Origin of the sequence: Brevundimonas terrae, assembly GCF_011761985.1 — a bacterium.
Classification (GTDB): Bacteria; Pseudomonadota; Alphaproteobacteria; order Caulobacterales; family Caulobacteraceae; genus Brevundimonas; species Brevundimonas terrae.
In genome coordinates this window covers 567,347-623,268 of sequence record NZ_JAASQT010000001.1, presented here as the reverse complement: position 1 = coordinate 623,268, position 55,922 = coordinate 567,347, and the positions used below count along the sequence as shown (strand labels likewise).

56 protein-coding genes (2 of these 56 running past the window's edge) are annotated in these 55,922 nt (G+C 61.8%); 37 read left to right on the top strand and 19 right to left on the bottom strand.

Going from position 1 to position 55,922, the window contains the following annotated elements:
• The 4 genes from glpK to FHS64_RS02960 form a co-directional block, all read left to right on the top strand.
• Positions 1–1,304, top strand: the 3' portion of a protein-coding gene (gene glpK, locus FHS64_RS02975) for a glycerol kinase GlpK (RefSeq protein ID WP_167176254.1). The gene continues 202 nt to the left of window position 1, outside the view; 1,304 of the gene's 1,506 nt are visible here — the last part of the coding sequence; its start codon lies off the left edge, out of view; the stop codon is at positions 1,302–1,304.
• A 17-nt stretch (positions 1,305–1,321) separates the two neighbouring features.
• Positions 1,322–2,383: a phosphotransferase family protein gene (locus tag FHS64_RS02970; RefSeq protein WP_167175409.1), complete on the top strand. Its 1,062-nt coding sequence runs from the start codon at positions 1,322–1,324 to the stop codon at positions 2,381–2,383.
• 94 nt (positions 2,384–2,477) lie between these two features.
• Positions 2,478–2,948, top strand: coding sequence for an Rrf2 family transcriptional regulator (locus tag FHS64_RS02965; protein ID WP_167175406.1), 471 nt, complete (start codon positions 2,478–2,480; stop codon positions 2,946–2,948).
• A 20-nt stretch (positions 2,949–2,968) separates the two neighbouring features.
• Positions 2,969–3,772: an SDR family NAD(P)-dependent oxidoreductase gene (locus tag FHS64_RS02960; protein WP_167175403.1), complete on the top strand. Its 804-nt coding sequence runs from the start codon at positions 2,969–2,971 to the stop codon at positions 3,770–3,772.
• A 51-nt stretch (positions 3,773–3,823) separates the two neighbouring features.
• Here FHS64_RS02960 and FHS64_RS02955 read toward each other — a convergent pair whose 3' ends face one another.
• Positions 3,824–4,519, bottom strand: a complete 696-nt coding sequence (locus tag FHS64_RS02955; protein WP_167175400.1) for a MarC family protein — start codon at positions 4,517–4,519, stop codon at positions 3,824–3,826.
• Between the two features lie 101 nt (positions 4,520–4,620).
• Here FHS64_RS02955 and pyrF point away from each other — a divergent pair, with 101 nt between their 5' ends.
• Positions 4,621–5,355: an orotidine-5'-phosphate decarboxylase gene (gene pyrF, locus FHS64_RS02950; RefSeq protein WP_167175397.1), complete on the top strand. Its 735-nt coding sequence runs from the start codon at positions 4,621–4,623 to the stop codon at positions 5,353–5,355.
• 77 nt (positions 5,356–5,432) lie between these two features.
• On the opposite strand, the gene FHS64_RS02945 is transcribed toward pyrF, so the two are convergent.
• Positions 5,433–5,714, bottom strand: coding sequence for a DUF1674 domain-containing protein (locus FHS64_RS02945; RefSeq protein WP_424945231.1), 282 nt, complete (start codon positions 5,712–5,714; stop codon positions 5,433–5,435).
• Between the two features lie 86 nt (positions 5,715–5,800).
• Here FHS64_RS02945 and htpX point away from each other — a divergent pair, with 86 nt between their 5' ends.
• The 11 genes from htpX (at position 5,801) to pnp (ending at position 18,820) form a co-directional block, all read left to right on the top strand.
• Entirely contained in the window at positions 5,801–6,790 is a 990-nt protein-coding gene (gene htpX, locus FHS64_RS02940) for a zinc metalloprotease HtpX (protein WP_167175394.1), read from the top strand.
• Between the two features lie 55 nt (positions 6,791–6,845).
• Entirely contained in the window at positions 6,846–7,589 is a 744-nt protein-coding gene (gene trmB / locus FHS64_RS02935; RefSeq protein ID WP_167175392.1) for a tRNA (guanosine(46)-N7)-methyltransferase TrmB, read from the top strand.
• 163 nt (positions 7,590–7,752) lie between these two features.
• The gene (gene rimP, locus FHS64_RS02930; RefSeq protein ID WP_167175389.1) at positions 7,753–8,343 is read left to right on the top strand and encodes a ribosome maturation factor RimP; all 591 of its coding nucleotides are present in this window, start codon (positions 7,753–7,755) and stop codon (positions 8,341–8,343) included.
• Complete coding sequence (nusA, locus tag FHS64_RS02925; protein WP_167175386.1) at positions 8,343–10,073, top strand: transcription termination factor NusA; 1,731 nt, start codon at positions 8,343–8,345, stop codon at positions 10,071–10,073. Before rimP ends, nusA begins: the two co-directional genes overlap by 1 nt.
• 18 nt (positions 10,074–10,091) lie before the next feature.
• Positions 10,092–10,766: an RNA-binding protein gene (locus FHS64_RS02920; protein ID WP_167175383.1), complete on the top strand. Its 675-nt coding sequence runs from the start codon at positions 10,092–10,094 to the stop codon at positions 10,764–10,766.
• A gap of 106 nt (positions 10,767–10,872) precedes the next feature.
• Complete coding sequence (gene infB, locus FHS64_RS02915; RefSeq protein ID WP_167175381.1) at positions 10,873–13,878, top strand: translation initiation factor IF-2; 3,006 nt, start codon at positions 10,873–10,875, stop codon at positions 13,876–13,878.
• Between the two features lie 139 nt (positions 13,879–14,017).
• Positions 14,018–14,539 carry a hypothetical protein gene (locus tag FHS64_RS02910; RefSeq protein WP_167175378.1) on the top strand — a complete coding sequence of 174 codons (522 nt, stop codon included), beginning with the start codon at positions 14,018–14,020 and terminating at the stop codon, positions 14,537–14,539.
• A 131-nt stretch (positions 14,540–14,670) separates the two neighbouring features.
• On the top strand, positions 14,671–15,123 hold the full coding sequence (gene rbfA, locus FHS64_RS02905) for a 30S ribosome-binding factor RbfA (protein WP_167175375.1): 453 nt from the start codon (positions 14,671–14,673) through the stop codon (positions 15,121–15,123).
• Complete coding sequence (gene truB, locus FHS64_RS02900; RefSeq protein ID WP_167175372.1) at positions 15,123–16,055, top strand: tRNA pseudouridine(55) synthase TruB; 933 nt, start codon at positions 15,123–15,125, stop codon at positions 16,053–16,055. Before rbfA ends, truB begins: the two co-directional genes overlap by 1 nt.
• An 11-nt stretch (positions 16,056–16,066) precedes the next feature.
• Positions 16,067–16,336, top strand: coding sequence for a 30S ribosomal protein S15 (gene rpsO / locus FHS64_RS02895; protein ID WP_167175369.1), 270 nt, complete (start codon positions 16,067–16,069; stop codon positions 16,334–16,336).
• Between the two features lie 255 nt (positions 16,337–16,591).
• Positions 16,592–18,820 (top strand): polyribonucleotide nucleotidyltransferase, encoded by a 2,229-nt coding sequence (pnp, locus tag FHS64_RS02890; RefSeq protein WP_167175366.1) that lies wholly within the window; start codon positions 16,592–16,594, stop codon positions 18,818–18,820.
• A 161-nt stretch (positions 18,821–18,981) separates the two neighbouring features.
• On the opposite strand, the gene FHS64_RS02885 is transcribed toward pnp, so the two are convergent.
• Both FHS64_RS02885 and rph read right to left on the bottom strand, forming a co-directional pair.
• A complete protein-coding gene (locus tag FHS64_RS02885) occupies positions 18,982–19,377 on the bottom strand; it encodes a hypothetical protein (protein ID WP_167175363.1) in 396 nt (131 codons plus the stop codon).
• Positions 19,378–19,480: 103 nt separating this feature from the next.
• Positions 19,481–20,200 carry a ribonuclease PH gene (rph, locus tag FHS64_RS02880; protein WP_167175360.1) on the bottom strand — a complete coding sequence of 240 codons (720 nt, stop codon included), beginning with the start codon at positions 20,198–20,200 and terminating at the stop codon, positions 19,481–19,483.
• Positions 20,201–20,337: 137 nt separating this feature from the next.
• On the opposite strand from rph, the gene hrcA reads away from it, so the two are divergent.
• Together hrcA and grpE are read left to right on the top strand one after the other, a co-directional pair.
• Positions 20,338–21,420, top strand: coding sequence for a heat-inducible transcriptional repressor HrcA (hrcA, locus tag FHS64_RS02875; RefSeq protein ID WP_167175358.1), 1,083 nt, complete (start codon positions 20,338–20,340; stop codon positions 21,418–21,420).
• Complete coding sequence (gene grpE, locus FHS64_RS02870; protein ID WP_167175356.1) at positions 21,417–22,028, top strand: nucleotide exchange factor GrpE; 612 nt, start codon at positions 21,417–21,419, stop codon at positions 22,026–22,028. The genes hrcA and grpE overlap by 4 nt, the downstream gene beginning before the upstream one ends.
• Positions 22,029–22,091: 63 nt before the next feature.
• Here the strand turns inward: grpE and FHS64_RS02865 are convergent, their stop codons facing one another.
• Positions 22,092–22,991 (bottom strand): dienelactone hydrolase family protein, encoded by a 900-nt coding sequence (locus FHS64_RS02865; RefSeq protein WP_167175351.1) that lies wholly within the window; start codon positions 22,989–22,991, stop codon positions 22,092–22,094.
• A gap of 74 nt (positions 22,992–23,065) precedes the next feature.
• Entirely contained in the window at positions 23,066–23,695 is a 630-nt protein-coding gene (locus FHS64_RS02860) for an alpha-ketoglutarate-dependent dioxygenase AlkB (protein ID WP_167175349.1), read from the bottom strand.
• A 314-nt stretch (positions 23,696–24,009) separates the two neighbouring features.
• On the opposite strand from FHS64_RS02860, the gene dnaK reads away from it, so the two are divergent.
• The 4 genes from dnaK to FHS64_RS02840 all read left to right on the top strand — a co-directional run bounded on the left by dnaK (position 24,010) and on the right by FHS64_RS02840 (position 28,967).
• Entirely contained in the window at positions 24,010–25,911 is a 1,902-nt protein-coding gene (gene dnaK, locus FHS64_RS02855) for a molecular chaperone DnaK (protein WP_167175346.1), read from the top strand.
• Positions 25,912–26,081: 170 nt separating this feature from the next.
• On the top strand, positions 26,082–27,290 hold the full coding sequence (dnaJ, locus tag FHS64_RS02850) for a molecular chaperone DnaJ (protein ID WP_167175343.1): 1,209 nt from the start codon (positions 26,082–26,084) through the stop codon (positions 27,288–27,290).
• Positions 27,287–28,036 carry a 4-hydroxy-tetrahydrodipicolinate reductase gene (dapB, locus tag FHS64_RS02845; RefSeq protein WP_167175340.1) on the top strand — a complete coding sequence of 250 codons (750 nt, stop codon included), beginning with the start codon at positions 27,287–27,289 and terminating at the stop codon, positions 28,034–28,036. The genes dnaJ and dapB overlap by 4 nt, the downstream gene beginning before the upstream one ends.
• Positions 28,037–28,055: 19 nt before the next feature.
• Entirely contained in the window at positions 28,056–28,967 is a 912-nt protein-coding gene (locus tag FHS64_RS02840; protein ID WP_167175337.1) for a DMT family transporter, read from the top strand.
• Here the strand turns inward: FHS64_RS02840 and FHS64_RS02835 are convergent.
• The 3 genes from FHS64_RS02835 to coaBC are packed head-to-tail and all read right to left on the bottom strand — an operon-like array spanning position 28,964 to position 31,107.
• Positions 28,964–29,371, bottom strand: a complete 408-nt coding sequence (locus FHS64_RS02835; RefSeq protein WP_167175334.1) for a BLUF domain-containing protein — start codon at positions 29,369–29,371, stop codon at positions 28,964–28,966. The genes FHS64_RS02840 and FHS64_RS02835 overlap by 4 nt on opposite strands.
• Before the next feature lie 36 nt (positions 29,372–29,407).
• Positions 29,408–29,857: a dUTP diphosphatase gene (dut, locus tag FHS64_RS02830; protein WP_167175331.1), complete on the bottom strand. Its 450-nt coding sequence runs from the start codon at positions 29,855–29,857 to the stop codon at positions 29,408–29,410.
• Complete coding sequence (gene coaBC, locus FHS64_RS02825) at positions 29,854–31,107, bottom strand: bifunctional phosphopantothenoylcysteine decarboxylase/phosphopantothenate--cysteine ligase CoaBC (protein WP_167175329.1); 1,254 nt, start codon at positions 31,105–31,107, stop codon at positions 29,854–29,856. The genes dut and coaBC overlap by 4 nt, the downstream gene beginning before the upstream one ends.
• 116 nt (positions 31,108–31,223) lie before the next feature.
• Here coaBC and FHS64_RS02820 point away from each other — a divergent pair, with 116 nt between their 5' ends.
• Entirely contained in the window at positions 31,224–31,727 is a 504-nt protein-coding gene (locus tag FHS64_RS02820) for an S-type pyocin family protein (protein WP_167175326.1), read from the top strand.
• On the opposite strand, the gene FHS64_RS02815 is transcribed toward FHS64_RS02820, so the two are convergent.
• Positions 31,724–32,587, bottom strand: a complete 864-nt coding sequence (locus FHS64_RS02815) for a glutamate racemase (RefSeq protein ID WP_167175323.1) — start codon at positions 32,585–32,587, stop codon at positions 31,724–31,726. The two genes, FHS64_RS02820 and FHS64_RS02815, sit on opposite strands and share 4 nt — an antisense overlap.
• Before the next feature lie 117 nt (positions 32,588–32,704).
• On the opposite strand from FHS64_RS02815, the gene FHS64_RS02810 reads away from it, so the two are divergent.
• From FHS64_RS02810 to rimM, 5 genes are all read left to right on the top strand, one after another.
• Positions 32,705–34,876 (top strand): M3 family metallopeptidase, encoded by a 2,172-nt coding sequence (locus FHS64_RS02810; RefSeq protein ID WP_167175320.1) that lies wholly within the window; start codon positions 32,705–32,707, stop codon positions 34,874–34,876.
• A gap of 143 nt (positions 34,877–35,019) precedes the next feature.
• Positions 35,020–35,985 (top strand): magnesium and cobalt transport protein CorA, encoded by a 966-nt coding sequence (locus tag FHS64_RS02805; RefSeq protein ID WP_167175317.1) that lies wholly within the window; start codon positions 35,020–35,022, stop codon positions 35,983–35,985.
• 355 nt (positions 35,986–36,340) lie between these two features.
• Positions 36,341–37,861, top strand: a complete 1,521-nt coding sequence (gene ffh, locus FHS64_RS02800) for a signal recognition particle protein (protein WP_167175313.1) — start codon at positions 36,341–36,343, stop codon at positions 37,859–37,861.
• 30 nt (positions 37,862–37,891) lie between these two features.
• The gene (gene rpsP / locus FHS64_RS02795) at positions 37,892–38,365 is read left to right on the top strand and encodes a 30S ribosomal protein S16 (RefSeq protein ID WP_167175310.1); all 474 of its coding nucleotides are present in this window, start codon (positions 37,892–37,894) and stop codon (positions 38,363–38,365) included.
• 96 nt (positions 38,366–38,461) lie between these two features.
• Positions 38,462–38,989, top strand: a complete 528-nt coding sequence (rimM, locus tag FHS64_RS02790; protein WP_167175307.1) for a ribosome maturation factor RimM — start codon at positions 38,462–38,464, stop codon at positions 38,987–38,989.
• Positions 38,990–39,048: 59 nt separating this feature from the next.
• Here rimM and FHS64_RS02785 read toward each other — a convergent pair whose 3' ends face one another.
• From FHS64_RS02785 to FHS64_RS02775, 3 genes are all read right to left on the bottom strand, one after another.
• On the bottom strand, positions 39,049–39,222 hold the full coding sequence (locus FHS64_RS02785) for a YegP family protein (RefSeq protein ID WP_167175304.1): 174 nt from the start codon (positions 39,220–39,222) through the stop codon (positions 39,049–39,051).
• Between the two features lie 102 nt (positions 39,223–39,324).
• Positions 39,325–40,479: a benzoate/H(+) symporter BenE family transporter gene (locus tag FHS64_RS02780; RefSeq protein WP_167175302.1), complete on the bottom strand. Its 1,155-nt coding sequence runs from the start codon at positions 40,477–40,479 to the stop codon at positions 39,325–39,327.
• Between the two features lie 72 nt (positions 40,480–40,551).
• Positions 40,552–41,367: an enoyl-ACP reductase FabI gene (locus FHS64_RS02775; protein ID WP_167175299.1), complete on the bottom strand. Its 816-nt coding sequence runs from the start codon at positions 41,365–41,367 to the stop codon at positions 40,552–40,554.
• A 123-nt stretch (positions 41,368–41,490) separates the two neighbouring features.
• Here FHS64_RS02775 and FHS64_RS02770 point away from each other — a divergent pair, with 123 nt between their 5' ends.
• Positions 41,491–41,826, top strand: a complete 336-nt coding sequence (locus tag FHS64_RS02770) for a DUF2794 domain-containing protein (RefSeq protein WP_167175296.1) — start codon at positions 41,491–41,493, stop codon at positions 41,824–41,826.
• 98 nt (positions 41,827–41,924) lie between these two features.
• On the opposite strand, the gene FHS64_RS02765 is transcribed toward FHS64_RS02770, so the two are convergent.
• Positions 41,925–42,674 (bottom strand): Bax inhibitor-1/YccA family protein, encoded by a 750-nt coding sequence (locus FHS64_RS02765; RefSeq protein ID WP_167175293.1) that lies wholly within the window; start codon positions 42,672–42,674, stop codon positions 41,925–41,927.
• A gap of 124 nt (positions 42,675–42,798) precedes the next feature.
• Between FHS64_RS02765 and thpR the strand changes: the two genes are divergently transcribed.
• The 3 genes from thpR to mmcB are packed head-to-tail and all read left to right on the top strand — an operon-like array spanning position 42,799 to position 44,352.
• A complete protein-coding gene (thpR, locus tag FHS64_RS02760; RefSeq protein WP_167175290.1) occupies positions 42,799–43,338 on the top strand; it encodes an RNA 2',3'-cyclic phosphodiesterase in 540 nt (179 codons plus the stop codon).
• On the top strand, positions 43,335–43,898 hold the full coding sequence (locus tag FHS64_RS02755) for a GNAT family N-acetyltransferase (RefSeq protein ID WP_341771061.1): 564 nt from the start codon (positions 43,335–43,337) through the stop codon (positions 43,896–43,898). Before thpR ends, FHS64_RS02755 begins: the two co-directional genes overlap by 4 nt.
• A 4-nt stretch (positions 43,899–43,902) precedes the next feature.
• Complete coding sequence (mmcB, locus tag FHS64_RS02750) at positions 43,903–44,352, top strand: DNA repair putative endonuclease MmcB (RefSeq protein WP_167175287.1); 450 nt, start codon at positions 43,903–43,905, stop codon at positions 44,350–44,352.
• A 77-nt stretch (positions 44,353–44,429) separates the two neighbouring features.
• Here the strand turns inward: mmcB and FHS64_RS02745 are convergent, their stop codons facing one another.
• Together FHS64_RS02745 and FHS64_RS02740 are read right to left on the bottom strand one after the other, a co-directional pair.
• Positions 44,430–44,984 (bottom strand): ActR/PrrA/RegA family redox response regulator transcription factor, encoded by a 555-nt coding sequence (locus FHS64_RS02745; RefSeq protein ID WP_167175283.1) that lies wholly within the window; start codon positions 44,982–44,984, stop codon positions 44,430–44,432.
• Positions 44,985–45,044: 60 nt separating this feature from the next.
• Complete coding sequence (locus FHS64_RS02740) at positions 45,045–46,526, bottom strand: ActS/PrrB/RegB family redox-sensitive histidine kinase (RefSeq protein WP_341771060.1); 1,482 nt, start codon at positions 46,524–46,526, stop codon at positions 45,045–45,047.
• Positions 46,527–46,603: 77 nt separating this feature from the next.
• Between FHS64_RS02740 and FHS64_RS02735 the strand changes: the two genes are divergently transcribed.
• The 3 genes from FHS64_RS02735 (at position 46,604) to FHS64_RS02725 (ending at position 49,294) form a co-directional block, all read left to right on the top strand.
• Entirely contained in the window at positions 46,604–47,224 is a 621-nt protein-coding gene (locus tag FHS64_RS02735; RefSeq protein ID WP_167175279.1) for an SCO family protein, read from the top strand.
• A gap of 107 nt (positions 47,225–47,331) precedes the next feature.
• Positions 47,332–48,591 (top strand): polyhydroxyalkanoate depolymerase, encoded by a 1,260-nt coding sequence (locus tag FHS64_RS02730; RefSeq protein ID WP_167175276.1) that lies wholly within the window; start codon positions 47,332–47,334, stop codon positions 48,589–48,591.
• Positions 48,566–49,294 (top strand): M48 family metallopeptidase, encoded by a 729-nt coding sequence (locus FHS64_RS02725; RefSeq protein ID WP_167175273.1) that lies wholly within the window; start codon positions 48,566–48,568, stop codon positions 49,292–49,294. The genes FHS64_RS02730 and FHS64_RS02725 overlap by 26 nt, the downstream gene beginning before the upstream one ends.
• Here FHS64_RS02725 and FHS64_RS02720 read toward each other — a convergent pair.
• Positions 49,291–51,321 carry a transglycosylase domain-containing protein gene (locus FHS64_RS02720; RefSeq protein WP_167175270.1) on the bottom strand — a complete coding sequence of 677 codons (2,031 nt, stop codon included), beginning with the start codon at positions 51,319–51,321 and terminating at the stop codon, positions 49,291–49,293. The two genes, FHS64_RS02725 and FHS64_RS02720, sit on opposite strands and share 4 nt — an antisense overlap.
• An 88-nt stretch (positions 51,322–51,409) precedes the next feature.
• Positions 51,410–52,369, bottom strand: a complete 960-nt coding sequence (locus tag FHS64_RS02715) for an alpha/beta fold hydrolase (protein WP_243862682.1) — start codon at positions 52,367–52,369, stop codon at positions 51,410–51,412.
• 124 nt (positions 52,370–52,493) lie between these two features.
• On the opposite strand from FHS64_RS02715, the gene FHS64_RS02710 reads away from it, so the two are divergent.
• On the top strand, positions 52,494–53,639 hold the full coding sequence (locus FHS64_RS02710; RefSeq protein WP_167175267.1) for an aromatic ring-hydroxylating oxygenase subunit alpha: 1,146 nt from the start codon (positions 52,494–52,496) through the stop codon (positions 53,637–53,639).
• A 78-nt stretch (positions 53,640–53,717) separates the two neighbouring features.
• Here FHS64_RS02710 and FHS64_RS02705 read toward each other — a convergent pair whose 3' ends face one another.
• Complete coding sequence (locus FHS64_RS02705) at positions 53,718–54,374, bottom strand: TetR/AcrR family transcriptional regulator (protein ID WP_167175264.1); 657 nt, start codon at positions 54,372–54,374, stop codon at positions 53,718–53,720.
• A gap of 484 nt (positions 54,375–54,858) precedes the next feature.
• Between FHS64_RS02705 and FHS64_RS02700 the strand changes: the two genes are divergently transcribed.
• On the top strand, positions 54,859–55,922 hold the 5' end (the start) of the coding sequence (locus FHS64_RS02700) for a M13 family metallopeptidase (RefSeq protein WP_167175261.1). 1,066 nt of this gene lie beyond the right edge of the window; 1,064 of the gene's 2,130 nt are visible here — the first part of the coding sequence; the start codon lies at positions 54,859–54,861; the stop codon falls past the right edge of the window.

Genomic DNA, 55,922 nt, shown 5'->3' with positions numbered 1-55,922 from the left:
TGGTGACCAAGGCGGGCGGTATCGAACGCTTCGCCGCGATCGGTATCACCAACCAGCGCGAGACCTCGGTGATCTGGGATGTGCAAACCGGCGAGCCGCTGCATCGGGCCATTGTCTGGCAGGACCGCCGCACCGCACCCGAAATGGATGCACTGAAAGCGGCAGGGCATGAAGAGGCGGTGAGGGCGCAAACGGGCCTGATCCTCGATCCTTATTTCTCGGCCTCGAAATATGCGTGGCTGTTGGACAGGGTCGAAAATGGTCGCGAGCGGGCCAAGGCAGGGGAAATCAAGCTCGGCACTATCGACAGCTGGCTGATGTGGAAACTGACCGGCGGGCAAAGCCACGTCACCGATGTAACCAATGCGGCGCGCACAAATCTGATGGCGCTGCAAACCCTCAACTGGTCGCCATCCCTATGTGAACTGTTCGGCGTACCGCTTGCGGCCCTGCCGGAAATCCGGCCCAGCGATGCCCGTTTCGGGGACTGCGAACCCAGCCTGCTGGGCAAGGCTGTGCCGATCCACGGCGTTGCGGGCGATCAGCAATCGGCCCTTGTCGGTCACGGCGCGCTGGAGGCAGGGGAGGCCAAGATCACCTATGGCACAGGGGCGTTTCTGGTCGCCAATACGGGCGAGAAGATCGTCAAATCCAAGGCCCGTCTTTTGGCCACTATGGGCTGGGCGGCGGACGGCAAGGTCCGCTATGCGCTGGAAGGCTCGATCTTTTCGGCTGGTTCGGCAGTGCAGTGGCTGCGTGACGGCCTGAAGGCGCTCTCGGATTCACGACAGTCAGAGGCCATAGCCCAGACCTTGCCCGATAATGGCGGTGTCTATCTGGTGCCGGGCTTTACAGGTTTAGGCGCGCCCTGGTGGGAGCCGGATGCCCGTGGCACGGTCATCGGCCTGACCCGCGACAGCGGCCCCGCCCATCTGGTGCGTGCGGCGCTGGAAAGCCTAGCCTACCAGACTTTTGACCTGCTGGAGGCTTTGGAAAAAGACGGTGCGCCAAAGCTGAAGCGCCTTCGGGTGGATGGCGGTGTGACAGCCAATGCCTTTGTCATGCAGTTCATTGCCGATGTATGCGCCATCGAGGTCGAGCGTCCGGCGTTTCAGGAAATGACCGCACTGGGCGCGGCCCGCCTTGCGGCCTTTGGTGCGGGTGTCACCGATACGGTCTGGAGCCCGCCGCAAACCGCCCCTGCTGTCTGGAAGCCCAGGATGGGCGAGGATGAAAGAACGATGCTCCTCAAGGGCTGGCGCAGGGCTGTAAAAGCCGCCATCGTCGCCGCACAGGACGAATAGACGGCGAGGGGAAAAGTATGGACGCTCAAGCGACGTTTTCTGGCACGCGCGAGGTCGATCCTCGCCATGCGCTGGACATGCCGGTTCTCGAAAGCTGGATGAAAGCCCATGTCGAGGGGTTTGAAGGCCCGCTTGAGGTGCGCCAGTTCAAGGGCGGCCAGTCCAACCCGACCTACGAGCTTGTTACCCCGCGCCAAAAATACGTCCTGCGCCGCAAGCCGCCGGGCACGCTGCTGGCCAGTGCCCACGCGGTTGATCGCGAGTTTGCCGTGATTTCGGCCCTTCATGCGCAAGGTTTTCCGGCCGCCAAACCCTTTGCGCTGTGTACGGACGATACTGTCCTTGGCTCGATCTTCTATGTCATGGACAAGGTCGAGGGGCGCATCTTCTGGGATTTGAAACTGCCCGACTGCACACCGGATGAGCGCCGCGCCATCTGGTTCGAGCAGGTCGACACCTTGGCTGCGCTACACCGTCTGGAGCCGCAAAAGATCGGCCTTGGCGACTATGGTAAGCCGGGTAATTATTTCGCCCGTCAGGTCGGGCGCTGGACCAAGCAGTATCGCGCCTCGGAGATCGATCCGGTTCCGGCGATGGATCGTTTGATTGACTTCCTGCCCAATACCCTGCCGCCCGAAGGCCCTACCCGCATCGTTCACGGCGATTTTCGCCTCGATAATATGATCCTCGATGCCCGCGAGGCCAAGGTCAAAGCCGTGCTGGACTGGGAGTTGTCGACGCTGGGCGATCCGATGGCGGACTTTTCCTATCTGCTGATTGCCTATGCCATTCCGGCCAGTTTGCGAAACGGCCTTCTGGGGGCCGACATCAAGACGCTGGGCATTCCCTCGATCGAGGAATTGGCCGAACGCTATGGCGCACAGACAGGGTTCGGTGCGCCTCAAAACCTCGACTGGCTGCTGGCCTATAATCTGTTCCGTCTGGCCGCCATCTGTCAGGGCATAGGCGGGCGGGTGCGTGATGGCACCGCCGCCAGCGACCACGCCAAGGCTATGGCGGCGCAGGTCGGGCCGCTGTCGGATGCCGCATGGGCCTATGCGCTTAAAGCGGGCGCATAACAGACCTTAGGCTATATATGAAACAGTCATTGATGCGGATCGGTTGTTAAACCGTTACAAAACGCCTACCTTAAGGGCTGGAGCCCTATGCATCATGTCTGACAGCCAAAAATTTCCGGTCGCCGCCCATGCCTTGGCCTATCTGGCCCACAAGGGGGCCTATGAAGCCAAGGACGCTGTAGCCAGCGCCATTCTCGCCTCGTCGGTGCCGACCAATCCGGTGGTGATCCGCCGTGTGACGGCCTTGCTGGCCAAGGGTGGCCTGATTGCGACCCGACCGGGGGCCAGTGGTGGCTCGTGGCTGCTGCGCCGCCCCGAAACCATTCCGCTGGACGAAGTGCTGCGGGCCGTCAACGGCTGCGCGCATCTGGGTTCGACGCCGTTGGGCGCGCAGGGCTGTCCGGTCGGCCAGCATATTCCCCGTCAGGTCGCCAAGGCCCTGACCGCGGCGGATAATGCAGCGGCTCTGGCGCTTTCAAAGATCACCATTGCCGACCTGCTAGAAGAAGATCCGGCCAGCCTCAAGGGGCTGATGCCGCACGCTTCGTGTCCTCAGGCGGCCTAAACACCAAGGCGGGGGAGCCGATGGGGACGCGTAAAACGATTGCCATTACCGGCGCATCGGCAGGCATCGGCGCGGAAATCGCCCGTGTCTGCGCGGCACGCGGTTATGATCTGATCCTGATCGCCCGCCGTGAAGCGCCGCTTCTGGCCTTGTCGGCCGAACTGGAAGCGGGACACAATATCCGCGCCCATGTGGTGACCGCCGATCTGGGCGCACCCGATGCCGCCCGTATTCTGGCCAATGCGGTCGCGGCGCGCGGCCTTCAGGTTGATGGCCTCGTGAACAATGCGGGCTTTTCCAAAACGACCGGCTTTACGACGACCGATCCTGCCGCCCAGCAGGAGATGATCCGCGTCATGCTGTCGGTGCCGGTGGAACTGGCGCGTTTGTGGCTGCCGGCCATGAAGCAACGCGGCTGGGGCCGGATCGTCAATGTGGCCTCGATGGCGGGCTTTCTTCAGGCGACGGGGGGCGACACCCTCTATGGCCCGATCAAAAGCTTTATGATCAAGTTTTCCCAAGGCCTGTGGGTCGAGAGCCAAGGCTCCGGCGTGCATGTCTCGGTGGTTTGCCCCGGCTATACCTATACCGAGTTCCACGATGTGAACGGCTCGCGTGAGGCGGTGTCGGCGGCCTATCCGAAATGGATGTGGCTACAGGCCGACCGTGTGGCCCGCGATGCATGGGATGCTGTCGAGGCCGACAAGCCGCGCTGCATTCCGGGCAAACGCTATCAGTTCCTGTCGGTGGTCTCGAAACTGTTGCCCGACAGTGTGGGATTGAAAACGGCGGCCAGCCACGCCCGCAAACTCAAGCGGGTCTGACAATAAAAAGGCGGCTCGGATGAGCCGCCTTTTTCGTATGGGTTGTCTGGCCTAGCCGCCGGTGGGGTAGGGGGTGGTGACCCCCGTCGAGATCATGCCAGGCAGGGCCTCGCCCAAGCCCATCAGCATGAACTGGATGGCCAGTGCGCACAGGATCAGGCCCAGTACGCGCACGATGATGGCCATGCCGACTTCGCCGAGAATGCGGCTGAGCCAGCCGGTCATGGCAAAACAGATCATCGAGACCAAGCAGGCGGCACCGATGGCACCGACAGACCATGCCGTGCCGATAGCGCCCAGCTTGGCGGCTTCACCGGCATTGATGATGACCGCCGAGATCGCGCCCGGGCCAATCATCAGCGGGATGGCGAAGGGGACTACCAGACGCTGGAAGCGGCGGCGGGCATAGCCACGCACATCGTTCTTGTCATGGGCGGCATCGGGGTCGGCGAACATGCTGAGGAAGTCGCCGCGCGCCATGTCCAGACCGAGGAACAGCAGCAGGATACCGCCCGCAATGCGGAAGGCGGCCAGCGAGATGCCGAAAAACTGCAACAGGCCTAGGCCTGTGAACACGAAGAACAGCAGGAAAAGGAAGGCAAAACCGCAGATGAAGAACGACACCGACGCACGCTGGCGCAAGGTGGCGCCGACGGTTGCCGCGGCAAAGATCGGCAGGTTGCCGATCGGGTCCAGCAAGGCAAACAGTGTGACGAAGAGGTTGACACCCAATTCGCTCGCGTTCATCGCATCCCTCACCGAAATATGGCATGTCGCGACCATCGCGACCCTGCCATCCCCCTATCGGGCGATCCGCGCCCGCCCGCAACCCGCAGAGTGAACGCATAATGTCCGCAATTGCCACCCCAGACATTCCGAACCGCCCGTTTGATGCGCGCGTCATCTGTGCGCTGGACGTTCCGACCACGGACGAGGCACGGGCCTTGGTCGAGCGGATCGGCGATGCGGTGGGCTTTTACAAGGTCGGGCTGCAACTGTTTGCGTCGGACGGCATGGGCTTGGCGCGTGAACTGAAAGCGTCGGGCGCTCAGGTCTTCCTCGACTGGAAACTGCACGATATCGGCGCAACCGTCGAAAAGGCGACCGCCGTACTGGCCGGTGCCGGATGTGACCTTCTGACTGTCCATGCCCGCCCGCAGGTCATGGCCGCCGCCGCCCGCGCCGCCGAAGGCTCGGACCTCAAGGTTCTGGGCGTGACGGTTCTGACCAGCCTGACCGAGGATGATCTGAAAGCCGACGACCACAGCCTGACGGCGGCTCAACTGGTCGAGCAACGCGTGCGTCAGGCGCTAGAGGCCGGTATCCACGGTGTGGTGTCCAGCCCGCACGAGGCGGCACTGGTCCGCAAGATCGCCCAAGACGCCGGTCGCGATGATTTCCTGATTGTCACCCCCGGTGTGCGCCCGACCGGCGCGGCTCTGGACGATCAGGCGCGTGCGGCCACGCCGTCATCGGCGCTGGAAGCGGGCGCAACCCATCTGGTGATCGGTCGCCCGATCACGGCGGTAAATGATCCGCGTGCCGCCGCTCAGGCGATCACTGCCGAGATCGCCCTGATCTAAAAAACAATTGTTCCATGTGAAACAAAAACGGCGGCCCGTCACAGGCCGCCGTTTTTCATTTGGGTAGAGGAGGGCGATCAGAAATCGACCGCGATGCCCTTTTTCTCCCAGTCGCCAAAGCGTGTCGGCTCGGGACCGCGCGGGCCGCCATATTCGGTCGCGCTTTCTGCCGCGGCGAATTCGACAGCGCGGCGCTCGGCGGCCTCCATCAGGGCGCGACGGGCCACATCGTTCAAAGGACGCTCGCGGGTGGCGTGCGGCACATCGTCGTTAAAGCTCGGCGCATCGACCACGTCGTGGTGATGATCTTGCCCATGGTCATGGCTACAGCCACAGGAAGGGGTGGGATGTTCGGTCACAGGCTTACCGTCTTGAGAGCGAAGGGATTGCAGCCCAAATAGGGGGTGACGGCACACTATGCCACCTCTCAAACGTCGCAAGTCATATGAACCATCTCAAGACCTTCATTCTTCTGGCCGCGATGACAGCCCTGTTCATGGGCATCGGCTTCATGATCGGCGGCACGGGCGGCATGGCGATCGCCTTTGTGGTGGCCGCAGGGATGAACCTGTTCAGCTACTGGAACGCCGACAAGATCGTGCTGAAAATGTACAAGGCCGAGGTGGTGGACGAGAGCCATCCCAACGCCGTGGTGCGGGCCTATGTGGCGGACGTAAAACAGATGGCGACCGATGCCGGTATGCCGCTGCCCAAGATCACCATCATCCCGAACAACCAGCCGAACGCCTTTGCGACGGGCCGTAATCCCGAGAATGCAGCCGTGGCGGCCACGACCGGCCTGCTCGACATGCTGAACCGCGCCGAGATCCGCGGCGTAATGGCGCACGAGCTAGCCCATGTTAAAAACCGCGACACCCTGACCATGACGATCACGGCGACGATTGCCGGTGCCATTTCGATGCTGGCGAATTTCGCTATGTTCTTTGGCGGCAATGACCGCGAGCGTCCGGGCGGCATGATCGGCACGATTGCCCTGATGCTGCTAGCCCCGATGGCGGCCGGTCTGGTCCAGATGGCCATCAGCCGCTCGCGTGAATACGAGGCCGACCGCGTCGGTGCCGAGATCGCCAATGACCCCGATGCCCTCGCCAGCGCCCTGCAAAAAATCGAAGCCTATGCGCGTGGCAATATGAACCCGCAGGCCGAGCGCAATCCGGCGACGGCCCATATGTTCATCATCAACCCGCTGAACGGCAAGGGCGCGGACAACCTGTTCTCGACCCACCCTGCGACACACAACCGCGTCCGCGCACTGCTGGAACTGGGGGCCAAGATGGGCATGGGCCGTGGCCAGACCGCGCAAGGGTTTGCCGCGACCAGCGTCCCGCAAACCGCTGTGCCGCAAACCGACAGCCGTCCGTCCACCAGTGTGCCGACCACGCCGCAGGACGCGCCGAAAGGGCCGTGGGGCTAGGCCTCATCCGTTTCTACACTTTGCGTGTGCGCGCTTAATCGGCTAGGGCGCGCACATGACCGATACGCCTGACACCCCCGAACACATCGAAGACACCAGCGCCGACCGCCCCGACTGGGCCAAGCCCAATGGTCCGCTGCGCTCGTTCGGGCGTATCAAGTCGCGCCCGATCAAGAGCCGTCAGGCGGCCCTGTTCGATACCCTGATGCCGCAGATCGCCGTGCCCGACCCCAAGAACGGCCCGATTGATCCCAAGGCCCTGATGCCCGACGCCAAGGGTGCATGGCTGGAAATCGGCTTTGGCGGCGGCGAGCATCTGGCCCATCAGGCCGGACAAAACCCCGACATGCTGATGATCGGCTGCGAGCCTTTCCTGAATGGCGTGGCGTCTGCCCTGCGCCATATCGAGGAAGGCGAGCTGAAAAATGTGCGCCTGCATGCCGATGATGCCCGCGCTGTTATGTCGGCCCTGCCGGATGCCTCGCTGGATCGCGTGATGATCCTGTTCCCCGATCCGTGGCACAAGGCGCGCCACAACAAGCGCCGCTTCCTGCAGGACGAAACCGCACAGGAAATCGCCCGCCTGCTCAAGCCGGGCGGCGTGGTGCGCTTTGTCACCGACTGGTTCGACTATGCCGAATGGTCGCTGGAGCGTCTGGCCCGCACCGAGGGGCTGGAGCGCATAGAAACCGAAGGCGAAGACTGGTTCGTGGCACCGGCGGATCACTTTGTGACCCGCTACGAGGAGAAGAAACTGGGCGATACCGACCCGATCTTTATCCAGTTCCGCCGCACCTGATCTCTTTGATTTAAGCCCTGTTCTTGTCGTTTGCCGTTTGAGGGGCTGACAAGGGCAGGGCTTTGTTCTATATCGACCTCTACATCGTTAGACCGGCGTCCAACGGCGTCGTTTCAACGGCGGCCCTGATGGACCGTCGTTTTTGTTTTTCTGGAGGTACCGCGTGCGGGCCAAAACCGTAGAAGACCGCGCTCTTCTCGAAATGATTGATCCGGTGGCTGAAAGCCTGGGTCTGGCCGTCGTGCGTGTACGTCTGATGGGCGGCACGCTGCGTCGCCGTCTGCAAATCATGGCCGAGCGTAAGTCGGACAATGATATTTCGGTCGAGGAATGCGCCCGTTTGTCGCGTGCCGTCTCCGAAGTGTTCGATGCGTCCGACCCGATTGCCGGCGAATATCTGCTGGAAGTCTCCTCGCCGGGTATTGATCGCCCGCTGACCCGCCTGATGGATTTCGACCTGTTCCAGGGTTTTGAGGCCCGTTTGGAAACCGACCGCATGGTCGAGGGTCGCAAGCGTTTCAAAGGCATCGTGGCCGGAACCGAGGGCGACAATGTCGCTATCGATCTGGATGGCGAAGAGGACACCGCCCTGATCCCGTTTGAATGGCTGGCCGATGCCAAGCTGGTTCTGACCGACGAATTGCTCAAGCGAGGCGCCGCGCTGCGTGCTGCCCGTGGAGAGCCCGAAGATGACGGCCTGCCGGAAGGTGCGCCTGACAATAACAACCCTGACCTGTCCAAGGACGACGCCTGATGGCCGTGACCGGAATTTCCGCAAACCGTCTGGAACTGCTCTCGATCGCCGACGCTGTCGCGCGTGAAAAGAACATCGACCGCGAGATCGTGATCGACGCGATCGAGGAAGCGATCCAGAAAGGCGCCAAGTCGCGCTATGGCGCGCACCACGACATCCGCGCCAAGATCGACCACAAGACGGGCGAGCTGTCGCTGACCCGTCACACCACCATCGTGGCCGACGACTGGGAACCGGAAGACGAGCTGGAAGAGTTCAACGATAGCGCCATGGTGCGTCTGCGTGACGCCCTGAAGCGCGATCCCGAAGCCGAGATCGGCAAGGAATACATCGAGGTCCTGCCGCCGTTCGAGTTCGGCCGCGTGCAGACCCAGATGGCCCGTCAGGTCGTGACCGGTAAGGTCCGCGAAGCCGAGCGCGCCAACCAGTACGAAGAATTCAAGGACCGCGTTGGCGAGATCGTCAACGGCACGGTCAAGCGTGTCGAATACGGCAACACCATCGTGGATCTGGGCCGTGGCGAAGGCATTATGCGCCGCGACCAGTCGATCCCACGTGAAGTGTTCAATGTCGGCGACCGCGTCCGCACTTACATCTACGACGTCCGTCCTGAGGCCAAGGGCCCGCAGGTCATGCTGTCGCGCGCCCATCCGGGCTTCATGGCCAAGCTGTTCTCGCAGGAAGTGCCGGAAGTCTATGACGGCGTGATCGAAATCCGCGCCGCTGCGCGTGATGCCGGTTCGCGTGCCAAGATGGCGGTTCTGTCGAACGACAGCTCGATCGATCCGGTCGGTGCCTGCGTCGGTATGCGCGGTTCGCGCGTTCAGGCAGTTGTGGCCGAACTGCAGGGCGAGAAGATCGACATCATCCCGTGGGTTGATGACGAGCCGACCTTCATCGTGAACGCTCTGGCTCCGGCCGAAGTGTCCAAGGTGGTTCTGGACGAAGACGCCGACCGCGTTGAGGTCGTGGTACCTGACGATCAGCTGTCGCTGGCCATCGGTCGTCGCGGCCAGAACGTGCGTCTGGCCTCGCAACTGACCGGCTGGCAGATCGACATCATCACCGAAGCTCAGGACTCCGAGCGTCGCCAGAAGGAATTTGCCGAACGTACCGGCCTGTTCCAGGAAGCTCTGGACGTTGACGAGACCATCGCCCAGCTGCTGGTGACCGAAGGCTTCGCGACCGTAGAAGATCTGGCCTATGTCGAGGCCTATGAAGTGGCCGAGATTGAAGGCTTCGACGAAGATACCGCAGAAGAACTGCAAACCCGTGCCCGTGAATTCCTCGAGCGTCAGGCCACTGAACTGGACAACAAGCGCAAGGCGCTGGGTGTCGAGGACGGCGTGCTTGAGATCGAGGGCGTAACCCCGCAAATGGCTGTGGCCCTTGGCGAAGGTGGCGTGAAGACGATCGAAGATCTGGCGGATCTGGCCACCGATGAAATCCGTGGCGGTCACGAAATCCGTGGCGGCGAACGCGTGAAGCTGGCTGGCGTGCTGGAGAGCTTCAATCTGTCGCAGGAAGCGGCCGAACTGCTGATCCTGCGTGCGCGTGTTGCTGCAGGCTGGATCGACGCTTCGGAACTGCCGCAGCCGGAGCCAGAGCCGGAACCCGAATTTGAAGACGTTGAAGGCGAAGACGCCTTTGCCCGTGAATACGACGACGCCGAGGGCGAAGTCGAAGCGGTAGAGCCGGAAGGCGATACCGACGAACCCCAAGACGCGTGATGAGGTCCATAGCTGTCCATGACTATCTCCGAGGTGCTGATCGATAGAGAGCGTCAGGATCTGGTGTCCCGCCAGGTCCTTGATGAATCTCGCCTGATCCGCTTCGTCGCTGGTCCGGACAGCGCGGTCTATCCCGATCTGGCGCGCAAACTGCCCGGTCGCGGCCTTTGGGTCGCGGCCGATCGCGCCAGCATTGATGCGGCAGTGAAAAAGAATATGTTCGCGCGGGCCGCCAAGGCCCCGCTGAAACCGGCAGCAGAATTGTCGGATATGGTCGAAAAGTTGCTGGTAAAGCGCTGTTTAGATCAACTGGGCCTTGCCCGGCGCGAAGGCGTGCTTATCTCTGGCTTTGAAAAATCGGCTGCTGCGATCCGTGGCGGTAAGGCTGCCTGGATGCTGGAAGCGTCCGATGGGTCAGCAGATGGCCGCAATAAGCTGATAGCGCTAGCCAGACATGTGTCTCCGGCGCCGAAAATTTGCGGCGCGTTCTCTGTAGACGATTTGAGTTTGGCCCTTGGGCTGGAAAATGCGATACACGCCGTCTTGCTGAAAGGCGGGCGGGCTGATCGTTGGACCCATGAGGTCGAACGCTTGGCAGGATTTAGGGCTCTAAGCCCGCAAGACTGGCGCCGGATTGAACCGGAAGACAGCGATGCGGGCGGTCGGGGAATGTCTCCGACAGACGAGGGCTGAGGGTTTTGGCGGGTGCGGGCCGGTTTCTGGTTACAGAAACGGGGCCGCATTCGTGTATGGGTATGAAGGACGAGGCGGGATTCTCCGCCCCAAGTAAAGCGACCGGATGAGCGACGAAAACGACAAAACCAACGACGGCAAGACCCCTGGCAATGCACCTTCGCAAGGAGGCGCACGCGCGCCGCTGACGCTGAAGCCACGCGCAGCAGGCTCGGTCTCGACCGGAACGGTGAAGCAGAGCTTCAGCCATGGCCGATCGAAGACGGTTGTTGTCGAAACCAAGCGCCGCCCGGGTGCGGGTGGTGGCCACCAGCGCCCGCAAGGCTTTGATGTGGCTCGCCCGCGTCAGGACGGCAACGCACCGCGCAACAATGCGCCGCGTGGCCAGTCCAATGCCGGTGGCCTCTCCGCCGAGGAGATGGAAGCCCGCCGTCGCGCCATTGCTGCCGCGACCGTTGCGGCTGCCGACCGCGAACGCCAGAAGGCGGCTGCCGAAAAGGCTGCGCAGGAACAGGCCGCTGCTGCGGCAGCTGCTGCCGCTGCCGCCAAGGCTGCCGAAGCCGCTGCTGCGGCTGCCAAGCCGGTAGAAGCGCCCAAGCCGGTCGTCGAGGCTCCCAAGCCCGCCGCTCCGGCCGTTGAGGCCCCCAAGCCGGTAGAAGCTGCCAAACCCGCCGAAGCGCCCAAGGCTGTCGAGGCTCCCAAGCCCGCGCCGAAGCCGCGTCCGCAGGTCAACTTCGGTCAGCGTACACCCAAGATCCCGACCGGTCGCGCACCGGCCCAGACGGCCCTTGGTGGTCGTTCGGCCCGCGAGCAGGCTCAAGGTGGTGGCGAGCGTCCGCAAACGGAACGTCCGCAAAACGAGCGTCCGCAGGGCAATCGCCCGCAAGGTGCCCGTCCGCAAGGTCAGAACCGTGGTGCTGAAGGTCGTGGCGAGGGCGCCGAGCGTCCGAACCGTCCGGCCCAGACCGTCCGTTATTCGGCGCTGAACCCGCGTCCGGCACCGGGTGCCGCCAAGGGTCCGCGTACCGGTCCCGGTGGTCGTCCGACCCCGAACCAACCGCCGGCCACGCCGGAAGTCGCACGTCCGGCCCGTACCGCCGGTGCAGGCTTCAGCCGTCCGGACCGTGATGGTGATAGCCGCGAGAAGCGTTTTGGCGAGAATGCACCGGGCAAGGCTGTCAGCCGTACCCGTGGCGAGCCCAAGCGTCGCGAAGGCCGCCTGACCATTCATTCGGTTGCCGGTGGCGATGGTGATGCTGTCGAGCGTATGCGCTCGCTGGCCTCGGTCCGTCGTGCCCGCGAACGTGAAAAAGAAAAGCGTAAGGGTTCGTCCACCGACGCCCCGAACCGTCCGCGTGAAGTCGTCATTCCTGACGTCATCACCGTGGGTGAGCTGTCCAACCGTATGGCCGTTCGTGGCGTGGACATCATCAAGTTCCTGATGCGTCAGGGCGTGATGATGAAGATCAACGACGTCATCGATTCCGATACCGCCGAACTGGTGGCCTCGGAATACGGCATGAGCGTCAAGCGCGTTTCGGATTCGGACGTTGAAGACGGCTTCCTGTCGGTCGCCGATGACAGCGATGCCGTTGATGCACGTGCGCCGGTTGTGGCCATTATGGGCCACGTTGACCACGGCAAGACCTCGCTGCTGGACGCCCTGCGTACAACCGACGTTGCTGCAGGCGAGGCCGGTGGCATCACCCAGCATATCGGTGCCTATCAGGTCCGTCTGGACGACGATAAGCGCATCACCTTCCTGGATACCCCGGGTCACGCCGCCTTCTCGGCCATGCGTGCTCGCGGTGCCAATGTGACCGACATCGTGGTGCTGGTTGTGGCTGCTGACGACGGCGTCATGCCGCAAACCGTCGAAGCCATTAATCACGCCAAGGCTGCCGGTTCGCCGATCATCGTGGCTGTCAACAAGATCGACAAGCCGGGTGCGGATGCACAGAAGGTTATTGCCGAGCTGCTGCAACACGAGATCGTTGCCGAGGTTTATGGCGGTGACACCATGGTGGTGGAACTGTCGGCCAAGGAACGCACCAACCTCAAGGGTCTGACCGACGCGATCCTGCTGCAAGCCGAAGTGCTTGAGCTGCGCGCCAACCCGGACCGTTCGGCTGAAGGCGTTGTCATCGAAGCCAAGCTCGACAAGGGTCGTGGTCCGGTGGCAACCGTGCTGATCAAGCGCGGTACGCTGAAGCGTTCAGATATTGTTGTGGCCGGTTCGGCATGGGGTAAGGCTCGTGCCCTGCTCAACGAACGTGGCGAGCAACTGACCGAAGCCGGTCCGTCGGTTCCGGTCGAGATTCTCGGCCTGTCCGAAGCGCCGACGCCGGGCGATGCGATCGCTGTGGTGGAATCCGAGGCCCGCGCCCGCGAGCTGGTGGAATACCGTCAGCGCAGCAAGCGCGATAAGAGCCAGATTTCGGGTGGCGCACTGTCGCTGGCCGATATGATGGCCAAGCTGGGCTCCAAGAAGATCAGCGAGCTGCCGGTTCTTATCAAGTCGGACGTACAAGGCACGGCAGAAGCCATCTCGGCTTCGCTGGACAAGATGGGCACCGACGAAGTTCGTGCGCGCATCGTATTGGCAGCCGCTGGCGGTATCACCGAAAGCGACGTCAATCTGGCCAAGTCGGCCGGTGCTCCGATCCTGGGCTTCAACGTCCGTGCCTCGAAACAGGCGCGTGAACTGGCCCAGCGTGAAGGCGTCGAGATCCGTTACTACTCGATCATCTACGACCTGCTGGACGATATTAAGGGCGTTCTGTCGGGCATGCTGGCACCGATCCAGCGCGAAACCTTCCTCGGTAATGCCAAGGTCCTTCAGGCCTTCGACATCACCAAGATTGGTCGCGTGGCCGGTTGCCGCGTCACCGAAGGTGTGGTCCGCAAGGGCGCTCGCGTCCGTATCATCCGCGACGACGTGGTGGTGCTGGAACTGGGCGTGCTCAACACCCTCAAGCGCTTCAAGGACGAGGTCAACGAAGTCACTGCGGGCCAAGAGTGCGGCATGCAGTTCGCCGGCTTCCAGGACATCAAGGAAGGCGACTTCATCGAGTGCTTCACCGTCGAAGAGATCAAGCGCACCCTCGACTAGGGTTCGCCGGTCCCTTGCGGGAAATGAAACAAGGGCGTGGTGTCGAAAGGCACCACGCCCTTTTTCATGACTTCTCGCCGCGCCTCATGGCGGTTAGGATTGTGGCGGGGGCCGCGTAACGATCTTCGGAAAGGCGCACATGCGTAAAGTAAACAGTGTGGCGGCCGTGCTGCTGTTCGGGGCTATGGCTATGGCTACGGCAACGGCGGCTCAGGCCAGTGTGCGCTATCTGGCCTATGACGCCGATAACCGCATCACCCAGTCCCTGACCCGTGGCATTACCCTCGAAGTCGAACGGGGTATGTTCGGGGCCACCCGCGTCAAGGGACTGTTCTCGACCAGCAGTCGGGGCTCGGCCCGCTTCGAGAGCGACAATCCGTCCGGGCTCAGCCGCGTCCTGCCCGAAGGGGAACGTCTGGGCAGTGGCTATAAGGTGCTCCCCGAAGGCGATGGCCGTGCACTGGCCAATGCCCTGTGTCCGGGATCGCAGGCCACATGGCTGGTGACGGGGCGTGTACGCTCGGGCCACCCGCTGACGGTTCATGCGGTGGGCCTCTGGCAGGATGGCCAGTACCGCCACTGTGCGGAGCTGAATTACCGTTATCGCGGTGAATGGGCCTCGCTGCCGACAACGATCGGCGAGGGGCCTGCCGACCGCTAATCGACGCGCACAGCGTCAGGGCCGCTATGGCCAAACTGGACTTGGACGCCCAAGATGACTAGACCGCGCCCTTCGCGTTGGTCAGTCGGTGTCCGATCCCCGACGGCGCGAGACGATAGGAGGCTGGTCGCATGGCCCGCAAACAACACACCCGCAATGCCAGTGGTCCGCAAGGCCCGACCCAGCGCCAGTTGCGCGCAGGTGAACTGATCCGCCACGCTCTCGTGGACGTATTGCGTGAAAACGAAATCCACGACGAAGCCCTGATGGGGGTTTCGCTGACCGTCACCGAAGTGCGCATGAGTCCCGATCTGCGCCACGCCACCGTCTTTGTCGAACCACTGGGGGCCGGTGTCACAACCGCCGACACTGCCGGTCTGGAAGACGAGGTCACAGGCGCGCTCAACACCCACAGCAAGTTCGTGCGCGGCCTGTTGGGGCGTCGCATCGACATGAAGTACACGCCTGAACTGCGCTTCCTGCACGATAAGAGCTTCAAGATGGCCGACTATATGGACCGTCTGTTTATGGACTCGCGCATTCAGGCCGACCTGAAGCGTACCGACGACGCTCAGGAAGACTGATGGCCCGCCGCAAGAAGGGCGATCTCGTCAACGGTTGGGTGTGTCTGGACAAGCCCTATGAAATGGGCTCGACCGAGGCTGTGACCAAGGTCCGCCGCCTGTTCAACGCCCAGAAGGCGGGTCATGCCGGTACTCTGGACCCGTTGGCCAGTGGCATACTTCCGATTGCCTTGGGCGAGGCCACCAAGACTGTGCCTTTTATGATGGAGGCGCAGAAGATTTATCGCTTCGTCATCCATTGGGGCATTTCGACAGACAGTATCGACCTTGAGGGCACCGTCATTGGCCGCTCCGATGTGCGCCCGACGCCCGAGCAGGTAAAGGCCGCCTTGCCGCAGTTTGTCGGCGAGATCGATCAGGTTCCACCAGCCTTTTCCGCGATCCGGGTGAATGGCGAACGCGCCTATGATCTGGCCCGCGAAGGCGTTGAAGTTGAACTACAATCGCGCCGCGTGACCATTCATGAGGCGGCGGTCACAGATGTTCCCGACGCGGATCATATCGAAATCACCATGCGCACGGGCAAGGGCGTCTATGTCCGCTCGCTGGCGCGAGATCTTGCTGCGGTCCTCGGGGCCGAGGGGCATGTTTCGGTTCTGAGACGCGAGATGGTGGGACCGTTTTCTGTCGAGAACGCTGTCACACTGGATTTTCTCGTGGATTTGGCGCATAAGGGCCGCGCCTCGGAAGGCCTACTGCCTGTTGCGACCGCTCTGGACGACATCCCGGATTTGGCCGTGACGGAACAGGAAGCCTTCTCTTTGAGGCAGGGACGTCCCATCGTTCTGCTTCCCGCACAGGTTGAGCAGCTTCAGGACCGGCTTCAAACCGGTTCGACGCAGGTCTCGGCTTTCGAGGGCGAAACACTGGTGGCGCTCTGCAGCCTCAAGGCCGGTCGGCTAGAACCTGACCGTGTTTTTAACCTCCAATAACGGAGACTACGATGTCGATCACGGCTACCCGTAAAGCAGAAGTCATTGCTGAAAACGCTCGCTCGCAAGGCGACACCGGTTCGGCTGAAGTGCAAGTTGCAATCCTGTCGGTTCGCATCGCGAACCTGACCGAGCACTTCAAGACCCACAAAAAAGACAACCACTCGCGTCGCGGCCTTCTGAAGATGGTCTCGCAGCGTCGTCGTCTGCTCGACCACCTGAACAAGGTGGACAGCGCCCGTTATGTGGCGCTGATCACCAAGCTGGGCCTGCGTCGCTAAGGCGCCCCGGTTGCGGATCGGATGAAAATTCCACGAGGCGCGGGCGGTCACGTCCGCGCCTCGTTCCGCTCCTAGTATAGAGTTTCCCTGCACTGTGGGACGATACAGTGCACCCGAAGCGGGGGCCGAAATCATGGCCCTCTTCACCATCCGGCGGTGAAAGCACTACCGGATAAACGGGGACCGAAGGACTGAACGCCCTGAGGCTCCGACACCCCCGACGGGAATACGCCCGCGGGAGACGAAAGAAGAAATATGTTCGACATCAAACGCAAGACGATCGAGTGGGCGGGTCGCCCGCTGACGCTGGAAACCGGTCGCATCGCCCGTCAGGCTGACGGCGCTGTGCTGGCCACCTACGGCGAGACCGTAGTTCTGGCCACCGTCGTTTACGGTCGTTCGCCGAAGCCGGGAATGGACTTCTTCCCGCTGACCGTGAACTACCAGGAAAAGACCTTTGCCGCTGGCAAGATCCCGGGTGGCTACTTCAAGCGTGAAGGCCGTCCGACCGAAAAAGAAACCCTGGTTTCGCGCCTGATCGACCGTCCGATCCGTCCGCTGTTCGTCAAGGGCTTCAAGAACGAGACGCAGGTCGTCATCACCGTTCTGCAGCACGATCTGGAAAATGATCCGGACATCGTCGGCATGGTCGCAGCCTCGGCTGCTCTGACCATTTCGGGTGTTCCGTTCATGGGCCCGATCGGTGCCGCCCGCGTCGGTATGATCGACGGCGAGCTGGTTCTGAACCCGACCATCGACCAAGTTCCGACCTCGGACCTTGACCTCGTTGTGGCCGGTACCTCGGACGCCCTGATGATGGTTGAATCCGAAGCCAAGGAACTGTCGGAAGACAAGATGCTCGAGGCCCTGATGTTCGCTCACGCGGGCATGCAGCCGGTTATCGACGCCATCATCGAACTGGCCGAGCACGCTGCCAAGGAGCCGTTCGACTTCCAGGCTGAAGATCATTCGGACGTTGTCGCCTCGATCAAGAAACTGGTCGGCGAAGACATCAAGGCGGCCTATGCGCACCCGGGCAAGTATGATCGCCGTTCGGGCGTTGAAGCTGCCAAGAAGACCGCATCGGCTGCTCTGGTGAAGACCGAAGAGAACCCGGACGGCGTTGACTCGTCCAAGTTCTCGGCCGCCTTCAAGGAATGTGAAGCCGACGTCCTGCGTCGCGACATCATCGAAAACGCACACCGCGTTGACGGTCGCGCGCTCGACAAGGTCCGCGCCATCGTGTCGGAAGTCGGCGTCCTGCCGCGCACCCACGGTTCGTCGCTGTTCACGCGCGGTGAAACCCAGGCTCTGGTCGTTGCCACCCTCGGCACCGGCGAAGACGAGCAGTACATCGACAGCCTGACCGGCACGTACAAAGAAAACTTCCTGCTGCACTACAACTTCCCTCCGTACTCGGTTGGTGAAGCTGGCCGCATGGGTTCGCCGGGTCGCCGCGAAATCGGTCACGGCAAGCTGGCATGGCGCGCCATCCGTCCGATGCTGCCTTCGAAGGAAGACTTCCCGTACACCATTCGTCTGGTGTCCGAGATTACCGAGTCGAACGGCTCGTCCTCGATGGCAACCGTCTGCGGTTCGTCGCTGGCCCTGATGGATGCGGGCGTTCCGCTGATCCGTCCGGTGTCGGGTATCGCCATGGGTCTGATCCTGGAGCCGTCGGGCGAGTTCGCCATCCTGTCGGACATCCTGGGTGACGAAGATCATCTGGGCGACATGGACTTCAAGGTCGCTGGTACCCGCGAAGGCATCACTTCGCTGCAAATGGACATCAAGGTCCCGGGCATCACCGAAGAGATCATGAAGCAGGCTATCGCTCAGGCTTCGGCTGGCCGTCTGCACATCCTCGACGAAATGGACAAGGCCATGGAGGCGCCGCGCGCCGAATTGGGCGAGTTCGCTCCGAAGATCGAGTCCATCAAGATCGCTGTCGACAAGATCCGTGAAGTGATCGGTTCGGGCGGCAAGGTCATCCGCGAAATCGTGGAAAAGACCGGCGCCAAGATCGACATCTCGGACGACGGCACGATCAAGATCGCTGCCAACGAACAAGAGAAGATCGAAGCCGCTCGCGACTGGATCAACTCGATCGCAGCAGAGCCGGAAGTCGGCACCATCTATTCGGGTAAGGTCGTGAAGGTCGTCGATTTCGGCGCATTCGTGAACTTCTTCGGTGCCAAGGATGGTCTGGTCCACGTCTCGCAACTGGCTCTGGAACGCGTTGCCAATCCGGCTGACGTCGTTTCGGAAGGTCAGGAAGTTAAGGTCAAGTTCCTTGGCTTCGACGATCGCGGCAAGACCAAGCTGTCGATGAAGGTTGTTGATCAGACCACGGGTGAAGACCTGACGGACAAGATCAATGCCGAGCGCGCCGAGCGCGGTGAAGCCCCGCTGTCCGACGACACCGGTGGCCGTCCGAAGCGTGAAGGCGGTGACCGCGGTCCGCGCCGTCCGCGTCGCGACTAATATTCTTTGATTCCAAAGAAGAAGGCCCCGCTGGAAACAGCGGGGCCTTTTCTTTGTTGAGTGACAGAAGGCGGAGCCTTCTGTCGGGCGCTATGTTCGCGACGCGGTCGCTCACGGCTTGAGCGCATTATCGCGAACAAGAAACGGGTGTTCCGGCTGGGTTAGGCCGCACATTCTTTGGGTTTGGTTTCGGTCGGGCCGTACATGTCGCAACTGCGTTTGATCTCGTCCTCGATCATGGCGCAGGGGTTCTGGACGTTGCAGGGCGGGCGCGTGGCGGGGCTGACGGCGAGGCAGCGCTGAACCAGATTACCGGCCTGCTGTGGACCGCGTTCATCCAGACAGGAGAGGGGCTGTTCCAGGGGTTGCCCCTCCGGTGACAGGCTCGGATTGACGGACTGGACAGCCGTTGTCATCGCCACCGATGCTGCTGCGGGCGTCGTTGGCGGGATAACAGGCGGTGGCGCAGGATCGGAGGGCGGGCTGGCCGGATTACAGGCTGCCAAGGGCACGATCAGTGCAGCGGCAAGCCACAGCTTGCTTATCTGGTAAGCCATACAGTTTCCTCCTTCTGTGTATACCTAGAGAAGGTCCGGCGTATGGGGCCGGTTCCGAAAAAGTGAATGCGGGGCCCAAAACCGGACCCCGCATCCCGATAGATCAAGCCGCTGCGACAGCCGCTTTTTGCAGTTCGAACAGCTCGGTGCAGCCCTTTTCGGCCAAGGCGAACAACTGGTCGAACTCGCCGCGCGAGAAGCCACGCTTTTCGCCGGTGGCCTGAATTTCCACGATATTGCCATCGCCGGTCAGCACATAGTTGCTGTCGGCCTCGGCGGTGGAGTCTTCATCGTAGTCGAGGTCCAGAACGGCAACATCATTGAAGATGCCGCAGGACACAGCCGCCACCTGATCGACGATCGGATTTTCGCTGATGACACCCTTGTCCACCAGACCCTTTACGGCGATGGCCAGAGCCACATAGGCACCGGTGATCGAGGCGGTGCGGGTGCCGCCATCGGCCTGAATGACGTCGCAGTCGATGACGATCTGGCGCTCGCCCAGTTTTTCCAGATCGACAACGGCGCGAAGCGAGCGACCGATCAGACGCTGGATTTCCTGGGTGCGGCCCGATTGCTTGCCGGCAGCGGCTTCACGACGGCCACGGGTGTGGGTGGCGCGCGGCAGCATGCCGTATTCAGCCGTCACCCAGCCCTTGCCGGAATTACGCATCCAGCCGGGGACTTTTTCATCGACCGAGGCGGTGACCAGTACCTTGGTATGGCCAAAGCTGACCATGCACGACCCTTCGGCATAGCGGGTGATGCCGGTTTCCAGCGTGACATGACGAAGTTGGTCGGGGGTACGCTCGGAAGGACGCATGGGGAGCCTCGAAGATTGCAGTTATTAAGGGGGCAGCGCCTTGCGCGCCGGTCATGTCTGCTTATCCTGAATAAGAAGGGGCGCGTCCATGCCGTCATGGCGTTTCTCCGAACTGTTTCAAATCTGGTCCGCATCCGATGAGCCTGCTTTATCCCTCTGCGGGTCTTGCCACCCTTGATAGCCGCGCCCGCGACATCTTCCGGCGCGTGGTCGAAACCTATCTGGAAACGGGCGAGCCGGTCGGCTCTCACGCCATCCAGAAGGCGGGGGTGCAACTGTCCTCGGCCTCGATCCGCAACACCATGCAGCAGTTGACGCTGGCGGGGCTTCTGGCCTCGCCACACACCTCTGCGGGGCGGGCACCGACCCATGCGGGCCTGCGCCTGTTTGTCGATGGTCTGCTGGAGGTTGGCGATATCGGTCAGGAAGAGCGCCGCGAGATCGATGCGCGCCTTGCCGGTATGGGCCACAGCCACGGGGCCAATGTTGAAGAGGCACTGGAAACCGCATCCTCGCTGCTGTCCGGCCTTGCGGGCGGGGCAGGGATCGTGGCCTCTCCGGTGCGCGAGGCAGGGGTGCGCCATGTCGAGTTTGTCGCTCTGGGGCGTGATCAGGCGCTGGCGGTATTAGTGGCCGATGATGGTACGGTGGAAAACCGCCTGATGCCGCTGAGTGCGGGTGTCACGCCGTCCACCTTGCAAGAAGCCTCCAACTTTTTGAACCATCGCCTCAAGGGCCGACTTCTGGTCGATGCCCGACAGGAAATGCGCACCGAGGTGGATATGGCGCGCCGTGAACTGGACGAGGCTGCGGCCCGGCTGGTCGAGCAGGGGCTGGCCGCATGGAGCGGCTCGGGGGAACGGGACCGCAACCTGATCGTGCGCGGGCGCGGCAATCTGCTTCAGGACGCCCGCGCCAGCGAGGATCTGGAACGGGTGCGTGTGCTGTTCGATGATCTTGAGCAAAAAGAACAGCTTATCGGCCTGCTGGACGATGTCGGCGAGGCGCAGGGCGTCCGCATCTATATCGGTGCAGAAACAAGACTATTTTCATTATCGGGTTCCGCAGTGATTGCGGCACCCTATATGTCGGGCAGACAGCGTGTTCTTGGCGCGATTGGCGTGATAGGACCCGCACGACTGAACTATGCCCGTGTCATTCCGCTGGTGGATTATACCGCCCGGGTGCTGGGCCGAATTCTGGACGGACAGGAAACGTGACGGATCATAACGAAGAGACCCGGGATCAACTCGAGCAGGACATCAACGAGGCCGCTGACGCCGTCGAGATGGCCGATGACGAAGGTCTGGAAGTTGTTGACGCTCTGATTGCAGAGCGCGACCAGTGGCGAGACCGCGCCATGCGCGCAACGGCTGAGGTTGAAAACACCAAGCGCCGCGCCGAAACCCAGGCCAATGATGCCCGCGCCTATGCGATCCAGCGCTTTGCCAAGGATTTGCTGGGCGTGGCAGACAATCTCGAGCGTGCGCTGCAGGCGGCACCCAAGGATGGCGATGCGGCCACCAGCGGTCTGGTGACCGGTCTGGAACTGGTGCAAAAATCGCTGCTGTCGGCATTCGAGAACAACAACCTTGTGCGCGTCGCACCCGAGGCCGGTGAAGCCTTTGACCCGCATTTCCATCAGGCCATGATGGAACAGCCGTCGGACACGGTGCCGGGCGGCTCGGTCATCATGACCCTGCAACCGGGCTATGCCCTGTTTGGGCGTACGGTTCGCGCTGCCATGGTGGTGGTCGCGGCCAAGGGCTCGGGTGGCTATGCGGGCGGTAGCAACCGCACCGGTGAAAACCTCGACGAAAAAGCCTGAGGCTTTCTGTCGAATAGATAGAAAGGCCCGCCGTCCTCAAAGGGATGGCGGGCTTTTTTTGATCTACAGCCAGCGTTTGAAGTGCTCGAACATCATCTGCTGGCCTGCCTCTGCGGCGGCTTTGCGATACATGGGGCGGTAATCGGCATGAAAACCATGCGGAGCCCCTTCAAACAGGGTGATGTGGCTGTGGGTCTGGCCCGCCTCGCCCAAGGCCGCATTCATAGCCGCGACCGTATCAGTGGGAATACCGCTGTCCTGATCGCCATAAAGGCCGATGACGGGGGCTTTCAGCTCGCCGACAAGATCAATCGGCCATGGCTGCCCTGCGATCTTTTGTTCGCCGGTGGCACTGGCAGCGGGGCTGAGACGGCCATACCAGGCCACACCGGCCTTGATCGGGGCAAAACGGGCAACAGCCTGCCAAACCACCTTGCCGCCCCAGCAGAAGCCGGTAATGCCGACCTTTGAACTGTCGGCATAGGGTTGCGTGGCCAGCCAGTCCAGACTGGCCTGAATATCGCCCATGACCTGTTCGTATTGGGCCTGTGCGACAATGGCCATGACGGCCTGCATGTCCGCCAGCGGGGCAGGATCACCGGCCCGCACGAAAAAGGCCGGTGCAATGGCTACATAACCGGCATGGGCCAGTCTGCGGCAGGTGTCGCGGATATATTCGTGAATGCCGAAGATCTCCGACACCACAATCACCACAGGATAGGGGCCATCGCCTTGTGGCCGCGCCACATAGGCCGGAAGCACAAACCCGTCTTCGGACGGATAGGACACTTCGGTGGTCACCAGACCGTCAGACGGGGTATGGATCGGCTGAGCCTCCTGACCAAGGGCGGCGGGCGCATAGGCCGCAAACGCGACGCCCGTAGCGGCCAGTAAGCCCAGCGAACGGCGGCTGGGTTTGAGCTGGTCGGGGCCAAGCCCTTCGGGTTGGGTAATGATGGGCATGGTCTGCTCCTCCCTGGGATGAAAAGAGAGAACACCAAGATGCCGACGCCGCAAACCTTAATGTGCGCTGCTGATTAGCGCGCGACCCGCAGGGTCAGGTTGATCCGGCCGCCACGGGGTAAAAGCTGTGAACTGCCGTCCAGAATGCGGTCTATGCCGTGGCGGGCCAGTCGGGCCTTGCTGCCCAATACGCACACATGGCCCGAAGACAGTTTCACCGTGCGGCTTGGCCCGCCCTCGGGCGGCGCATAACGGAACACGGCGGTATCGCCGAGCGAGACAGAAACGACCGGCACGGAAAAATCGGCCTCGTCCTTGTCCTGATGCAGACCCATTTTGGCGTCGGCATCATAGAAATTAATCAGGCAGGCATCGGGCAAGCGCGGATGGCGGGCCGTGGCTTTCCAGATATCCAGCAAAAGATCGGGAATCGGTGGCCATGCATGGCCCGTTTGCGGATGGTGCGGCTGATAACGATAGCCTTCGCGGTCGGAAACCCAGCCGAGCGGGCCGAAATTACTCATCCTGACCGAGAAGGGGCGCCCTGCAGGGGTCACGGGCCGGTAAAGCGGGGCAATGCGAATACCGTCACGGACAGATTCAACAAGCTGTTTTTGTTGATCTAAATTTAGAAATTCCGGCCACAATAAAAACCCGTCCAGTCCGGTCGGTACAGGCACAGGCAGGGGCGAGAAATCAGCCATACCCGCCTTATAGCCTGCCTTGGGCCAAGTTGCGCTGCTGGCTTGGCGGGGTCCTAAAAGCGGCCAAGCCATATAAATCGCAATCTGTGTGCAACAAGCCCTTGCAGCGGCTAGGGACTTTCCCATATCCGATCACGAAAGGGGTGGTTCCGGCCACGGTTTCTATTTCAGAACCGTCGATGGAAGCGCTCTGTCACAATAACTCGCCAATCCGGTCTTGCCGGAAAGGTGTCTCTAGCCCAATGGGGGCGGTCACGCGCGGCGCTTTATCAAGGCCGCCGCATCGCCCGCCGCAAGGAGTGTAAAACAAGGCCATGGCCAAGATTATCGGCATCGACCTCGGTACCACCAACTCGTGCGTCGCCGTCATGGACGGCAGCAATCCCAAGGTTATCGAAAACGCTGAAGGCGCTCGTACCACCCCGTCGGTGGTCGCGATTCAGGAGAGCGGCGAAGTTCTGGTGGGTCAGCCCGCCAAGCGTCAGGCCGTCACCAACCCGTCGAACACCTTCTTTGCGATCAAACGCCTGATCGGCCGCACCTTCGCCGACCCCGTGGTCGCCAAAGACAAAAAGATGGTGCCTTTCGAAATCACGAAGGGCCCGAACGGCGACGCCTGGGTCAAGGCCCACGGCAAGGACTACTCGCCGCAACAGATTTCGGCCTACACCCTGATCAAGATGAAGGAAGCCGCCGAGGCTTATCTGGGTGAAACCGTCACCCAGGCCGTCATCACGGTTCCGGCCTATTTCAACGACGCCCAGCGTCAGGCCACCAAGGATGCGGGCAAGGTTGCCGGCCTTGAAGTCCTGCGTATCATCAACGAGCCGACCGCTGCCGCTCTGGCCTATGGTCTGGACAAGAACGAAGGTCAGAAGATCGCCGTTTACGACCTCGGCGGTGGTACCTTCGACGTGTCGATCCTCGAGATCGGTGACGGCGTCTTTGAAGTGAAGTCGACCAATGGCGACACCTTCCTCGGCGGTGAAGACTTTGACATGCGTCTGGTCGATTACCTCGCCGACGAGTTCAAGAAGGAACAGGGCGTCGACCTGCGTGGCGACAAGCTGGCCCTGCAGCGCCTGAAGGAAGAGGCTGAAAAGGCCAAGAAGGAACTGTCCTCGACCAGCCAGTACGAGATCAACCTGCCGTTCATCACCATGAACGCATCGGGTCCTCTGCACCTGAACATCAAGCTGTCGCGTGCCAAGCTGGAAGCCCTGGTCGAAGACCTGGTCGCCCGCACCATCGAGCCGTGCAAAAAGGCTCTGGCCGATGCTGGCCTGAAGGCTTCGGACATCGACGAAGTCGTTCTGGTCGGCGGTATGACCCGCATGCCTGCCGTGCAGGAAGCGGTGAAGAAATACTTCGGCAAGGAACCGCACAAGGGTGTGAACCCTGACGAGGTTGTGGCTCTGGGTGCCGCCGTTCAGGCTGGCGTTCTGCAAGGCGACGTCAAGGACGTGCTGCTGCTGGACGTAACCCCGCTGACGCTGGGTATCGAAACGCTGGGTGGCGTGTTTACCCCGCTGATCGAACGCAACACCACGATCCCGACCAAGAAGGCGCAAGTCTTCTCGACCGCCGAAGACAACCAGTCGGCTGTGACGATCCGCGTGTTCCAGGGCGAACGCCCGATGGCACAGGACAACAAGATCCTCGGCCAGTTCGACCTGATGGGTATCCCGCCCGCACCGCGCGGCATGCCGCAGATCGAGGTTGCCTTCGACATCGACGCCAACGGCATCGTGCACGTCACGGCCAAGGACAAGGCGACCAACAAGGAGCACTCGATCCGCATTCAGGCCAATGGCGGCCTGTCGGATGCCGACATCGAGCAAATGGTCAAGGAAGCCGAAGCCAACGCCGCAGCCGACAAGGCCCGCAAGGAACTGGTCGAAGCTGTCAACTCGGCGGACGCTCTGGTCCACTCGACCGAGAAGGCTCTGGCCGAGCATGGCGACAAGGTGGACGAAGCCACCAAGTCTGCCATCCAGACCGCTGTTGACGAACTGAAGTCGGCCAAGGACGGCACCGATCCGGAAGCCATCCGCGAGAAGACCAATGCTCTGGCTCAGGCTTCGATGAAGCTGGGCGAGGCCATGTATGCCTCGCAACAGGGCGATGCCGGTGCTGCCGAACAACCGGCAGATGACGGTGTGGTCGATGCCGAGTTCGAGGAAGTCGACTCGGACGAGGCCGACAAGAAGTCCTAAGTCCGGACTTCTGACTTTTGAAACGGCCCCGTTTGCCTGACGGCAGGCGGGGCCATTTCATAGGGCTTGCATCACACGCTCCGACTGCCAATCTCAGTACGGAGCATCTGGGTTGCCGGGGTTTCAAATCCGGTGACGCGACGGAATAAGGTTGAGAGAGCGAAAGCCTCATGGCGCAACGTGACTATTACGAGATTCTGGGTGTAGAGCGCACGATCGATGCGGGCGGCCTCAAGAGCGCGTACCGCAAGCTGGCGATGCAGCATCACCCTGACCGTAACGGCGGCTCCGAGGAGTCCGTCGCCATGTTCAAGGAACTGTCCGAAGCCTATTCGGTGCTGTCGGATGACGACAAGCGCGCCGCCTATGACCGTTATGGCCATGCAGGCGTGAACGGTGGTGCCGGTGGCGGCAACCCGTTCGGCCAGGGCGGCGGTCAGGGCTTCCACGACATCAATGACATTTTCAGCCAGGTCTTTGGCGATGCGTTCGGCGACGCCTTTGGCGGGCGTGGCGGTGGACGTGCCAATCACGGCCCGCGCCGTGGCTCGGACCTGCGCTATGATATGGAGATCACGCTCGAGCAGGCCTATCAGGGCACCGAGCTGGAAATCTCCGTTCCCACCACAATGAGCTGCGAGCCGTGCGACGGTTCCGGTGCCAAGGCAGGCAGCAAGCCGACCATCTGCTCCACCTGTGGCGGTGCCGGTCGTGTGCGTCAGGCCAACGGCTTCTTCCAGGTCGAACGGACCTGCCCGCGTTGCGGCGGCTCCGGCGAGATGATTTCCGATCCTTGCCCGGAATGCCGTGGTCAGGGTCAGGTGCGTAAGACGCGCCGTTTGTCGCTCAAGGTACCAGCCGGTGTCGATGATGGCTCGCGTATCCGCCTGACGGGCGAGGGCGAGGCCGGACAACGTGGTGGTCCGCGCGGCGACCTCTATGTGTTTATTTCGGTCAAGACCCACGAGCTGTTCGAGCGCGACAATCTGGATCTGCTGGTCACGGTGCCTGTACCGATGACGGTTGCGGCTCTGGGCGGCTCGATCGATGCGCCATGTCTGGTGTCCACGTCCTGTGACGGCGCATGCAAGCAACAGGTCGATGTGCCTGCGGGCTCGCAGACCGGCAAGACGGTCCGCATCAAGGGCAAGGGTATGCCGCACCTGAACGGTCGCACACGCGGCGATCTGGTGGTGGAACTGTTTGTCGAAACCCCGAGCGACCTGACGGCGCGCCAGAAGGAACTGCTGCAAGAATTGGCAGATTCACTGGGCGAGAAACAAACCCCCCGCAACACCAGCTTTGCTGGCAAGGCCAAACGCTTCTGGGCCGATGTGATGGGTGGCGAGACAGACGGTTCGAAAGAAGACGCGGCGTGACCGAAATTTTCCACGCCGGTATTTCCGGCTATCGCGGTCGCATGGGCCGTGCGGTCTCTAATGTGCTGGATGCCCGTTCGGATGTTGTGGTTGCGGCCCGCTTTGACCGTGGCGACGCCGTCGATCTGCATCTGTGCGATGTCATTATCGACTTCTCGACGCCGGAATCCTCGGTGGCACTGGCCAAGGCCTGCGCCGAGGCGGGTGGTCCGGCTCTGGTGATCGGCTCGACCGGTCTCAGCGCCGAACAGGAAGCCGAACTCGAACAGGCCGCCGAGAAGATCGCCATCGTCAAAAGCGGCAACTTCTCGCTGGGCGTGAACATGCTGATCGGTCTGGTCCGCAATGCTGCCCAGCGTCTGGATGCCAAGGACTGGGATATCGAGATCACCGAGGCCCATCACCGCCGCAAGGTCGACAGCCCGTCAGGCACCGCCCTGATGCTGGGCGAGGCCGCCGCGGAGGGCCGCCGCGTCGATTTGGACGATGTCCGCACTAAACCCTATGACGGTGTGCAGGACCCACGCGAAAGCGGCAAGATCGGTTTTTCCACCATTCGTGGCGGTGGCATTATCGGCGAGCATTCGGTGATGTTCGCGTCCGATGACGAGATTCTGACCCTGTCCCATTCGGCCATTGATCGCAGCCTGTTTGCCAAGGGCGCTGTTGCGGCCTCGGCATGGGTGCGCTCGCGTCCCGCCGGTCTTTACGACATGCAGGATGTTCTGGGTTTCCGTCAGGCCTGATCCGGCCTAAAGCCTGACCATGATCCGTCATGGTACCAGTTACGGCATGATGCTGAGAGCGTGCTCCGCTCTCAGTTTTTCTTTGATGACCGCCTCGATGAAATGGGCGGCCGATCTGGAACCTGTGTCCGCAGGCGAGATGGTGTTTTACCGCTCGCTGTTCGGGCTTCCGGTGGTGATCCTCTGGATTATGAGCAAAGGCACCGGACTTGATGCCATCAAGACCAAACGCCCGATGGTGCATCTGTGGCGCTGTGTGCTGGGTGTGTCGGGTATCTTCCTGATCTTCGAGGGCCTGCGCCACCTGACACTGGCCGATGCCATTACCATCGGATTTACCGCGCCGATCTTTGCCACGCTTTTGTCGATCGTCTTCCTCAAGGAAAAGGTTGGTCGTCACCGCTGGACAGCGATCGCCATGGGCTTCCTCGGTGTGGTGGTGGTCATGCGTCCGGGGCTTGCAGGTGCGCCGCCACTGGGGGGCTTCCTGTTCGCACTGGGCGGTGCCTTTGTGGCGGCCTCCGTCACCGTCACCTTGCGCCAGTTGGGCAAGACGGAATCGGCCACCTCGATTGTGTTCTGGTTCTTTGTCGCCTGTGCGGTAGGCGGCGGTGTCTATTCGCTGTTCGACAGCCACAGCCATACGCTGACCGTCTTTGCCATTCTGGCCATGGGCGGACTGGCGGGCGGGGTGGCGCAACTGCTGATGACCACGTCCCTGCAACATGCGCCGGTATCGGTTCTGGCCCCGCTGGACTATCTGCAAATGGGCGGAGCACTGGTGCTGGGCTGGTTGATGATGAGCGATATTCCCACCTTTGCCACCCTGTGCGGTGCCGCCCTGATTGCCGCCAGCGGACTTTATACGGCATGGCGCGAGCGGGTGCTGCGACGCGAAATCACGCCGCCAGCCCCGACTTCGAGCGTTTAGACGGGCATAGAAACCAGTTCCTTCATCGCAACACGCCACGGATAGATCGCCGGTGGTGGCGCGGCCAGCATCTGGCTGATTTGCGGGTGGGGCGGTGTGCCTTGCGGCGGGCTGATCATTGACCAGCCGGTCACTTCCTTGAGGGGGATCTGGTCGCGCGCCACAATACGGATGTCCTCGTGGCGTTCGTCAAAATGCAGGTGCAGCATCAGCAGATCCAGAGCCGCAGGCGTACCTTCCAGCAATTGGATGAAACGCTCGTCTTGCAAGGTCAGTATGCCGGTAATACCGGCGTCAGCATTGCGATAAGTCGATACCTTGACGATATCGGCCAGATGGTCCTGACGCTCTGTCGCGTTCAGCCTGGCACGACTGATATAGACCAGACAGTCCAGCGTATTCATTCCCCACCTCCCTTTACCGGTCGGGCAAGTCCAAGCCTAGCGACCGGTGGAGCCAAAGCCTCCCTCGCCACGCTCGGTTTCGTCAAGAGTGGTGACCACTGAAATGGCAGCCTGTTCGTGGCGGGCAATGACCATCTGGGCAATGCGTTCGCCACGGCGGATATCAAACGCTGCTTGGCCGTGATTGATCAGGATCACCCCGACCTCGCCGCGATAGTCGCTGTCGATGGTGCCGGGCGAGTTCAGCGTGGTGATGCCATGCTTGAGGGCCAGACCCGAACGCGGGCGCACCTGCGCCTCGAAACCCGGCTCCAGCGCGATCTTCAGACCCGTCGGTACCAGTGCCCGCGCCCCCGGTTGCAGCGTCAGCACCTCACCCTCACCAATGGCCGCCCGCAGGTCCATTCCGGCAGAACCCGTCGTCTCATAGGCTGGCAGGTCCAGACCTTGGGCGTGGGGCAGGGGAAGGATACGCAGGGTGCTCATTGGGGATCAGCCTTGAAATGGTCGACGATATGTTGGGCGAGGTGTCTGGCGATGTCGCGCTTGGACTGGCGTTCCCAGCTTTCATTGCCGTTGCGGGTAAACAGGGTGACGGCATTGGCGTCCGAGCCGAAAACGTCCTGACTGACATCATTGCCGACGATCCAGTCACAGCCCTTGCGCGACAGCTTGGCCAGCGCATTGGCTTCCAGATCGGCCGTCTCGGCGGCAAAACCGATCACCAGTTTCGGCCGCACAGGACCGGATTTGGACACGGCGGCCAGAATGTCGGGGTTTTCGATCAGGTGCAGCGCAGGGGCCCCGCCCGGAGCCTTCTTGATCTTGCCGGTGGCGACATTGTCGACGCGCCAGTCAGCCACGGCGGCGCTCATAATGGCGACATCGATTTTGTGCGCGGCCATTTCAGCCTCGACCGCAGCCTTCATTTCGGCGGCCGCCTCGACATTGATACGGCGCACGCCGTTGGGCGCATCCAGAAACACCGGACCGGACACCAGCGTCACATCGGCCCCAAGATCGGCCAGCACCTCGGCAATGGCATAGCCTTGCTTGCCGCTGGAGCGGTTGGTCAGGCCACGCACAGGATCAATGGCCTCGAAGGTCGGCCCTGCGGTAATCACCACCTTGCGTCCCGTCAGAGGGCGCGCGGCAGGGTCCAGTTCGGCGGCAATGGCGGCAAAGATCGCTTCGGGTTCGGCCATACGGCCAAGGCCGAACTCGCCGCACGCCATCACACCCTCGTCGGGACCGACAAAGGCCCCGCGCTGGAAACCCGAAAACGCTTTCAGGGTTTCGACATTGGCCTGAACGGCAGGGTGTTCCCACATGCGCACATTCATGGCGGGGGCCCACAGGGTCTTTTTGTCGGTGGCCAGAAGGGTGGTCGAGGCCAGATCGTCGGCCATGCCATGGGCGGTCTTGGCAATCAGACCCGCCGTGGCCGGTGCCACCACCACCAGATCGGCCCAGCGCGACAGTTCGATATGGCCCATGGCGGTTTCATCTTCGGGCATGAACAGGTCTTGCCGCACAGGATGTCCGCTGAGCGCGGCCAGCGTCATGGGGGTGACAAACTCTGCGCCCGCACGGGTCAGCACGGTCATCACCTCACCGCCCGACTTGGTAATCAGCCGGATCAGTTCCAGCGATTTGTAGGCTGCAATACCGCCGCCGATAATCAACAGGATCCGGCGACCGGACAGGGTGGGGCCGATAAGGGAGGTCTGGCTCATAGGACAGGTTTTATCCGTCATTGATGACCGCGTCGAGACGCCGGTGACAACAGCAAGCGTTGCCATATACGCTGATGTGCGCCTATTAAATATCCATGTTATTTATAGAGGTGTAGATGGGAACGCGGACAGTTCTGGCCTTGGCCATCATGGCGGCGGTTGTGGTTGCGGGCTGTGACAATGGCGGCTCGGCGGTGCAAACACGCGAGCGCGCCCAGACGGAGGCCGAAAGGGCTACGGACGGAGCGACAAGGCCGGATGCCGCCCCGGCACCGCTGGAAAACAGCGGGCCGCCGGTTCAGGCCACGGGCGTTCTGACCTCGAACCGGCGCGAAACCGCCGATGCCAAGGCTATGCGCCTGTTCGCGCGCAACGGGGCTGATTTCGAGGCCGACAGTGCCGAGGACTATTTGGCCAAGGCCAAGGCCTTTACCGCGCAGCCCCCTGCCGATGCCGAGAAAATCTCGCGCCGCAATGGCGATGTGCTGATCTATCAGCCCCGCACCAACACCTTTGCGGTCATGGACAAGCGCGGTGTGGTGCGAACCATGTTCAAGCCGTCCAGCGGGGCGGACTACTGGGCGCGCCAGAAATCCGGTGCTTCCAGCTTTGGTGGCTAGGCAGCGCTGAAGCTCAGCGGCGCGCCCCAGAACTGCGCGATCAGGTCCGATTGCGGGCCGGGCTGGCCGGTGGTCAGGAAGTCGCGACGACCGCTATGGCCCAGCTCGTATTCGGGATGGCGCTCGAAATAGCGTTCCAGCGCATCGGCTACGGCCTTGGGCTGGCTGATCACCTGCACACCCTCGGGCAGGGCCTCGGCAAACAGGTCGGCGACGATTTCATAATGGGTGCAGCCCAGAATCGCCTTGTCCGGATGCCGCCCGATGCGGCGACGCAGGGCATCGACGTGATCGCGCACCACGACACGCAGCTCGTCCTCGGGCGCGCCCAGTTCGATCAGGCCCGCCAGACCCGGACAGGCCTCGGTAAACACCGCCAAGTCCTCGCGGCGCTTGTCGATCTCGATTTCATAGACGCGGCTCATGGCCGTGGCGGCGGTGCAGAACACGCCGGTGATATCGATAGATTCTTTCTTGTGGCCTTCCAGACGCCCGTCGCGCTCGGCCTCATAGGACCAGGGCAGGCCGGTGGCCGCCTCGATGGTCGGCACAATAATGCCCAGCACGTTCAGCGGGCGACCCATTTCCTTGGAAAAGGCCGGAATCCACGTCTGTTGCAGACGGCGCAGGGCAATAGCCGAGGCGGTATTACAGGCCAGCACCACAACCGAGGCACCGGCACGGAACAGCGTCTCGCAACCCGCGCGCGTCAGGTTGACGATATCCTCGCCATCGCGCCCGCCATACGGGGCGTGGGCCTGATCGCCCAGATAGATGAAATCACGCTCTGGAAAGCGCGAAACAAGTTCACGGTGAACGGTCAAACCGCCCACGCCGGAGTCAAAAACGCCTATCGCCATATGCGGCCTTTAGACCTCAAGGGTTTCGCCGTCCATCACTTCGCATTACACCAAGGCTGGAAACGCCAAAGTTGCACGCAACCTTGGTGACGGATTTATCAGGTTGGGAGTGACCGGATGCATAGACGCCATCTTCTTATCGGGGGCGCAAGCCTGTTTGCACTGAGCGGTTGCGCCGCAACGGGTGCTGATCTGGGTGGGGCGATGAACACCGTGACCACAGCGAACGAAGCCGCGATTGCACGCGCTGTTCTGCCGACGACGGCCCCCAAGGCCGAACTGCTGCAGGTCTGGACCGGTCCGTATGAAGGCGTTCCGCCGTGGGACAAGGTCACCGCGCCTAAGCTGCGCGAAGCCATCCTCGAAGCCATCGACCTGCGTCGTGCCGAGATCAACGCCATTGCCAACAACCCCGAGCCGGCGACCTTCGCCAATACCTCGGTCGCCATGCAGATGGCCGGCGAGCCGCTGGGCCGCTCCATGGCGTTGTTCGGCGTCATGACCTCGAACATCGGTTCGGATGACTTCCGTACGCTGGAGCGTGAAATGTCGCCGCTGCTGTCGGCCGCCAGCGACGAGACGACCTTCAACGAAAAGCTGTTCGCGCGCATCAAGCATGTGGCCGATACCGCAGCCTCGGCTGGCCTCAGCGCCGAGCAGACCCGCATCGCCGAGCGTTCGCGCGATGCCTTCGTGCGTAACGGTGCCGCTCTGGACGCCGCAGGCAAGGCCGAGCTGGGCCGTATCAACACCGCCCTGTCCAATGCCTTCACCACCTTCGGCCAGAAGGTCGTCGAGGACGAAAAGACCTACATCCACGTTACTGGCGAAGCCATGATGTCTGGCTTGTCGGCGGGTGATAAGGCTGCGGCTGCGGCAGCGGCACAGCGCAACAATCTGTCGGGTTGGGCTATTACCAATACCCGTTCCAGCGTCGATCCGTTCCTGGCGTTCGGTGACAACCGCGCCATGCGCGAGATCGTCTGGCGCGCGTTCGTGAACCGTGGCGACAACGGCGATGCCAACGACACCAACGCCACCATCGCCGAGATCGTCGCCCTGCGTCAGCAACGCGCCAAGCTGCTGGGCTTTGTGAACCACGCCGAATGGCGCATGCAGGACACCATGGCCAAGACCCCTGCGGCGGCTATGGAACTGATGAACCGCGTCTGGGCACCGGCCAAGGCCCGCGTCACCGAAGAAGTCGCCGACATGAAGGCGATTGCCGGTCACGACATCGAGCCGTGGGACTATCTGTACTATGCAGAGAAGGTCCGTAAGGCCAAGTACGACCTCGACCAGAACGAGCTGAAGAACTACCTCGTACTGGGCAATGTGAAGCAGGGCGCCTTCTACATGGCCGAGCGCCTGTACGGCTTCACCTTCCACAAGATCACCGACGGTTCGGTGCCGGTCTTCCATCCGGATGTCGAAGTGTTCGAGGTCCGCAACAAGGCGGACGGTTCCAGCGTCGGTCTGTTCTATTCGGACGACTTCGCCCGTTCGGGCAAGCGTTCGGGCGCATGGGCCACCAGCTACCGCGGCTACTCGACCTATGACGGCGTGAAGAATGTTCTGGCCTCGAACAACAACAACTTCATCAAGGCACCGAACGGTGCCCTGCTGATCTCGCTGGACGATGCCGAGACCCTGTTCCACGAGTTCGGCCACGCCCTGCACTCGCTGTCGTCGCAGGTTAAGTATCCGGCTCTGGCCGGTACGCCGCGTGACTATGTGGAATACCCGTCGCAGGTGCACGAGCACTGGGTGCTGACCCGTCCGATCATCGACCGCTTCCTCAAGCACATCGAAACCGGCCAGCCGATGCCGCAGGAACTGGTGGCCAAGGTCGAAGCGGCCGCCACTTTCAATCAGGGCTATACGACGGTGTCCTACCTGTCGTCGGCACTGGTCGATATGGACCTGCACACCCAGACTACCCCGCCGACCGATATCGACGCTTTCGAGCGTGACTCTTTGGCCCGCTACGGCATGCCCAAGGAGATCGTGATGCGTCACCGTCTGCCGCAGTTCAACCACCTGTTCACTTCGGACGCCTATTCGGCGGGCTATTACTCCTACCTGTGGTCGGAAGTGATGGACGCCGACACCTGGGCCTATTTCGAAGAGTCCGGCGACGTGTTCAATCCGGACATCGGTGCCCGCTACAAGGCCATCATCCTGGCCGAAGGCAACACCACGGACCGCGCCGAAGCCTATCGCCGCTTCCGTGGCCGCAACCCGGACGTGGCCGCCCTGCTGAAGGTGCGCGGTTTCCCGACCAACTAAGGCCGGAACAGAAAAGCGAACGGAGGCCTTGCGGCTTCCGGTCCAGCGGCTGGCGGATTTCTCCGCCAGCCGTTTCTGTTTTCAGTACGGTGGCGTATGCAGGATGCGAGAGCGAAGTCCGTGGTGTTCGGGAGGAGGGGCGTTTGAGCGTTGTTGCTGCCTATGTGTACCGCGATGGCAAACGGGTCCGCGAAGCCTCGCTGACGCCCGAAGGCCTGACACTGGCCAAGGGTGAGTTCCTCTGGATCGGCCTTTACGAACCGAGTGACGAAGAGTTTTCGGCCCTTGTCGAGCGCTTTGGTCTGCACCCGCTGGCGGTCGAGGATGCGCTACAGGCGCACCAGATACCCAAGCTGGAAGTCTATGGCAGCGAGCTGTTCATCGTGGCCCGTACAGCCGAGGGGAAGGGCGACCAGATCCTCTATGGCGAGACGCACCTGTTTGTCGGTGCCGACCACGTCATCACCATCCGCCACGGTTCGGCGCGTGGCCACACACCCTTGCGGACGCAGCTGGAAGCCACGCCGGTCCAGTTGAAACACGGTCCCGACCTGATCGTGCACGGGGTGCTGGATTTCATCGTCGACGCCTATATGCCGATCATCGACGCCATCGAGGACAGTGTGCTGGAGATGGAGCAGGTCGCGCTGGACCGCTTCCTGTCACGCGCCGACATTACCCGTCTGTTCCATCTGCGCCGCCAATTGGTGCGTTTCAGCCGCCTGCTGGGGCCGATGGAGGATGTCGCCACCAAGCTGCATGTGCTGGAGCTTCCGGCCATCGACAAGGATGTGCGGCCCTATTTCCGTGATGTGGCCGACCATGTGCGACGGGTTTCCAGCCGTGCGGCGGGCCTGCGCGACATTGTCTCTTCGGTGTTCGAAGTCTCCAACCTGCTGGAGCAACAGCGTCAGGGCGTCATTACCCGCAAACTGGCCGCATGGGCCGCGATCCTCGCCACACCCACCGCCATTGCCGGTATCTACGGTATGAATTTCGCGCACATGCCCGAGCTGGAATGGAGCTTCGGCTATCCGTTCGCTCTGGCCCTCATGATCGGTATCTGCGGCGGGCTATATGTCTTGTTCAAACGCTCGCGCTGGCTCTGATCCAAACACGGATTTTTCTCGGTCCCGTATGGATTTTTTCGTCCACAGGGATTCGACATTGGCTTGCAGATAGGGCATAAGCCGCCACTTCCGGCGCAAGTGAACCTCGCGTCTCCACCTACACGACAACTTTATTGTATGTTGTGCTACCGCGCTATCGCGCTACTTGAGCACGTTTTCAGTCTCAGGTTTTGCGGTGGTTCTTGGGCCTCGGGGCTCAAGTAGGCCGACCGGCCGGTAGCCCCACTCAATAAAGAACGAGGTAGGCGAGAACCCTCTGTCGACGTGTTACGTCCACAGAGGTCGTTGTCGTATGGAGCCGATCTTCATGACCGCCACGGATTTGAGGTTTTGAATGTTTGATGCTCTGAACGAGCGGCTGACAGGCGTATTTGACCGGATCACCGGTCGCGGCGCGCTGTCGGCTAAAGATGTCGAAGAGGCCCTGCGCGAAGTTCGCGTGGCCCTGCTCGAAGCCGACGTCGCTCTGCCGGTCGTCAAGGACTTCATCAGCCGCGCCAAGGAACAGGCGACGGGCGAGGAAGTCATCCGTTCGGTGAAACCTGCCGATCAGGTCATCAAGATCGTCTATGACGGTCTGGTCGAAATGCTGGGCGGCGAAGAGCCGGTCCCGCTGAACACCAATGCCACCCCGCCTGCGGTCATCCTGATGGCCGGTCTGCAAGGCTCGGGTAAGACCACCACCTCGGCCAAGCTGGCCCTGCGTCTGACCAAGTTCGACCGCAAAAAGGTGATGATGGCGTCGCTGGACACCCGTCGTCCGGCCGCTATGGAACAACTGGCCACGCTGGGCCAGCAGATCGAGGTTGCGACCCTGCCGATCGTGGCGGGCGAAAGCGCCGTCCAGATCACGCGCCGCGCCCTGCAATCGGCCAAGCTTCAGGGCTTTGATGTCCTGATCCTCGACACTGCCGGTCGCATCACGCTCGACGAAGGCCTGATGAACGAAGTCGCCGAAGTGGCCGACATCGCCAAGCCGATCGAAACCCTTCTGGTCGCCGACAGCCTGACCGGTCAGGACGCCGTACGCACGGCGGCTGCCTTTAACGAGCGCCTGCCGCTGACGGGTCTGGTTCTGACCCGTGCCGACGGTGACGGTCGTGGCGGCGCCATGCTGTCCATGCGCGCCGTAACCGGCCTGCCGATCAAGTATCTGGGTGCCGGTGAAAAGGTTGACGCGCTCGACGTCTTTGACGCCCGCCGTGTTGCCGGTCGTATCCTCGGTCAGGGCGACATTGTTGCGCTGGTCGAAAAGGCCGCTGGCGATCTGGATCAGGCCAAGGCCGAGAAGATGGCCCGCAAGCTGGCCAAGGGCCAGTTTGATCTGGACGATCTCGCCGGCCAGCTGAACCAGATGAAGAAGATGGGCGGTCTGCAGGGCATTATGGGCCTGCTGCCGGGTGTCGCCAAGCTGAAGAACCAGATGGCTGACAACAATGTCTCGGACAAGCTGATCGACCGTCAGCTGGCCGTCATCTCCTCGATGACCAAGCAGGAACGCAAAAAGCCCGACCTGCTGAATGCGAGCCGCAAGAAGCGTATCGCGGCCGGTGCCGGTGTTGACGTGCAGGACATCAATCGTCTGCTGAAACAGCACCGCCAGATGTCCGACATGGTCAAGTCGCTGTCCAAGGGCGGTGGCAAGAACCTGCAAAAAATGGCGGCCATGATGGGCGGTCTGCCCGGCATGGGCGGCGGTGGCCCCGAGATGGCCCGACTGAAATCGCTGGGTGGCGGCAAGATGGCCGAGCCGAGCGGCGACGAATTGAAAGCCCTTCAGGACCGTATGTCGGCTCTGGGTGGCGGACAACTTCCCGGGGGGCTTCCGGGCCTGCCGGGCTTCCCCAAAAAATAACGAACAAGCTTTCCTAGAAAGAGACTTAAAATGCTGAAGATCCGTCTGGCCCGTGGTGGCTCCAAGAAGCGTCCTTACTACTACATCGTCGTTGCCGATGCCCGCGCCCCGCGCGACGGCAAGTTCCTCGAGCGCGTCGGCACCTATAACCCGATGCTGCCGAAGGACAGCGCGACCCCGCGCGTGACCCTGAAGGTCGAACGCATCAACGAATGGCTGGTCAAGGGCGCTCAGCCGACCGACCGCGTTGCTCGCTTCCTGTCGCAAGACGAAGTGCTGGGCGAAAAGGTCAAGTGGGTCCAGGGCAACAACCCGAACAAGGGTACCCCGGGCAAGAAGGCTCAAGAACGCGTTGCTGAACGCGCTCAACGCGAAGCCGACCGTGCAGAAGCTGAAGCGGCTGCCAAGGCCGACGCTGAAGCCGCTGCAGCTGCTGCTGCCGCTGCTCCGGCTGCTGAAGAAGCTCCGGCTGAAGCCGCTGCTGAAGAAGCAACCGAAGCCTAAGTCTTTCACAGGACATATCCTGTGCTTGAAGGAAGGCAGCGTCCGCAAGGGCGCTGCTTTTCTGCTATCAGGGACCAAGCAGACAAGGAGCCCGATGTGAGCGGCGACGACAAATATATTCTGGTGGCCCAGATCGGTGGCGCCTTCGGTGTGAAGGGCGAGGTGAAGATCACCGCCTATACCGCCGACGCGCAGGCTCTGAAGGCCTATTCCCCGTTACTGGATGCCAAGGGCCAACCGGCGCTGACCATCATCTCGGCACGCCCTGACAAACATGGTCTGGTGGCCAAGGTGAAGGAACTGGCGACCAAGGAAGAGGCGGACGCCGCCCGTGGTCGCAAGCTCTATATCCACCGCGACCAGTTGCCCGAGCCGGACGAGGACGAGTTCTACCTGACCGATCTGGTCGGTCTTGAAGGCCGCGATGCGGACGACAAGGTGATCGGCAAGGTCAAGTCCGTCCAGAATTTCGGCGCCGACGACATGCTGGAAATCACCCCTGCCGAGGGTGGCCCGACCTGGTACCTGCCCTTCACCAAGGCGGCGACGCCCGAGATCAAACCGGCTGAAGGCTGGCTGCGGATTATCCGCCCTGTCGAGACCAGCGAACGCGACGCTGACTGAATAAAAAAGGGGCGGTGGATGTGATCCACCGCCCCTTTTTCTGTTCCGCTATCGGAAACTCAGACTTCTTCGATCGGGGCGTCACCGACGTATTTCTTGATCGATTCAATCGCGCGTTTAGCACCGGACTTGTCCGAATAGCCTTCGGTCGAGAAGATGATTTCGGAATTGTATTTGAAACGGACGCGGAACTCGCCCGCCTTGTCCTGATAGACTTCAAACTTGTGAGCCATAATCGCCTCGCTGGTTGAACCGTGATCGGTTAAACGCCAAGCTGCCATGCGTAGGCTATGGGCGAAACCCTCAAATTGTAAAAGCGCACAAATGGCGGTTCCTTAGTTCCGGCGCAGCACCAGCAGGGCGGCAAAACCGGTTACCAGCCCCCAGAAGGCTGATCCCACGCCAAACAGGGCCAAACCCGAGGCGGTGGCCACAAAGGTCAGGATGGCCGCCTCACGGCCCTTCTCGTGGGTAAAGACGGTGGTCAGCGCACCGGTCAGCGGGGCAATCAGGGCAAGGCCGGTAATACTGGCCAGAATATGCGCAGGCATATCCATGAACAGTTGCGCCAGCGGCGGTATGAAGGCCGCCACAACCAGATAGAGCAGCCCGTACAAAACCCCGACCTTCCAGCGCTGGGCCGCATCGGGGTGGGCATCGGCATCGGTACAGATCGCAGCCGTAATGGCGGCCAGATTGACACCATGCGCACCAAACGGCGCCATCAGGGTGCTGCTCATCCCGCCCCAGAAGATCAATTTATTGGCGGGCGGCTCATAGCCTGCGTTCTTCAGGACCACCAGGCCGGGCAGGTTCTGCGAGGCCAGCGTCACCAGATAAAGCGGTACAGCCAGCCCGATGGCGGCCTTCCAGTCAAAACGGGGCATAGTCGGATCAAGGCGCGTAAACAGGCCATTATCCAGCGGCAGGGCCATCTGGCCGCGCACGGCCAGTACCGCAAAGGCGACAACCAGAACCGCAGGCACAGCCCAGACCGGAGCCAGCCGTCTAAAGGCCAGAAACACCGCAACCAGAGCGGCGATTAGGATCGTATCCAGCGGCAGGGCCTGAAACAGTTTCAGACAGAAGGGCAGCAGTACGCCCGCCAGCATACCCGCCGCTATGCCCGCCGGAATACGCCCCGCCAGTCGGCCAAGGACAGGGATCAACCCCGTCAGCACCATCATCAGACCGGCCAGCACAAAGGCCCCGACCGCCGTGGCCCAGTCATAGCCCGCCGTGGTCGCTGCCAGCAGGGCGGCCCCCGGCGTGGACCATGCCAGTACGACGGGCATTTTCAGCCGCCAGCTGAGGACCGCCCCTGTCGCCCCAATGCCGATGGCCAGTGCGGCCAGCATGGAGATGATCTGGGACGGGCTGGCCCCGAGGGCCTGTCCGGCCTGAACGACAAGCGCGACGGTGCCGCCAAACCCGATAATGGTGGCCACCACAGCCGCAGAAAAAGAAGCCGGAGGAGCGAAGGCGCGCATCACAAAACCCGATCACAGGACATAAAAAAGAGGAAGCAGCCGGGCTGCTTCCTCCTTGGTTTTGGTCGGGTCTTAACCTTCCATGTCGTCCGGCAGGCCCACAGCGTGGAAGCCGGCATCGACGTGAACCACTTCACCCGTGGTCGAACGACCCAGATCCGAGGTCAGCCACAGGGCCGCACCGGCGACGCCTTCCATCGAGGTCTCTTCCTTGATCAGCGAGAACTGTGCCGACTTGGAGTGCAGGCCACGACCGCCGGAAATGCCAGCCAGCGAAAGCGTACGCATGGCACCGGCCGAGATGGCGTTGACGCGGATGTTCTTCGGACCCAGATCGCGGGCGATGTAACGGGTTGCCGCTTCCAGACCAGCCTTGGCCACACCCATGGTGTTGTAGTTCGGGATCACGCGTTCCGAACCCAGATAGGTCAGGGTGATCATCGAGCCACCGTTCGGCATCAGCTTGGCCGAACGCTTGGCCACGTCCACGAAGCTGAACACCGAGATGTTCATGGCCAGCAGGAAGCTGTCACGGGTGGTGTTGTCCACGAACGAGCCTTGCAGTTCGTTCTTGTTGGCGAAGGCCACCGAGTGAACGACGAAGTCGATCGTGCCGAAGGTCTTTTCCAGCTCGGCAAAGGCGGCGTCCATCGAGGCATCGTCCGACACGTCGCACGGGATGATGGCCTTGGCACCGACGCTTTCGGCCAGCGGGCGCACGCGGCGCTCCAGGCTTTCACCCAGATAGGTAAAGGCCAGTTCCGCACCCTGGGCCGCCAGTTGCGAAGCAATACCCCAAGCAATGGAGTTGGAGTTGGCAACGCCCATGATCAGGCCTTTTTTGCCCTTCATCAGCTCGCCCTTAGGCATGTCCCAGCCGTCAGCCATGGATTTTCTCCTCGAAATCAAATCTCTTGATCTGCCTTTTGGACCTCGCCGCCCAGACTGACAAGACGCTAGGGAAACCTGTCAGGGCTGTTCAAGGCGATATGTCGGCGTAATCTGCTGTTCATGAGCATGGATCAGACACCGGAAACACCGTTGAACGGCCCTGTCTTCTGGGACCGCCGCGAACTGGATCAACTGTTGCGGGTCTATGGCCGGATGGTCGCGCAAGGGGAGTGGCGGGATTATGCGATGGGGGGCCTCAAGGATGTGGCCGAGTTTGCCGTCTTTCGCCGTCATGGCGATGCGCCCGCCTATCGCGTTGAGAAACGCCCGTCCTTGCGTCTGAAACAGGGTCAGTATGCGGTCATGGGCGAGGGCGGTGTGATCCTCAAACGCGGCCGCGAACTGGCGCAGGTGCTCAAGGTGTTCGATGCCCGCCGGTTCACGGTGGTGGAATAAAAAAGCCCCGCTGTATCCAGCGGGGCTTTTCTAAATCAGGCTTCATCACGCTCAAGTCGGCGGCGACCGCGTCGCTGCCATAGCGCACCTAAAAAGCCCTATTCACGCTGGCCAAGGAAGGCGAGCAGGAACTGGAACAGGTTGATGAAGTTGATGAACAGGCTCAGCGCACCAAAACCGGTGGCCACGCCCATGGCTTGCTTGTCGCCGCCCAGAGCATAATAGGTCATCTTCAGGCGCTGGGTGTCATAGGCAATCAGACCCGCAAAGATCAGCACGCCCAGACCCGAAATCACCAGACCGAACATGCCCGACTTGACGAAGAAGGCATTGACCAGGGTGGCAAGGATCAGGCCGATCACACCCATGATCAGGAAGGTGCCCATACCCGTCAGGTCCTTCTTGGTCGTGTAACCAACAAGGCTGAGGCCAGCAAAGGCGGCGGCCGTGACAAAGAAGGTCGAGGCCAGCGAACCACCCGTATAGGTCAGGAACAGAACGCCCAGACCCGCACCGATGGTGGCGACCACAGCCCAGTAAAGGATGTTCACACCACGCGCGGTCGGGTTCTTCATGAAGAACATCGAGCCGAACAGCATGACCAGCGGCGAGAACTGTACGATCATGCCCAGCAGGGTCAGGCCGATACGGCCGTCCGCAGTGCGGGCAAACAGCAGTTGTTGCACCGGCTCGACATTGCCGGTGACATAGGCGAGGGCACCCGCAACCGCCAGACCAAGGGCCAGCTTGTTGTAAACGCCCAGCATGAAGGCGCGCAGACCGGCGTCGACGGACATGTCCGCCGACTGAGGGATCGGGCGCGCATAGCCGTTGTTGAAGTCGCTCATCGCGAAACTCGTCTCCTAAATGGTCGGATTATGCCGACCTTGAGTGAAATATCGTGTCGGACCGGGTTCAATGCAAGAAAAACCCGACTTTCAACCGCGCGTTCCAGCCGCTACCAACGGTCGCATGCTCAGATTATTCACCGCGCTTCATGTGCCCGAACACATTGCCGAAACGCTTGCCCGCCGCCAATCCGGTCTGCCGGGGGCGAAATGGCGACCGCTGGACCAGCTTCACATCACGCTGGCCTTCTATGGCGAGGCCAATGAGCGACAGGCCGACGATCTGGCCTCCGAACTGGTCAAGGCCGAAGGACGCGGGGCGTTTGAACTGGAACTGTCGGGCGTTGGGGCCTTTGGCGATAATCACCGCAGCCAAACCCTGTGGGCCGGTGTCAAAGCTTCAGAGCCGCTGACCCAGTTGGCCGCCCGCTGCAAGACGGCGGGAGAGCGCGCAGGCCTGCCGCCCGAACGGCGCGACTATCGCCCGCATGTGACGCTGGCCTATCTGAAACCGCATGTGGACCCTGACAGGGTGGGCGCATGGATGACCGGCCACAATATGCTGCATTCCCCGCCGATCCGGTTCGAGACATTTGGCCTCTATTCCAGCATTCTGACCGATAGTGGCAGCGTCTATACGCTGGAGCGGGAGTATTACCTGTGAGTGATGCGGTGATCCTTGGCCCTACAATCGAAACCGACCGCCTGATCCTGCGCCCGCCGACGCTGGAGGACTTCCCGCGCTGGTGCGAGCTTCTGGCCGATGAAGAGGCCACCCGTTTTATCGGCGGGGTGCAGTCCAAACATCAGGTCTGGCGCACCATGGCCTCGGTGGCGGGTATGTGGGCCCTGCACGGCGAGGGCATGTTCTCGGTGATCGAGAAATCGTCCGGCCTGTGGTTGGGCCGGATCGGTCCGCTACACCCGTATGACTGGCCGGGCCGCGAGGTGGGCTGGAGCCTGCACCCCGACGCCCATGGCAAGGGTTATGCCGTCGAGGCCTCCATCGCCTGTATGGACTATGCGTTCGATGTTCTGGACTGGCCCGAGGTCATCCACTGCATTGATCCAGCCAATATACCCTCGCAAAAGGTCGCCGAAAAACTTGGCTCCTATAATCGGGGACCGCGCCCGATGCCGGTGCCGTTCGATGACATGCCGGTCGATATCTGGGGCCAGACCCGCACCGAGTGGCAGGCCAATCGCGCACGGCTGATCGGGTAGGGCCATGGCTGAAAACCTGAACATCGAACTGGTTTTCAGCCGCCCCGACACCACCCATGCGATCACAAGGGGTGTGGCTCGTCTGGTGGCCGATATGGGCTATGCGCCCCTGACCGAGGTCTGCCTGCCCAATGGCCGCAGGGCCGATGTGCTGGCGCTGGGCAAGAAGGGCGACATCATTATTGTCGAGGTTAAATCCGGCCTCGACGACTATCGCGTGGATCGCAAATGGCAGGAATACGCGCCCTTTTGCGACGCTTTCTATTTCGCCGTTGCACCCGAGTTTCCCGCCGACATCCCGCCTGAAGATGTCGGTCTGATCGTTGCCGACGGCTTTGGCGGTGCCGTCATCCGCGAGGCCATAGCCGCTCCTCTGGCCGCCGCCCGCCGAAAAGCCATGCTGATTGCTTTCGGCAGGCTGAGCGCTTTCAGAATGATACGCAGCGATTCTTGAAATGGAGTTCCTGCCCTCAAGTAGCTATCGCCCGCGGCGATAGCGGTAGGGCGTTCGAGGCAATGCCTCGAACAAACTCAGCGAGGAGCGCGCTTGGCGAGGATGCGCTGCAAGGTTCTGCGGTGCATGCCCAGACGACGCGCTGTTTCCGAAACATTCTGGTCGCACAGTTCGAACACGCGCTGGATATGTTCCCAGCGCACGCGGTCGGCGCTCATCGGGTTTTCGGGCGGCTCCGGCGCTTCCCCCGAAGACAGCAGCGCCTTGACCACATCATCGGCGTCGGCGGGCTTTTGCAGATAGTCCACGGCACCGGCCTTTACGGCGGCAACTGCCGTGGCAATCGCGCCATAGCCGGTCAGCATGACAATGCGGGCATCCTCGCGGCGGTCACGGATCGTCTCGACAATCTTGAGGCCGTTGCCGTCCTCCAGACGCATATCCAGCACGGCAAAGGCCGGAAGCTTTTGGCGCAGCAGTTCCAGCGCCTCGGCGACCGATCCGGCCAGCACCACCTCGAACCCGCGGCTTTCCAGCGCACGGCCGAGGCGGGTGCGAAGGGCCTGATCGTCATCGAGCAATAACAGGCTCTTGTCGGCGAGGCTGGCAATCTGGGTTTCGAGTTCGGACATTAAGGGGTTCTCCTGAACCTTCAGGTCGGGGTTCGCACGCGCGAGGTCAAGGTTTTAGCCTTAGACTGCGACATCTGGTTCCATCGGATTATCGTCGGGCGTGGTGGCTTCCAGCCTCTGACGGGGCCAGCGGACGGAAACATGCGCCCCCTTGTTTTGGCCTTTTTCGGTCGATGCGGCGTCCCCGATAGACACCTTGGCCCCTGTGCGTTCCAGCAGGGTGCGGGCGATGAAAAAGCCCAATCCCATACCGCCTTGCGAGGGGGCAATGACCGGCTGGGGTTGGCGCGAACTATCGGACAACTGGGCAGCAAGGGCGCGACGGGCCTTGCTTTGCGGGCGGGTGGTCACATAGGGCTCACCGAGGCGGGGCAGGACATCCGAGGCAAAGCCCGGCCCGTCATCGACAATATCGATGGCGATCCATCCGGCATCGACACTGGCGCTCAAGCTGACCTTCGAGGTGGCAAAATCGGCGGCATTTTCGACCAGAGCCGACAGGCCGTGAACAATCTCGGGTAGACGTTTGACGCGGGGCAGGGGCTGGTTGCCCGCGCTCTGCACCGAGATATCAAACTCCAGATCAAAGCCCTCGTGCGGCTCGGCTACCTCTTGCAGCAGCGCCTTGAGCGCCACATCGGCATAGAGGGCATCACCTTCATCGGGAGAGGCAGACAACTGGTTCAGGATATCGCGGCACCGTCCGGCCTGTTGCAGGATCAGGGCGGCATCCTCGGCGGCAGGACTGCCATCCGGTGCGCTGCGCAGCATTTCACGCGCGACGATCTGGATGGTGGCCAGTGGCGTGCCCAGTTCGTGGGCAGCCGCAGCCGCCAGACCGCCGATCGCGGCCAGCCTTTGCTCGCGTTGCAGCACATCCTGCGTGGTGGCCAGCGCCAGTTCCAGCTTCTCGGCGTCGGCGGCGACCTTCCATGTATAGCCGGAGATGAACAGCATCCCCGTCATCAGGGCCAGACCCAGCTCCAGCCGGTAAAGCCCCGGCAGTTCCAGTTGCTCATGCACCAGCCACGGCAGGGGCAGCGACCAGTGATAAAGTCCGACCACACAGGCCACGGCCATGGCCCCCAGAACCAGCGCCTGACGAATGCTCAGACTGGCCGCGGCCACAGACACAGGCGCGACCAGCAACAGGCAGAACGGATTGGTCAAACCCCCCGTCAGCGCCAGCAGCACACTGAGCTGTAAAATATCAAAGCCCAGATGAATGCCCGTACGCGGCCCGTCCGGCAGGGAAAGCCGCATATTGCGGGCGCGCATCATGGCGATGATGTTCATCACCGCACTGGCCCCGATGGTGGCCAGACATTCCCACAGCGGCAGCGGGAAATGCATGACGAAATAGGCACTGAGGACAGCGGTCGCCTGACCGATGATCGACAACCAGCGCAGCGCGATCAGGGTACGCATGGGCAGGCCGCGCCCGCGTCGGGAACCGTCCGACAGACCGAACAGGTTCTCTGCGCCGCCATTGGCAGCGGCGGCGACGGCCTGCGACAGGGAGGGGGCTTCTTTAGAGGTCACGCGTCTTCTATAGACCCAAACTCGGTCAGGACGCACTGCGGTCTGTTGTGGCCACCGGTTTTTGCGCGAGAAGAACTATGCCCCGTCGTTCGATATTCATTTTGGCGATTGCCTGTCTGTTGGTCGCCATCGCCTTGGCCGTGGCCACCTTGTTTGTGCACAATACGCGCAGCGCAAATCCTGCCGATGTGAATGTATCGACGGGCCAGCCTCTGGTGGGCGGTGACTTCACCCTCGTCAATCAGGACGGCGAGACGGTGGACCAGACCCTGCTGAACGGCAAATGGACGCTGGTCTTCTTCGGCTTCACCTATTGCCCCGACTATTGCCCGACCACGCTGGGCGTCCTGAACGCCGTGCAGGAAGGCATGGGCGAGGACGCCAAGGACTTGCAGATCGTCTTTGTCAGCGTCGATCCGGCCCGCGACACCCCGCAAATGCTCAAGGACTATCTGTCATCGGACGGCTTCCCTGACGGCGTGATCGGTCTGACCGGCACCGAGGAACAGGTTCAGGCCGCGGCCAAGGCCTATCGTGCCTTCTATAAAAAGGTCGGCGAGGGCGAGGCCTATACGATGGAGCACAGCCTGACGACCTATCTGATGGGACCGGATGGCAAGTTCCGCACCGCCCTGACCCACGATCTTGGCCCCAAGAAATCGCAGGATGTGATCGTTGCGGCGATGAAGCGGGGCTAAGACCAATCGCTGCTTTCCTTGCGGCTTCCGGCGTGGTTCATTGTGCAGTGCGGTATAAGTTTCCGCGTTCCCCTGCCTGACCCGTCGGGCGCGTTTGTCGGTCATCCATGCTCTACGCTTTTCACGAGCTTGCCTATCATTCGGCCATGCCCCTGCGCGTCGGCGCACAGATGGCCCGACAATTCTGGACCTCGCCGCTGAATACAGCGTCCGATACAGCCATCGGGCGCACCGCCTTTGCCACGGCCGAGCTGGTCGAGAGCCTGACCCGCCGCTATGGCAAGCCGGACTGGCACCTCGACCGGATCGAGATCGGCGGCCACAAGATTGGCATCACGCAAGAGGTCGTCTGGACCTCGGCATGGTGCAAGCTGGTCAAGTTCGTGCGCAACCGCGACGACCTCAAGGCCGCAGGGCGGGCCACAGATGCGCCGACACTGGTGATTATTGCCCCTCTGTCCGGCCACTACGCCACCTTGCTAAGAGGCACCGTCGAGGGCTTTTTGACGGACTACGACGTCCACATCACCGACTGGACCAATGCGCGTGAAGTGCCCCTGTTAGAGGGTCGCTTCGACTTTGCCGACTATATGGACCATGTGCGCGACATGCTCGTCGCCTTGGGTGGACGTAGCCATGTGATTGCTGTGTGCCAGCCGGGACCGCCTGTATTGGCCACCTGCGCCCTGATGGCCGAAGACAACCACCCCAATCGTCCGGCTTCGATGAGCTTCCTTGGCTCTCCGATCGACGCGCGCCTGTCGCCGACCGTGACCAACCAGCTGGCCGAGGAAAAACCCTTTACGTGGTTCAAGTCCAACATGATCCACACCGTGCCCTTCCCCTATGCGGGTGTCGGGCGCAGGGTCTATCCGGGCTTTGTGCAGCTCTACAGCTTCATGTCGATGAACGAGGAAAAACACATCGACGCCCATCGCCGCTATTTCGACAGTCTGGTCGACGGCGATGGCGACGGCGTGGACAAGCACGAGGAGTTCTACGACGAATACCTGTCGGTGCTGGACCTGACCGAAGAATTTTACCTGCAGACCATCGACTATGTGTTCCAGCAGCACCTTCTGCCGCGCGGGCTGTTGACCCATCGCGGCCGCTGCGTGGATCTGGGGGCCATTACCGATATCGGGCTGGCCACGATCGAGGGCGAGAATGACGACATTTCGGGCGTCGGCCAGACACAGGCCGCCCACGTCCTGACGCCGAACCTGCCCGATACGCGCCGTCTGCTTCACGTCCAGTCCGAAGTGGGCCACTATGGCGTGTTCAACGGTCGCCGCTTCCGCGAGCAGATCTATCCGCGCCTTCGGGATTTCATCACCCGCAATGAAGCTGTTTCAGCCGAAATATAAGGACGGGGACCGCCTGTCGCTCAAAGACGGACAGACCCTGCGCCTTTCGGTCAATACGCGTGCGCGGCGCATCTCTATCCGCATCGATGCCCGCGAGCGCGAGGCGGTGGTGGTGGCACCGTCACGCTCTACGCTGTCACAAGGCGTGGCCTTTGCCCTGCAAAAAGCCGACTGGATCGCGCAAAAGCTGGACAGCGCCGTCGAGGCCAAACCCTTTATGGCGGGTATGAGCGTCGGCTATCTGGGCCAGACCTTGCGGCTGGAAGCGGTTGCGGGCGTCTCTGCGGCGCGTCTCTATGACACCGAAACCGGCCCTGTTTTGCGGGCAGGCGGAGAGGGCGAGGCCTTTTCGCGCCGCATCGAAAACTGGTTCCGGCGTCAGGCGCGGGCCTTCCTGCTGGAACGCACCGAACACTATTTGCAAAAACTGGGTCAGGGACCGGTGCGGGTATCCATCGTCGATACCCGTTCGCGCTGGGGATCATGCAGCCCGCACAACCGCTCGATCCGCTATAGCTGGCGGGTGGTCATGGCCCCGCGCGCAGTGGCCGACTATCTGGCCGCGCACGAAGTGGCCCATCTGGTCAGGGCCGACCACAGCCCCGAATACTGGGCCGTGGTCACAGGTCTGATCGGCGATCACAAGCCCATGCGCCAGTGGCTAAAAGCCCATGGCGCACAGCTTCACGCTATAGGCGGTTAATAGAACAGAGTATCGGGCTTGCGCTCGACCTCGGGTTTGGGCGGTGCCACCTTGGGGGCTTCCTGAACCGGTGCAGGGCCGGCAAAGGTCGGCATGCCGTCCTCGTCCAGAACACCCGTATCTTGCTGGGCATAGGGGTCTTCGACCTGACCGAGGGCATCACCGACCGGATCGGGCGGAATCCAGCCTTCCGGCAGGGCCGGACCATTGGGGATGCTCTGCACGGCCAGACGCGGCAGGGCCGACTGCATGAAGGTGGCCCAGATGGCGGCAGGCGCACCACCCCCCGAGACACGGCTCATGGCGGTGTTGTCGTCCTTGCCGACCCAGACGGCAGCCGTAAAGCCACCGGTATAGCCCACGAACCAGGCGTCCTTGTAGTCCGAGGTCGTGCCGGTCTTGCCCGCAATATCGCGGCCGCTGATGGCGGCGGCGCGGCCCGTACCGCCGGTGACCACACCGCGCAGCATCTGGTTCAGATAGTACAATGACGGGTTATGGATGACCTGTGCGCCCTCGGCGGGGCCGTGCTCAAAGATGACCTGACCGCGATTGGTACGGATGCGGCTGATGCCCCATGCCTTGACCTTGCGACCGCCATTGGCAAAGGCGTCAAAGGCCTGTGCCATTTCCAGCGGCGAGACCTCGACGGCGCCCAGTGCCATGGATGGCGACTGGCTGATCGGTCCGCTGATGCCCAGACGGCTGGCGACATTGGCGACGTTGGAACGGCCCACCTGATCGGCGACCGCCGCGGCCACCGTATTGGTCGATTGCGCCACGGCCTGAGCCAGCGTCATCTCGCCGGCAAAGCGACCGGAATAGTTGCGCGGCGACCAGCCACCGATGGTGACAGGTTCGTCCACCACACGGGTTTCAGGCGTATATCCGGCTTCCAGGGCGGCCAGATAGACAAAGGGCTTCCATGCCGAGCCAGCCTGACGGCGGGCCTCGGTGGCGCGGTTGAACTGGCTGTCGGGATATGATGCGCCGCCGATCATGGCGCGCACACGGCCATCGCCGTCCAGTGCCACAAGTGCGGCCTGTTCCACGCCCTTGTTCTTGTCGCGGTCCAGAATGCGGCGCACGGCGCGCTCGGCATCGGTCTGGATAGCCAGATCAAGCGTCGTCTCGACGATCAGGTCTTCGGTCTGCTCGCCGACCATGCCGCGCACCTGCTTGTCCAGCCAGTCGATGAAGTACTGGGCGTGCTGGCTGGCGAGGGTGCGCGAAACACGCACCGGCTCGGCCACAGCGGCATCGCGCTGGGCATCGGTGATAATGCCCGTCTCGACCATGCTGTTCAGCACGACCGTGGCGCGGGTAGCGGCGCGTTCGCTCTCCGAGACCGGCGAATAGCGCGACGGGGCCTTCAACAGACCCGCCAGAAGCGCCGCCTCGCCGACAGTCAGTTCTTCGGCCGGTTTATCGAAATAGCGCTGGGCGGCCGCCTCGATGCCATAGGCACCGGCGCCGAAATAGACGCGGTTCAGATAGAGGGCCAGAATCTCTTTCTTGGTGAATTTCATCTCCAGCCAGACCGCCAGCATCAGCTCCTGAACCTTGCGCTTCAGGTTCTGGTCCGGCGTCAGGAACAGGTTCTTGGCCAGTTGCTGGGTGATGGTCGAGCCACCTTGGACCACACGACCTGCCTTGAGGTTGGAGGCCATGGCGCGGCTCATGCCGATGGGGTCAAAGCCGGGGTGCACCCAGTAACGACGGTCCTCGATGGCCACAAAGGCGGCGGGCACATAGTCGGGCAGGGCGTCCAGATCGACGGGCGGAGCCATCTGCGATCCGCGCACGGCAATCAACGAGCCGGAACGGTCCAGATAGGTGATCGACGGCTGGCGATCGACTTCATACAGGCTGGACGTATCGGGCAGATCGCGCGCGAAAATCGCAAAGAAGACGACCGCAAAGATCAGCCCCCAGACGGCCATAACCGCCCCCCAATAGAACAGCCGTCCTATAAAGGAGCGACGGCGCTTGGGTTCGGTGGGGGAAGAGCGGTCTTTACGCGCCATGGGGTGTCCTTATCGTCTGGCTTCGCCGAACCTAGAGGCTGGCGAGAGCTTGGCAACTGCCATAAACCCTCGGCAGAACGATGGCGACTTAATTGGACTTCAGAAACGTGTCGATTTCGGACGCAAACACTTGCGGCTGGTCGAACATGATGAAGTGGGCGCTGTCCTCGATCCGTTTCAGCGTCACACCGGGCTTGTTGGCAAAGCTGGCGGCATAGATGGCGTCGGTGACCTCGTCGGTCATGCGGGCATCGTTGAACTTGACGTACAGCACGGTGGTCGGGGCGGTAATCTGGCCCAGTTCGGGGCGCAGATCGGTGACGATCAACTCGCGGAAAGCCGCCGCCGAGACGCCCTGATCGCTGTTGCGCATGTGCTGCAAGGCCTCTTCGCGACGGCTTTGTGTGTTGATCATACCGTTGATGGTCTGTGTGGCGGCCATCACATAGGCGGCGTGCGGAATCTTGGCCTGTGCCGACCAGATCTGATCGGCCACAGGGGCCATATTGGCTGCACTGGCATTGGGGTTGCCGAACATGGCCCCGACAAACGGTACCATATCCACCACCATCAGCTTGCCGACCAGATCGGGATGGCGCGCCGACAGCATCATACCGATGGTGCCGCCCATGGAATGGCCGATAACGGCGGGCTTGTTCAGGTTCTGCTCGCGAATATAGCGGGCGATTTCCTCGGCCACGGGCGCAGCCACCGGCATCGGGGTCTGGCCGTTCTGGGCATTGTCACCGGCGGGGCTACCGGCAAACCCGCTCACATGGATGCGATGGATGCGATAGCGCCCCTTGAGGGCATCGACAGTCGGTTGCCAGATTTCCGGCGAGGACGACAGGCCGGGGATCAGTACCAGATCAGGCAGACCTTCCTCGCCATCCACGCGCACATGCAGGCGGCCCGATTCAAACGCGGCGTGCTGATGGCCATGCTGGGCGCTGGACTGGACGCCGGGCGCGCCGCTTGGGGTTACAGCGGCAGAACAGGCGGCGGATAGGGGAACAAGGGCCAGCATCAGGGCGATCATGCGCGACATGGGTGTCTCCGAACTTTTCCATAAGGGCGTCCCGACTGGGCGGGCACCTTGTTATTATCGTTTCGCCATAGCTTTTCAGTCCGGCGGTGGGGACAGGCCGTCTGTCCCTTGCTAGGATTATCCCATGAATAGCCGTGCTGTTGAACCTGAAAACACCCCGTTAGGCCAAGAGGCTCCCGATGCCGCCACCGCCGCCCCCAAAGGGCCGTCGGGCGGTTTTGGCAAGGGCTATGTGACCGATGCCTGGTATTTTGTCGCCCTGTCGCGACAGGTCGTCAAAGCCAGCCTGAAACGCTACGAAATCCTTGGCGAGCCGGTCCTGATCGGGCGCACACAGGCAGGCGACATCTATGCCCTGCGCGATATCTGTCCGCACCGGGCGGCACCGCTGTCGGCGGGACGTCTGGTGGATCGCGAAGGCGAGGGCGAGACGGTTGAATGCCCCTATCACGGCTGGCGTTTCCGCACCGATGGCACCTGCGCGGCCATGCCGTCCCTGTGCGAAGGCCAGAATGTCGAGGTCGAACGCATCAAGGTGCGCTCCTACGCGGTCCGCGAAAGTCAGGGCATGGTGTTCGTCTGGATGCCGTCCGACGCCCGCAATCCCAGCCAACCCGATCAGGAGCCGCCGCTCTTCCCCGGAGCCGAGGGCGAGCCGCAACTGGTCGAATGGATGGATTTCGACAGCCATATCGACCATGCGGTGGTCGGTTTGATGGATCCGGCGCATGGTCCCTATGTGCATAAGCAATGGTGGTGGCGCTCGGAAAAATCCATGCACGAAAAGGCCAAGGCCTTTGCCCCGCGTGACTTTGGCTGGGCCATGGTGCGCCACGCGCCGTCGTCAAACAGCCGCCTTTACAAGGTGCTGGGCGGGGCGCCGGCGACCGAGATCACCTTCCGTCTGCCGGGCTATCGCTGGGAGCATATTCAGGTCGGCACCAAACAGGTTCTGGCCCTGACCCTGCTGACGCCGGTCAATGAGAACAAGACCCGCATCACGCAGGTCTTCTGGTCCGATCACTGGGTGTTCGCGCTGGCCAAGCCCTTCCTGCGGGCAGGGGTGGCGGCTTTCCTGCATCAGGATGGCGGCATGGTGAACCTGCAGAACGAGGGGCTGAAATACGACCCGCCGCTTTTGTGGATCGACGATGCCGACAAACAGGCCAAATGGTACCAGCAGCTTAAAAAAGAATGGCTGAAAAGCCGTGCCGAGGGCCGTGCCTTCGTCAATCCGATCAAGGAAACCGTGCTGCGCTGGAAGAGCTGATTTTTCCGGCACCCGAATACAAAAAAGCCGGAAGGGGTGTCCCTTCCGGCTTTCTTTTTGATCGGAGGATGTCCGGTCTTACTTGGCCAGTTGGCCAGCAACCACAACGTCCATCTGCTTGGCAGCGTGCGGGGTCAGTTCTTCAATGCCCCAGTTGTCGAAGGCTGCGCGACGCAGGTTCGACAGATAGATGTCCCAAACCATGCGCGACAGCAGGGCCACATCGGCGTCCTGACGCAGTTCGCCCTTGGCGATACCGGCTTGCAGAACTTCGCTGATGGTCGTGATGACCGGAGCGAGGAATTCACGAACGCGCTTGTCGGAATCTTCCGGCTGGAACCACGAGCGGGCCACCATGGCCTGCATCAGCGGCAGGTGGTCCAGAACCTGGTGGTAACCGGCGGCCAGGCCACCTGCCAGACGTGCCGAGGTGCTGGCTTCGATAGCCACACCGGCGGTGAAGGCTTCCGACAGGGCGGCCATTTCGTCGGAGAAGACGGCTTCGAACAGCTCGGCCTTGTCCTGGAAGTTGGCGAAGACAGCGCCGGTCGACATACCGGCACCCTTGGCGATGTCGCGGATGGTGGCGGCGTCATAGCCACGCTCTGCAAACAGGTTACGGGCGGCTTCCAGCACCTTGATACGGGTGCGAGCCTTGGCAACCTGGCGACGGTTTACGCGGGGCTTGGATTCGGTTTCGGTGGTCGCGGCGGCGACAACGACGGTGTCGGTCATTGGTCTGGAACTCTATTCACTAAAACGCAGGAGGTCGGGGAGGGCCGACAAAGTGCAGTCCGGCTATCTGGCACATCGATCAAGAACGGTGACCGACGAACATGGGTATAGCCCGACATTCTGGAGCGAACTTTCATCATCGAACAGTGACCAAAATGGGTCTGAAATCCGTCGAAATGCATGCGCTTGGATTGAGGTTGCTGTGTTATACTAAGTATAAGTACGCATGCGCGGGAAAAAAGTTGCGGATTCTCGCCTATCGGGAATGCTTACGCAAAAAAGTTTTGCTTCACTCTGATATGCGAAAATCTATTGCTTGGATTTTTTCAAAAAATCTTGTTTTCGACCAATGTCTTGATTGTGAAGCTGCCGCAATTGACCGGCGCGCTCAACAAGGCATGTTAGAACAATATCTAACGGTTTGATTGCGACGGAAAAGACCCGTTTGCTGCGTTCAACCGGGGTTAAAGAGGGACTCTTTTATATGAAGAAATTATTGGCCGGAGCGGCGCTTGCTGCTCTGCTTATGCCTGCTGTCGCTGTGGCGCATAGCTCGGATCACAACCACGGCTGCATCGACGCCCAGTGCGAGATGGTCAGCCTGATCGACATGCCGATGGCACAGGCAGCCAGCGGTGGCTGGAAGGGAACCGATGCGCCGCGTTACGGCACGTGGGGCTTTGATCTTTCGGGTCGTGATACCTCGGTACAGCCGGGCGACAACTTCTTCCGCTATGCCAATGGTACGGCGCTGGATCATCTGGTGATCCCGTCTGACCGTTCTTCCTATGGCTCGTTCCCGCTGCTGCGCGAACTGTCCGACAACCGTATGCGCGAACTGGTTCTGGGTCTGGCCGCCCGTACCGATCTGGTGGCGGGCTCCGACGAGCAAAAGGTCGCCGATGCCTACCGTTCCTATGCGGACGCGGCGCGTATCGAGGCGCTGGATGCCCAACCGCTCCAGCCCTATCTGGCCGCCATTCGTGCGATCGACAGCCATGCCGCCATGGCGACCTATATGGGCGCCCATAATGGTGATTTCGGCGCGTCCCTGTTTGGTGCCGGCGTGGGTGCCGATGCCAAGAACCCGACCCGTCACGTCGTTTCGACGCGCCAGTCGGGCCTCGGCCTGCCGAACCGCGACTATTATCTGGAAGAACGCCACGCGGGCACCAAGGCCAAGTATCAGGTCTATGTCACCGACATGCTGGGCCTGATCGGCTGGGAAAATCCGGCGGAAACCGCCGCCCAGATCGTGGCTCTGGAAGACCGCATCGCCGAGGCCCACTGGACGCAGGCCGAAAGCCGCAACCGCGACAAGACCTATAATGACTACACCATTGCCCGTCTGGCCGAAGAGGCTCCGGGCTTTGACTGGCAGGGCTTCTATAATGCGGCGGGCCTTGGCCATGTCTCGCGTCTGGTCGTCGCCCAGAACACCGCTATGCCCAAGATCGCGGCTGTCTATGCCGAGACCCCTCTAGAGGTTCTGCAAGCCTGGCAGGCCTTCCAGACGGCGGACGAAATGGCCCCGCTGCTGTCGCAGCG

Coding starts and splice junctions, on each gene's coding strand:
- FHS64_RS02970 (WP_167175409.1), top strand. CDS start 1,322: ATGGACGCTCAAGCGACGTTTTCTGGCACGCGCGAGGTCGATCCTCGC.
- FHS64_RS02965 (WP_167175406.1), top strand. CDS start 2,478: ATGTCTGACAGCCAAAAATTTCCGGTCGCCGCCCATGCCTTGGCCTAT.
- FHS64_RS02960 (WP_167175403.1), top strand. CDS start 2,969: ATGGGGACGCGTAAAACGATTGCCATTACCGGCGCATCGGCAGGCATC.
- FHS64_RS02955 (WP_167175400.1), bottom strand. CDS start 4,519: ATGAACGCGAGCGAATTGGGTGTCAACCTCTTCGTCACACTGTTTGCC.
- pyrF (WP_167175397.1), top strand. CDS start 4,621: ATGTCCGCAATTGCCACCCCAGACATTCCGAACCGCCCGTTTGATGCG.
- htpX (WP_167175394.1), top strand. CDS start 5,801: ATGAACCATCTCAAGACCTTCATTCTTCTGGCCGCGATGACAGCCCTG.
- trmB (WP_167175392.1), top strand. CDS start 6,846: ATGACCGATACGCCTGACACCCCCGAACACATCGAAGACACCAGCGCC.
- nusA (WP_167175386.1), top strand. CDS start 8,343: ATGGCCGTGACCGGAATTTCCGCAAACCGTCTGGAACTGCTCTCGATC.
- FHS64_RS02920 (WP_167175383.1), top strand. CDS start 10,092: ATGACTATCTCCGAGGTGCTGATCGATAGAGAGCGTCAGGATCTGGTG.
- infB (WP_167175381.1), top strand. CDS start 10,873: ATGAGCGACGAAAACGACAAAACCAACGACGGCAAGACCCCTGGCAAT.
- FHS64_RS02910 (WP_167175378.1), top strand. CDS start 14,018: ATGCGTAAAGTAAACAGTGTGGCGGCCGTGCTGCTGTTCGGGGCTATG.
- rbfA (WP_167175375.1), top strand. CDS start 14,671: ATGGCCCGCAAACAACACACCCGCAATGCCAGTGGTCCGCAAGGCCCG.
- truB (WP_167175372.1), top strand. CDS start 15,123: ATGGCCCGCCGCAAGAAGGGCGATCTCGTCAACGGTTGGGTGTGTCTG.
- rpsO (WP_167175369.1), top strand. CDS start 16,067: ATGTCGATCACGGCTACCCGTAAAGCAGAAGTCATTGCTGAAAACGCT.
- pnp (WP_167175366.1), top strand. CDS start 16,592: ATGTTCGACATCAAACGCAAGACGATCGAGTGGGCGGGTCGCCCGCTG.
- FHS64_RS02885 (WP_167175363.1), bottom strand. CDS start 19,377: ATGGCTTACCAGATAAGCAAGCTGTGGCTTGCCGCTGCACTGATCGTG.
- rph (WP_167175360.1), bottom strand. CDS start 20,200: ATGCGTCCTTCCGAGCGTACCCCCGACCAACTTCGTCATGTCACGCTG.
- hrcA (WP_167175358.1), top strand. CDS start 20,338: ATGAGCCTGCTTTATCCCTCTGCGGGTCTTGCCACCCTTGATAGCCGC.
- FHS64_RS02865 (WP_167175351.1), bottom strand. CDS start 22,991: ATGCCCATCATTACCCAACCCGAAGGGCTTGGCCCCGACCAGCTCAAA.
- FHS64_RS02860 (WP_167175349.1), bottom strand. CDS start 23,695: ATGGCTGATTTCTCGCCCCTGCCTGTGCCTGTACCGACCGGACTGGAC.
- dnaK (WP_167175346.1), top strand. CDS start 24,010: ATGGCCAAGATTATCGGCATCGACCTCGGTACCACCAACTCGTGCGTC.
- dnaJ (WP_167175343.1), top strand. CDS start 26,082: ATGGCGCAACGTGACTATTACGAGATTCTGGGTGTAGAGCGCACGATC.
- FHS64_RS02840 (WP_167175337.1), top strand. CDS start 28,056: ATGATCCGTCATGGTACCAGTTACGGCATGATGCTGAGAGCGTGCTCC.
- FHS64_RS02835 (WP_167175334.1), bottom strand. CDS start 29,371: ATGAATACGCTGGACTGTCTGGTCTATATCAGTCGTGCCAGGCTGAAC.
- dut (WP_167175331.1), bottom strand. CDS start 29,857: ATGAGCACCCTGCGTATCCTTCCCCTGCCCCACGCCCAAGGTCTGGAC.
- coaBC (WP_167175329.1), bottom strand. CDS start 31,107: ATGAGCCAGACCTCCCTTATCGGCCCCACCCTGTCCGGTCGCCGGATC.
- FHS64_RS02820 (WP_167175326.1), top strand. CDS start 31,224: ATGGGAACGCGGACAGTTCTGGCCTTGGCCATCATGGCGGCGGTTGTG.
- FHS64_RS02815 (WP_167175323.1), bottom strand. CDS start 32,587: ATGGCGATAGGCGTTTTTGACTCCGGCGTGGGCGGTTTGACCGTTCAC.
- FHS64_RS02810 (WP_167175320.1), top strand. CDS start 32,705: ATGCATAGACGCCATCTTCTTATCGGGGGCGCAAGCCTGTTTGCACTG.
- ffh (WP_167175313.1), top strand. CDS start 36,341: ATGTTTGATGCTCTGAACGAGCGGCTGACAGGCGTATTTGACCGGATC.
- rpsP (WP_167175310.1), top strand. CDS start 37,892: ATGCTGAAGATCCGTCTGGCCCGTGGTGGCTCCAAGAAGCGTCCTTAC.
- FHS64_RS02785 (WP_167175304.1), bottom strand. CDS start 39,222: ATGGCTCACAAGTTTGAAGTCTATCAGGACAAGGCGGGCGAGTTCCGC.
- FHS64_RS02780 (WP_167175302.1), bottom strand. CDS start 40,479: ATGCGCGCCTTCGCTCCTCCGGCTTCTTTTTCTGCGGCTGTGGTGGCC.
- FHS64_RS02775 (WP_167175299.1), bottom strand. CDS start 41,367: ATGGCTGACGGCTGGGACATGCCTAAGGGCGAGCTGATGAAGGGCAAA.
- FHS64_RS02770 (WP_167175296.1), top strand. CDS start 41,491: ATGAGCATGGATCAGACACCGGAAACACCGTTGAACGGCCCTGTCTTC.
- FHS64_RS02765 (WP_167175293.1), bottom strand. CDS start 42,674: ATGAGCGACTTCAACAACGGCTATGCGCGCCCGATCCCTCAGTCGGCG.
- thpR (WP_167175290.1), top strand. CDS start 42,799: ATGCTCAGATTATTCACCGCGCTTCATGTGCCCGAACACATTGCCGAA.
- mmcB (WP_167175287.1), top strand. CDS start 43,903: ATGGCTGAAAACCTGAACATCGAACTGGTTTTCAGCCGCCCCGACACC.
- FHS64_RS02745 (WP_167175283.1), bottom strand. CDS start 44,984: ATGTCCGAACTCGAAACCCAGATTGCCAGCCTCGCCGACAAGAGCCTG.
- FHS64_RS02735 (WP_167175279.1), top strand. CDS start 46,604: ATGCCCCGTCGTTCGATATTCATTTTGGCGATTGCCTGTCTGTTGGTC.
- FHS64_RS02730 (WP_167175276.1), top strand. CDS start 47,332: ATGCTCTACGCTTTTCACGAGCTTGCCTATCATTCGGCCATGCCCCTG.
- FHS64_RS02725 (WP_167175273.1), top strand. CDS start 48,566: ATGAAGCTGTTTCAGCCGAAATATAAGGACGGGGACCGCCTGTCGCTC.
- FHS64_RS02720 (WP_167175270.1), bottom strand. CDS start 51,321: ATGGCGCGTAAAGACCGCTCTTCCCCCACCGAACCCAAGCGCCGTCGC.
- FHS64_RS02715 (WP_243862682.1), bottom strand. CDS start 52,369: ATGTCGCGCATGATCGCCCTGATGCTGGCCCTTGTTCCCCTATCCGCC.
- FHS64_RS02710 (WP_167175267.1), top strand. CDS start 52,494: ATGAATAGCCGTGCTGTTGAACCTGAAAACACCCCGTTAGGCCAAGAG.
- FHS64_RS02705 (WP_167175264.1), bottom strand. CDS start 54,374: ATGACCGACACCGTCGTTGTCGCCGCCGCGACCACCGAAACCGAATCC.